Raw genomic sequence first — 57671 nt, 5'->3', positions numbered from 1 at the left:
AACGCCGGTAAATCTGCGGGCTGCCATTGCTGCCCAGCGGCGGGCGCCGCAACGGCATGTTCTCCAGGAAGGCCTGGTACGCCGCCGCGCGGCGTTGCTGGAAGGCCGCGAGGGTCACGCCCGGATCCTTGGAGGACACACCGGAGTAGTCGTCCTGCACCTCATGGTCGTCCCAGGTCGCGATCCACGGTGCAGCGGCGTGCAGCTGTTGCAGGTCCGGGTCGGTCTTGTGCAATGCGTAGCGGTACCGGTAGCCGGCCAGGTCGGTGGCTTCGGGGGCGCCGTATGAGCGGGCCAGGCCTTGTGTGCCGGGGGCGTTGGTGTATTCGTAGATGTAGTCGCCGAGAAACAGCACCAGGTCGGGACGCTCGTCGGCCATGTGCCGATACGCACTGAACAGGCCACGCTCGTAATGGGCGCAGGAAGCGACGCCCAGGCGCAGGTGATCGACTTTGGCGTTCAGTGCCGGCAGGGTCAGGGCGCGGCCGGTCGGCCCGCGCTCGCCCAGGGCGATGAAGCGATACCAGTACTCGCGGCCCGGTTGCAGCCCATGCACTTGCACATGCACGGCGTGGCCGTTGATCGCCAGGGCCTGGGTCCGTCCGCGCTGGGCAATACGCTGGAAGTGTTCATCCAGGCCGACTTCCCAGTCCACCGGGATGCTCGCCGGCAGCGCGTATTCATTGCCGGGAAACAGCGGCAGCGTGCTCAATCGAGTCCAGATCACAAAGCCATCGGGCCAGGGATCGCCACTGGCGACCCCCAGCGTGAATGGCGTGGCGACATTCGCCAGCGCGCTGCCGTAACGCAACACCAGGGGCGCAGCCGCCGCCCCGGCCAGCAGGCGCAGGGCCTGGCGGCGGTTCAGATCAAAAGTCATGACAGGTCCCTAGAATTTGTAGCTGGCCTGGACACCCACGGTGCGTGGGTCGCCCGGCGTGGCGATTTGGGCGTTGGACAGGAACGAGCCGTGGTACAGGTCGTATTTCTTGTCGAACACGTTGCGGGCCCACAACGCCCCCGACCAGTTGCTGCCCTTGGGCGTCACACCCAGGCGCGCATTTGCCAGCCAGTAGGCCTGGGTGGTGGTGCCGTTGCTGCCGGTGATGCGGTCGTGGAACGAGTAGTCGCTCTCGGCGCTGAAGGTAAAACCGCCGACGTCCCACACATATTGCAGCTGGCCGCCGTAGCTGATTTTCGGGAAGTTGGTCAGGCTGGAGCCGGAGAAGTCGGTGTACACCGGGTAGGCAAACCCCACCGCGCGGGTCGCGGTGCTGTTCAGGCCCTGGTAGTCGACGTACTTGCCTTTCTTGGTGCCGAAGTACTGGCCGAGGGTCAGGCCCGACACCGGCTCCCATTGCAGTTCCAGCTCATAGCCGTAGATCTTCGACTTGGGAATATTCACCAGCCGGCCGACATTGCCCACCGCCTGGCTGATCCACACCTGCGACTGGTATTGCTGGTCGCGATAGTCGTAGTAGAACGCCGAGCCGTTGAAGCGCAGCGTATCGCTCAAGTCACTCTTGAAGCCCACTTCATAGGCCAGCAGTTTTTCCGGTTTGACCGGTGCGATCTGCTCGGCATAGCTGGAGTTGTAGGCGGTAAAACCACCAGACTTGATCCCACGGCTGACCGTCGAATACAGCAGGGTCGACGGGGTGAGCTGGTACTCGAGGCCGAGCTTCCAGGAGGTGGAGTTGCTGTCCAGGTCGCTGTCGGCGGCCGGGAAACTCAACTGCCCGAGACGGTACACGCCGTTGTTGACGAGGATGCGCTGGGTGGAGAAATCCTCGAGTTCGCGGTGTTCTTTTTCCTGGCGCACACCTACGATCAATTTCCAGTTATCGGTCAGCTGGTAGTCGCCCTGGGCGAAGGCGCTGTAGGTGTTGGATTTCTGCGTGTAGGAGGTGTAGGTGCCGTAGCCGAGGTTGGCGCTGAAGTCCGAGTAGAAGTTTTCGTCCAGGCGGTCCTGGGCGAAATACAGGCCGGTCTGCCAGTTGAAGCGCTCGTTGTCGTGGGAGGCCAGGCGCAGTTCCTGGGAGAACACTTCGATCTTGGAGTCGAAGTACTCATCCGATTGCGGGATCACCGACGCGTCCCAGTCGATGTATTCGCGGCGCCGGAAGCGGTCGGATGCGGTGATGCTGGTCACGCTCAAATGGTCATTCAGGTCGAACGTGCCCGTGAGCGCGAAGCCGGTGTTGTCGTTGTCGCGATGCGGCTTGTCACCCACCGACAGCCCGGTGAGCTTGGCAAAGCCCGGGGTGAGGCCCCAGCCGGTTTTCTTGCCGTCGTTTTCCGGGCTGATGCTTGAGTAGGCGGCGCCGTTGGCGTTGGGTTTCAGCCCCTGGTACAGGTACGAGCCGCGGCTGTCGGACTTGTCCTCGCCGGCATGCACGGTCAGGTTGAAGTTGATGTCCGGCGTGGCGTCCCAATCGAACTGGCCGCGCACCGAGGTGTTGTCCTTGTCGCCCAGGCTTTGCCCGGTCACCCGGTTCTCCTGCCAGGCGCCGCCTTGTTCGGTGATGAACGCCAGGCGTGCGCGCAGGGTGTCGCTGAGCGGCCCGGAGAGAAACCCCTCGACGTTGCTGGCGTTGTAGGAGCCGTAGCTGGTGGTCAGCCCACCGTGGAATTCACGCGTGGGTTTGTTGGTGATGAAGTTGATCGCGCCGGCTGTGCTGTTGCGCCCGTACAGCGTGCCCTGCGGGCCACGCAGCACCTCGACGCGTTCCAGGTCGAAGAGCTGGCCCTGGGTCTGGATCGGGTAGGGCAAGGCGACCTGATCCAGGTACACACCGACGGTGGAGGTGTTGTTGCTGCCGTAATCCTTGAGCCCGACGCCGCGAATGCGGAACAGCGGGTTGCCGCCGCCGTACTGCGGCGCGATGTCGAGGTTGGGTACGTAGTTCTGCAGCTCGTTGACGTTGGTCACACCCTTGTTCTGCAGGTCCTGGCCGCTAAGCGCGGTCAGGGCGATACCCACGTCCTGGGCGGATTCTTCATGCCGCTGGGCGGTCACCGTGACCTGGGGCAGGGCAGTCGTGGTCTGGTTGTCGGCCCCCAGCGCATCGCCGGCCAGCAACGCCATGAAGGGCGCACTGGCAAGGACAAATGGGCGGGCGGGTTTGGTGTAGCGATGGTTGCGAAGCAGCGAGTGCATGGCAAGGTCCCTTAAGAAATCCGATTCTTGAGCGCGGGGCAGGCGGAATGCCGTCCCATCGCGCAGGGGCCGCTCTTTGAAGAGTAAGCTGCTGACATCGATAGCAAGCTATATGCCATCATTTTGTCATAATTAAGTCGATGAATTTATTGGGGATTTTTCAACGGGCACGGATGGCGCGTTGCTTATGCAACACGCGGGCGGCAGGTTGTTACGCAAGCAACAGCGGCAGTTACACCCTTGCAGGAGCCGACTTGCCAGCGAAGATCTTCAACAATGACGCGGCAACCCAGGCGCAACGCGGTGCCCGAAAGTTTTTCGCCGGCAAGCCGGCTCCCACAGGGTCAGCGCGTACCCGGATACCGCGTCTCCATCACGATCGACAGTGCATCCGGGCGCCAGTATTCCTGGTCGAATTCCACCGCCTGGTTGTCCTCGCCGAAGTTCAGGCGCTCCAGGTACACACTGGTGGAGCCCGGCGACAATTGCAGCAACTCGGCCTGTTCTTCATTCACCGTGCCGATGTGCATCTGCAGTTCACAGCGTGATTGCACCCGCGCAAAACGGTCGCGCAGCAGTTGGGTCAGCGAGGTATTGAGGTCGGCTTCCAGCAGGCCGGGGCACCAGCTGGCGAGCAGTGCGTTGAATTCCAGCAGCACCGGGCGGCGGTCGATCCAGCGGCGTCGCTGCAGGAAAAACACCGGCTCCTGCGTCGAGGCCAGGCCCATGCGCTTGGCCAGCCAGGCGCCGGCCGGGCGCAGTTCGGCGTGCAGGCATTCGGTGCGGGGTGTGCGGCCCTGGGCGCTGACGTAATCCATGAAGCCGCTGATACGCGTCGGGTCGTAGCGGATGCGCTGCGGGCTGACGAACCAGCCCCGGCGGTTTTCGCGGTACACCAGGCCCTCGGCCTCGAGTTGCTGCAAGGCCTGGCGCAAAGTGACGCGGGTGCAGCCGAAGCGTTCGATCATTTCCCGCTCGGAGGGAAATTTCTCGTCGGCCTGGGGTACACCGGCGGCGATGTCGTGGGCGATCTGTTCGCGGATGCGCTGGTAGTGCGGCGAGATGGGGTCGAAAGGCATCCTGGGGTTCCGTGTGCAGGCATGACGTGGGGCAGACTCTACCGTTCCTGTCGGCGCAGGTCACCTGGTCCCACGCAGGCTTTATGCAAAGCGGAACGAGGCGCCATGCGCCGAGGCGGGCAGGCGATCACTGCCGTCGACGCTGAGCCGCGAGCGCAGCGTGCCGGTTTGTGCAGTGGTGCGGTACAGGCCGCGCTTTTGCAGGGCCGGGATCACCAGTTCGACAAAATCATTCAGCGAGCCGGGGCTGATCAGCGGGTTGAGCATGTAGCCGCTGGTGCCCGAGATGCGGGCGTGCTCTTCGATCTTTTGCGCGATCTGCTCCGGGGTGCCGACCAGGATCAGGTCGCTGCCACGGGTGACATTCGCAAAACGCTGGCGCACCTCGCCGGCAGTCAGCGGCTTGCCGCTGCCATCGGGTTTCATCACGTAGGAGGTCATGCCTTCGGTGTGGGTCGACAGCGCTTCATTGTCGGCGTAGCGGCTGATGTCGATGCCGGTGTCGCCGGCATAGCTCACCAACTGCGCTTGCAGGTGATAGTTGCTTTGCAAGGTGTCGTATTTTTTCTGCGCCTCGATAGCGGTGGGCGCCGTGACGATGCGCAGCACGGTCAGTGACTTCACGTCGGCGGCGCGGCGGCCACGGGCTTCGGCCTGGCGCCAGATGTCTTCGAGGCCCTGGCGGATTTCCAGTGGATTGGACTTGGCGATAAACACCAACTCCGCGTGCTTGGCCGCAAACTGCCGACCGCGCGCCGACCAGCCGGCCTGGATCAGCAGCGGCGTGCGTTGCGGCGATGGCGAGGTCAGATGCGGCCCGGCCACGCGGTAATGCTCGCCGGCATGCGCGATCGGCCGCACGCGGGCGCCATCGGCGTAGGTGTGCGCCTGTTTGTCGGCGCGCACCGCGTCATCGGCCCAGCTGCCTTCCCAGAGCTTGTACACCACGTCGAGAAACTCCTCGGCGCGCTCATAGCGGTCGTCGTGCTTGATCATCTGCTCCAGGCCGAAATTGCGCGCTGCGCTGGACAGGTACGAGGTGACGATGTTCCAGCCGATCCGCCCTTCAGACAGGTGATCGAGGGTGCTGAAGCGCCGCGCGTGGGTGAACGGGTGCTCGTAGGTGGTGGTCACGGTGACGCCGAAGGCGAGCTTTTCGGTGAGTGCCACCAGCGCCGGAATAATGCTTAAAGGATCGTTGGCCGGAGCTTCCACTGCCCATTTCAACGCCATGGCTTCGGAGCCACCGAACACATCGTAAAAGCCCAGCACGTCGCCGAAAAACATCAGGTCGAGGTTGGCTTCATCCGCCGTGCGGGCCAGGTTCGACCAGTATTTGAGGGTATTGATGCCCAGCCTTTCATCGCTGGGGTGGGTCCACAGGCTGGGCGCGCCGCCGCAGCCGACACTGGCTTGTTCATAGAGACCGAATAACAGCGGGGTAGGATCGGACATGGTGCTTCCTGCGTGCAAAAAAAGTGCGGCGACAGACTATCGCCCGTGGAGATAAGCCTTGCCGTAGTGCCGTTCCAGCCGGGCCTGGATCAGCTCCAGGCCGATCGACAACAGCCAGTAGATGACGGCGGCCGTGGTGAGCATTTCGATATAGCGGTAAGACGAGCGGCCATAGGATTGCGCGAGGAACATCACCTCCCACACGCCCATCACCGAGACCAGGGACGAGTCCTTGAGCATCGAGATGAACTGGCTGGTGGTCGGCGGAATAATGGTGCGCATGGCCTGGGGCAGCACGATCTGCCAGAACGTCACGGCCCGGCCCATGCCCAGTGCAGCGGCGGCATTGCGTTGGCCCTGGGACACGCCAAGAATGCCGGCGCGGAAGATCTCGCTGAGGTAAGCCCCGTAGTTCAACGACAGCGCAATGATCCCGGCACTGATCGCGCCGGGCACCACGCCCAGTTGAGGCAGGCCGAGGTAGATCAGCAGAATCTGGATCAGCAAGGGCGTGCCGCGAAAGAACGAGGCATAGAAACTGGCGATCCCGAACGCCACGGCGCTGCTCGACAGGCGCGCCAGGGCGGTGGCGAAACCCAGGGCCACCGACAGCCAGATCGAGCAGAAACACAAGAACAGCGTCAGCGCCGCGCCTTGCAGAAAGCCCTGGGGCGAGAGGTGCAGCCCCACCAGGTTCTGCCACTTCGCGGCGACGATGGCGAACTGCAGGTCAAAGCTCATGAACATCGCGGTGAACAGGCCCAGCATCACGCCCCAGGTCAGCCATAGCCGCACACGGAACGACAGCCGTGTGCGCTTGGCCACGGGTGGCTTGATCGTGGTCGGAGGGGTAGGGAAAACACTCATTGGGTGATGTCTGAGCCGATCCATTTCTGCGAGATCTTCGCCAGCGTGCCGTCGCTTTTCAGCTCGGCGAGAATCTGCGTCAATCTGGCATCCCATTGTGGATCACCCTTCTCGGTGGCGACCACATTCGGCTCGGCGTACAGCACCGCGCCGGTGATCTTGAAGCGTGGGTCGTGGTCGATGCGTTCCTTGGCGGTGACCAGGTTGGTGACCATGGCATCCAGGCGCTTGCCGGTGCCCAGCGCGAGGTCCTGGAAAGCGATGGTCTCGTTGTCGTAGGGCACCGCCTGCACGGCCTTGAACGGGTAGTCGATCGGTGTGTTGGCGCCTTCGATCACCAGGTCCTTGGCCAGGTACGCCTCGTAGGTCGATGCACTGCCCACGCCGACTTTTTTACCGCTGAGATCGGCTGCCGACTTGATCGTGTCGTCGTTGCTGTTTACCACGACCACGGCCGGCGAGGCGTAGTACTCGAATGGGAAGTTGAAGACCTGGCCGCGCGCGGCGCTGGGGGTCATGGAGCAGATGCACACGTCGTAGCGGCCATTCCAGCGGCCAGCGGCGATGACTTCCCAGGACGGCGTTTCGAGTTTCAGTTTCACCCCGAGTTTGTCGGCGACGGCCTTGGTCACGTCGACGTCAAAACCATCCAGCTGGTTTTGTTCGTTGAGGAATGAGAAGGGCGGGTAATTCTCCATCAGCACGCCGACCAATTGCTTGGATTGGGTGATGCGGTCCAGGGTCTGCCCGGCGAAGACCGCCGGGCTGGCCAGGAGGAGAGTGACGCTGAGCGCGGCGGCAGTGCGTAAGTTCATAAAAGCATCCAAGCGAGGTTTTTTATATTTAAACGCGATAGATGCACTTGTGTTTAATGATATTAAACGCTGTAAACCGAAGCTTTGGTTATATGTTCCTGTTGGTGCAGGTCACGCTGCCATGCCCGCAGACCATAGGCCGCCAGCCCTACAAAGCCGGCGTAGAGCGCGGCGGTGAGTTGCAGGTCCTTGTACAGGAACAACCCCACATAGGCCGCGTCCAGCAGGATCCACAGCCACCAGCTGACCACGTATTTGCGCGCCGCCCACAGGCTCGCCACCAGGCTGAAGGCGGTGAGCAGCGAATCCAGCCAGGGCAGCGCGGCATCGGTGAAGTGGTGCATCACGGCGCCCAGGGCCACGGCGCCGATCAGCCCCGCGAGCAGGTGGCGCCACGCCTCCCGGAGTGGCAGGCGTTCCACGCGGACCTTGCCCGCCTCGATGCGCCCGGTGCTCCAGCGCCACCAGCCATAACCTTGCAGCACGGCGAAGACCAACTGCAGGAGCATGTCCGAATACAGCTTCACGTCGAAGAAGATCCAGGCATACAGCAACACCGCGACCACGCTGACCGGCCAGCACCAGCGCACTCGCTGTGCGGTGAGCCAGACCCCGGCGATGTTGAAGAACACGGCGACGATTTCCAGTGGCGACATAGGGTTCTCACACGACTAGTTTTCTAGAGGCAGCGCCTGTTGCTTGAGCTGGCGCTTGCGTTCAAAGGGCAGTTTTTCCTGGTCGCCATAGGGCGCGCTGTACCAGTTGCCATACGTAGGGTTGGGCAGCAGGAACCAGCGTTGGCCGAGCCAGGCCAGGTACGGCTCGGCTGCCTTGCGCTGGTCGGCCAGGGTGTTGTGCTCGGCCTGCACGAAGTCGCCCAGCGCGTCGCCGGCGAGCATCAGCACACGGGCATGCGCGGCCACCCACTGGCGGCGGCAGTTCTTGCCATAGCCGGCCTGTTCGCAGTGGCCGGTCGGGGTGCTGGCGGCCAGTACCTGTTCGTTGCGCTGCACCGGGAAACCGCGCAGGCGCAGGTTGTCGACCGTGGCCTGGACCTGGCTGTGTTCACGGTTGGTGATGTAGTAGACGGTGATGCCTTTTTTATCGGCCGCTTGCAGGAACGCTACGGCGCCGGGCAGCGCCTGGGCCTTGGCCTGGTCGACCCAGGTGTTCCAGCGGTCATAGGAATACACCTGGTTGTTGATGATGTCCCGCGCATTGAGCGGCACGTTGTCGAGCACGGTTTCATCGATATCCACTACCACTGCTGGCGGCAGGCCGGCGAGGTTGCGCGGCGGCAAGGGCAGGGCGTCCCAGGTCGGATCGGCCAGCGCGGCGTCCAGCTGGCGCGTGGCGCTGGCGAATACCTGGCGATAAATCAGCTCGTGTTCGATGGAGGTCTGGGTCCACAGCACCGCGTCCAGTTGGTCGTTGGCGGGCGGTTGCTGCTGGCAGCCGACCAGGGCGGTGGAGAGCAGGCAGACACTGGCAAACATCAGATTACGCATAAACACTCAGCCTCAGAAATTGACGGTGGCGGACAGCCGTGCGGTACGCGGCGCCCCCAGGAACAGGTAGCCGTCGCCTGCGGATTCACCCACGTCCCGCCAGTAGCGTTTGTCGAACAGGTTGTCGACGGTCAGGCGCAGCACAGTAGCGTAATCGCCGACTTTGGTGGTGTAGCGACCGCCCACATCGAACACCGCATAGTCGTCGACTTTCACCGTGGCCTCGCGGTTGGCGTATTTGCTCGCGCTGTATTGCACCCCGCCGAGCAGGGCCAGGCCCGGTACCGCCTGGATGTTGTAGTCACCGTGCAGGCTGGCACGCAGCTTGGGCACGTTGATCGCCTGGTGGCCGTCGTAGTCTTCGGTGCCGCTGCCGTCGACTTCGGCGCGGATCGCCGCGATGCTGGCCGACACTTGCAGGTCGGAAGTCACGCGGCCGTTGGCCGACAGTTCGATCCCCACGTTCTTCTGCTTGCCTTGCTGCACGAAGGTGATGCTGCCGTCGTCGTTGGGGCGGTTGTATTGCAGGTCCTGGGTAATCTGGAACAGCGCAGCGGTCAGGCTCAGGCGCTGGAAGTCACGCTTGATCCCGACCTCCAGCTGGCGCGAGGTGGTCGGCGGCAATACCTCGTCGGCGTTGCTGCTGAACCACGCGGCCTCGCCACCCAGCGACAGGCCTTTGCTGTAGCTGGCGTACAGCGAGGTGTCTGGACGCGGTTTGTAGATCAGCGCCACTTGGGGCAGGAACACGCTGCGCTGGGTATGACGCGTGGTGGCGCCGGCCTGGTTGTAGGTCTCTTCGTCGAGGCGGACCTGGCGCCCGCCGAGGAGGGTTTGCCATTGTTCGTTGAAGCTGATGCGATCGCTGGCGAACAGGCCGTACTGGCGGCTGTCGAGGCGTCGGTAGGTGTGCCCCAACGGGCCGTCGTAGGGTTCCAGTACCGGTGACGGCTGGTAGATATTGCCCTCGCCGATGTACTCGTTGACCGACTTGCGCCGGTCCACCAGGCGGCGGAAGGCGGTGGTGCCGAAGGTCAGGTCGTGCTTGAGAAAGCCGGTGTCGAACTGGCCGTTGAGGGCCGCCTGGGCTTCCTCGTTGCTGCGGGTGTCGTCGGGGCTGCGGTAGTCGGAGATGTCGTAGTCGCCCTCGGCGCTGAAGTGGTTCGGCACGGCGGTGTTCGCGCAACTGGCGGCGCCGTAGCAGCCCCAGGCGAAGGTGCTGTAGTCGTCGATCACCACGCGGCTGCGCGACGCGCTGAAGCTGGCTTTCCAGGCTTCGTTGAAGCGGTATTCAAACAGCCCGTCGAGGTTCAGCGACTGGATGCCCACCGGGTTCGACCAGCTCTGGTACGCCAGCAGGTCCTTGGGCGACACATGGTGCGGCACCTCGGTGCCGCCGAGCAATTGATAACCCGGCACCGAGCGCTGCTCGCGGTTCTGGTACTCGGCGTTGAGTTGCAGCAAGGCGTTGGGGCTGATGTTCCAGTCCAGCGCCAGGGAGGCGAAATCGCGCTTGCCGTCGGCGTGCTCGACATAGGAGCGGATGTCTTCGTGGGCCAGGTTGATGCGCACGCCCACCTGTTGCTCGGTGCCGAGCCAGCCGCCGATATCGGTGGCCAGGTAGCGCTCGCCCTGCTCGTTGGTGGACACCGTCACCGAGCGCACATTCTCCGGGCGCTTGCTCACGTAGTTGACCAGCCCGCCGGGTTCGGACACGCCGCTCTGCAGGCCGGCCAGGCCCTTGAGCACTTCCACTTGCTGCTTGTTTTCCAGCGCCACGTTCTGCTCGCCGGTGATGGTGCGGCCGTTGATCTTGTAGCTGCTGGCCGGGTTCAGGGCGAAGCCGCGCACCACGAAATTCTCGTAGTAGCCGACCGGGGCGTAGCTGTCGCCTACCGACGCGTCATTCTTCAACACCTCGCTGAGCAGGCGTGCCTGCTGGTCTTTCAGGCGGGCTTCGGTGATCACCGCGACCGAGGCCGGGGTGTCCAGCAACGGCGCGTTGTCAAAGCCGGCCACGGCGGCTTTTTTGGCCTGGTAATCGCTGGCCTCCTGGCCGACCACGGTGACGGTGTCCAGGGTCGCCTCCTGGGCATGCGCCGCAGTTGCGGCGAGAGTGATGCTCAAGGCGAGCAGGGTGTGGCGATAAGGTGTAGCCATGTAAGGAGCGCTCCAAGGGCCGGACCGCCGCTGCCGTACGCTTTTATCGGGCAAAAGGCTGCCCAGCGCTGCGCAACGAACGGGTTGCCAGTACGAAATGAAAAAGCCGAGTTCGCCGAAAGTGGCGTCAGGCCGGAGCTGCTCCGGTAGTCATTGGTAAACGTGCGTCGGCGGCCCATTCCTGCAGGGAACCGTCGTAGAGGGCGATGTCCTGGCGACCCAGCAGGGTCAGGGCCAGGGCGTTGGCGGCGGCCGAGATGCCGCCGCCGCAATACAGCACCAATGGGCCTTCGCTGTGCAGCAGCGTGGGGCCGATGGCCAGGGCCAGGGCATCCTTGGGCAGGTAGCGGCCGTGGGCGTCGAACAACTCGCGGGCCGGCAGGTTTTGGCTGCCGGGGATGTGCCCGCGTCGGGCGTAGCGGGTGGGCGCGGTGCCTTCGAACAGCGCCGCGCCAAGGGCACAGATCAACACGCCGGGTGCTTGCCCGGCGACGATGGCTTCGACGCCGCGGCGGTCAATCCACAGCCCGGCACGCGGGTTGATTGCCCAGGGTTGCACCGGCATGACCGGCTCGGCTGGGCCGTTGTGTTCAGGCAAACCGGCGGTACGCCAGGCGTTGAACCCGCCATCGAGTACCTGGGCGTCGATGCCTGCGCCGCGCAGCATCCACCACAGGCGAGCGGCCCAGAAACCATCGGCACGGTCGTAGATAACCAGGGTTTTCCCTTGGCCGGCGCCGAGCTTGGCCAAACTGTTTACCAGCGCTTCAGGCGTTGGCAGGGCGAAGCTGAAACTGGCGTGGGTGTCGGCCAAGTCAGTCAATAGATCTGCATGTCGAGCGCCTGGAATATGCGCCTGCAACCAGCCGTCTTCGCCGCTTTGGACGCGGTAATCGCCATCGAACGCCGGCGACGGCAATACCACCGTGGCATCCAGTATCACCAGCGTGGGATCAGCCCGATGCGCGTGCAGCCACTGAGTATCGACCAGCATGCTCATACGCTTTTACGCCGGATATGGCCAAGCAACCGTTGCCCCTCGGCACCGGCGAACCAGCGCAGATGACCGAGCAGGTAGGCGTAATAGGCGATATCGGCGCTGGCGGTGGAGCCCACCACGTCCTGGTAATACGCCACCTCGGACAGGGCGAAATCCACGTGCACCAGCGGCAACAGGGCGCTGAGGGTGAGCAGGTCGCGGGTGCTCAATGGGCGTACTTGGTGATACCCGGCGAGCAGGGCATCCACGCTGTCGAGATCAGCGCGCGCTATTCCACCCGTATCAAGGTCCAGCCAGGGCACGGCGTTGCGTTCGATGGCAGTGGCGAGGTCGAAGAGGGCGAACGTGCGGTCGGCCAGGCCGAAATCCAGCACGCTGGAAACGCTGCCGTCGGCATTCCACAGCAGGTTGGAGGCGTGCCAGTCGTTGTGGGTCCACAGTGGCGGTTGCTCACGCAACAGCGGGTGCAGCTCTGCGTGCCACGGCAACAGCAACTCGCCGAGTTGAGTGCGCCACTCCTTGTCGGCGAGGTAGGGGCTGCTGATGCCTTCCAGCGGGTTTGATTGTTCTATCAACCGTGCGTTGGCCAGCAGCACCTGGGTCTGGCGTTGAGGGGCGTCATAGGCTTCGGCGGCCAGGTGCAGACGGGCCAATGCCTGGCCAGCGGCGAGGGCGTGCCGGGTGTTTTGAAACGGCGACCACGACAGCGCGTCGCGGTACAGGTCCAGGCCCTCGGCGACGTGGTGCACTTCATAGGTCCACACGCCTTGCGTGGTTGCCGTCGCCCCGTGTCGGTTCGGCAGCACCGCGGCCACTGGCGCGCCGTGGCGATGCAGGTGGGCGATCAGGCGGTGTTCTTCCTCCAGCCACGCGGCTTGGCGCACGTGCTGGTGATGACGTTTGACGAACACCGTCGCCTCGCCAGTGGTGATCAGGCCGGCGGCGGAAAACGGTCGCGGGCTGTGCCAGTGCAGGCTCTGCAGCGGGCCCAGTTGCGGGTAGTCGTGCAGCAGCTGTTCGATATCGGTTTCGTGCAGGGCCGGCCAGTCGGCCGCGACGGGCTCCAGCCCCAGGCCGTGGGCGGTGCGTTGCGGATTCATGCGTGCACCTCGGGCAGGTAGGCGTTGCTGGTTGCCCCTTCCCACACCTGCGGATTGTCGAGCACCGCATGCGCGTGCAGCCATTCGGCGTAGGGGGCGAGCAGCGCCTGGCGTTGCTCGCCCCAGCGACCTTGATGCAGCCAGGTCGGGGCGATTTTATGCAGCGATGCGCTGAGCAATTCCGCCGGAAAATACGGCGTGGTGTGCTCGTAGGCGGCGAGGGCAATCGACGGCTCCTGTGCCACCGCCAGATAACCGCGGGCAGTGGCTGCGAGGAAATCGCGCACCACCTCGGGCCGGTCTGCCAGGGTGCGCTCGTGGGCGCCGAGCAGGTAGCTGTGATACGCCGGCGCGCCGATCTCGTCGACCGGCAGCACCACCCGGCGCGCGTCTTCGATAGGGCTGTGCATCAGCGCTTCCCAGGCCCAGTAGCCACCGAAACTGGCATCGGCGACGCCCTCGGCCAACTGCTCGGGGCGCAGCTCGCGCACGCCGCTGTCCACCAGGATCACACCATCGGGATCGCCGCCATCGCGACTGACCAGGTGACGCACCATGGCCAGGCCGCGCGGGGTCGGGTTGAGGGCCAGGCGCTTGCCCACCAGGTCGCGGGGGCGACGGATGCCGGAGTCGGTGAGGGTCTGGATCGACTCCAGCCCCGCATGGTTGATCGCCGCGATGCCTTGCAGCGCCTGGCCGAGGCCACGGCGCACCAGCAGGCGGTTGCTGGGGAACACGCCAAAATCCGCGGCACCAGTGAGCAGGTGCTGCAGGGTGTCGCCACGGTAGGGGTCGTGCACCACCAGCTCTACATCCAGGCCCAGTTCTTCATACCAGCCGCGTTCCCGTGCCAGGTACAACCCCGCCGAATTCGGCCAGGGATGAAAGTACTCCAGCATTACCTTTACCGACACCATCGCGTGTTACTCCAGCCCAACGTCCTGTGATGGGGGCGATTTATAAGGGAGCAATCTGGTATATACCAATATCGTTTATTGCTATGGATATAACTGGGTGGGGCTTTTGGGGGCATATCCGTTTTTTGGGTAACGGCTGCTGATGGTTCCGACCTTACGGCGGGTCGCTTTTGGAAAAGAGCCCAGAATGCCGGCCTGACCAAAAGGGCTCTCGCCCCAACACTCGGCACCTCGCCTAGGGAAGGAAGCCGGACACGGTCAAAAATGTGGGAGCGGGCTTGCTCGCGAATGCGGTGGATCAGCCAATGAATTTGTTGACTGACACACTGCATTCGCGAGCAAGCCCGCTCCCACATTTGGATCTCCATTTGTCAGATAGACAGTGGTCTGCCCTGGCCCTGGCTCTTGATTTGGCTTGTGATCTGATCTTAGGCACCGAGTGGTGGGGCAAGAGCCTTTTGGTCACTTTTGGCTGGGCCGGCCTTCCGGTCCTTCCAAAAGTGACCCGCCGCAAGGGCGGAACCATCAGCAGCCGTTACCCAAACAACGGATATGTCCCCCGACATCACTGATAACTGGCAGACACCCCTTGCAGGTGCTGCATGACCATGTCGCGAAACAGCAGCGCCTGGGGTGACAGTGGCTTGAAGCTGTTGTGGATCACCGAGATGTTCACCGCCGCCGGGCTGTCGAAAGGCCTGATCACCAGCGGCAGCAGGTTGCCGGAAACCGCAAGGGCGTCGACCACGGCGATCTCGCCGCTGGCCAGGCTGAACAGGCTGGCGATCAACCCCGAGCGCACTTGCAGGCCGATGTTCAGTTGCGCGAGCACGTCGCCGTAGACCTTTTCCTCGTTGATGCCATACAGCTCCTGCAACGGCACCGAGATCAGGCGATGCCCGATCAGGTCGGCGGGGCTGATCGACTCGCGTGAGGCCAGCGGGTGTGTCGGCGCCATGATGCACACCAACGGGCAGCTATAGCGGGCGTGCACGGTGATGCTGGGATGGTCGACTTCAAAGGTGGTGATGCCGATGTCGACGATTTTCTCCGCCACCACATCGGTCAGGGCGCCGGGCAGCGGCAGGATCACTTTCACGCTCAGGTCCGGCCGCTCCTTGACCGTCTGCGCCAGGCTCTGCGGCACGACCGACATGCCCAGGCTGGGGGAGGCCGCGATGTACAGGTTGCCCTTGGACGGGTTGGCCAGTTCGCTGGACAACTCACGCACCCGTTCCACGTTGCGCCACAGCCGCTCGACCTCTTCGTACAGCTCGCGCGCTTCGCTGGTCGGGACCAGGCGGCCCTTGACCAGTTCGAACAACTTGGGACCACCACGTTGCTGGGTGTGGCTGAGCATTTTGCTCACGGCGGACTGGGAGATATGCAACAACTCGGCGGCGCCCGCGATGCTGCCGGTGAGCATGATGGAACGGAAGACTTCCATCTGGCGAAGATTCATAAGTTAGAGCACTCGGGTATTGCCTGTTGATAAAACCGATCACTTATAGCCTGATCTTTTATCGCGCTCAATCAATAAACCGGCTTTAAATAGACCGTGTTCTTTTAACCATATAACCGCAGTGCCACATGAGTAAAAGTTAGTGTTGGCCGCTGTTTTTTCCATAGGTATGGCCGCGCAGGGCAGGTAAATTGGGCCCCGTGTGACATACCAGGCAAGCAATCAACACACCACCGAATTGCCCCCTGGCCACTCTTTTATCAACTTTTGAATAGACAAATGTTCGACAGCCACTGCCCCTGCGTTTATGTCAGGGCGCGGTGACGGCTGTTGGCTGGGGAATAAGGAATGATCAAGGGCAGGTTCAAACAGTGCAGGCTGTCGCTCGCGGTGGTGGCAGTCGTGGCAGGCATGCAGGCACAAGCGGCAGAAGACAGCGACACCACCCCGCAGTTGAATGCGGTGGTGGTGACCGGCACGCGCTCGGAAAACCGGACTGTGCTGGAGTCAATGCAACCGATCCAGGTGGTGTCCAGCAAAACCCTGCAAAGCACTGGCAGCAACGAGTTGTCCGAAGCCCTGTCGCGGTTGATCCCGTCCTTGAATTTCCCGCGTCCGGCCAGCTCCGGGTTCACCGGGATCATCCGCCCGGTGCAGATGCGCGGCCTGTCGCCGGACCAGGTGCTGGTGCTGGTCAATGGCAAGCGTCGGCATACCAGTGCCTTCCTCAACACCAACGTGACTCAGGGCCGTGGCTCGGCGCCGGTGGATCTGGGGGCGATCCCGCTGTCGGCGATCGACCATATCGAAGTGCTGGGCGACGGCGCATCGGCGCGTTACGGCTCGGATGCGATTGCCGGGGTGATCAACGTCATCCTCAAGAAAGATGACGAGGGCGGGCAGGTCACCACCAGCTACGGCCAGTACTCCAAGGGCGACGGCATCCAGCGTCATGTCGACGCCGACACCGGTTTCAAACTCGGCGAGCGCGGCAGTGCGCACCTGAGTTTCGACGGCAACAACAACGACTTTACCAACCGCGCCGGCCCGGACAATCGCAATCCTGGCGCACCGGGTTATGGCAGCACCACGTATCGCCTTGGCGACCCGGACATCACCAACGGCAAGGTCATGCTCAACGCCGAATACGCCTTGAGCGACGACCTGACCGCCTACGGGTTTGCCGGCTACAACAAGTCCACTGGCGATACCTGGGACGCCTTTCGCAACGGTCGCGCTTCCACCTTCGACCGCGCTGCGCACCCTGAAGGCTACCTGCCGCGCCTGCACGCCGAGACCCAGGACCAATCGCTGGTAATGGGCCTGCGTGGGCTGTTGGCCGATTGGAAATGGGACGCCAGCGTCGACTACGGTCGCAATGAAATCGACCTCAGCAGCCGCGACACCCTCAACCGTTACCTGTACCGCGACACCGGCAATGCCCAGCAGAACTTCGATGACGGCAGCCTCACCAGCAGCCTGGCGGTGTACCAGCTGGACTTCAGCAACGAGTTGGCGGTGCCGCTGTTGAGCAACCCGTTGTCGGTGGCGTTCGGCCTGGAATACCAGCACCAGACCTACCAGGAAAGCAGCGGCGAAGCCAACTCCTACTACGGCACCGGCGCCGAAGGTTTCTCCGGCCTCAAGCCCGGCGACAGCGGCAGCTACCGCCGCGATGTGGTGGCGCAGTACATCGACCTGGAAACCAACCTGACCGATAAATGGCGCGCCTCGGTTGCCCTGCGCCATGACGACTACAACGACTTCGGCGGTGCCACCACCGGCTCGTTCTCCAGCCGATATGACTTCAACCCGGTGGTCGCCGTGCGCGGCAGTGTGTCCACCGGCTACCGCGCGCCGTCCCTGGCGCAACAGCATTACTCGGCGACCACCAGCGCCCTCAACACGTCGATCAACGCCTACCAGGACCAGCTCACCGCCTCGGTGGATTCGCCGATTGCACGCTTGCTCGGTGCAGAGGATTTGAAGGCCGAGAAGTCGCGCAACATCAGCCTGGGTTTGGTGCTGCAACCGACTGATGATTTCAGCGCCACGCTCGATGTGTACCAGATCAACATCAATGACCGGGTGACCCTGTCGAGCAACCTCAACGTGCAAACCGCCGCCGGCCAGGCTTACCTGGCGGCCAACGGGATTGCCACCGATCTCTACCAGTCGGTGCGCTACTTCACCAACGCGGTGGACACCCAGACCCGTGGCGTCGACCTCACCGGCCAGCATCGCTACCGTTTCGACAATGGCGGTCGCCTCAACAGCACCGTGGGCTACAGCTACAGCAAGACGCGCGTCACCGACATCAAGGACAACCCCACCGCGCTGGCGCAGAGCGGCCTGAACCTGGACCGCATCGACCGCCGCGACCGCTACGGTGTACTCACCGACAGCACACCGCGCAGCAAGCTGTCGTTTTCCACCGACTACAGCAAAGACAACTGGGGCCTGCACGCCAACCTCGTGCGCTACGGCAGCTTCCTGGCGGTGAGTAACACCGGCGCAGCCTACGACCAGCGTTTCGATGCCAAATGGGTGCTGGACCTGTCCACCAGCTACCGCTACACCGACTGGCTATTCACCGTGGGCGGCGACAACGTCACCGACGCCTACCCGGACAAACGCAATAGCCTGAACAACCCCGGCCATCAGAACGTCAACTACATCTCCTACTCGCCATTCGGCATGAACGGCGCGTTCTACTACCTCAAGGCGACGTATTCGTGGTGATGCGGTTGCTCAAGGCCTGGCTGGCGGTCAGCGTGCTGACGGCTGCGCTGGGCGCGATGGCCGAGGACGGGTCGGTGTTGCAGCGCATCCACGCGCGTGGGGTGGTCAACGCCTGCACCAATGTCGAGAACCGTCCGTTCGCCTACCTGACGCCGTCGGGGCAGGCGGTGGGTTTCAATGCCGACCTGCTGGAAAGCCTGCGCCAATCCCTCAGCCAGCGCCTGGGCCGCGAGATCGGCGCACAGACCATCGCGACCAGCGGCGCCAATCGCGTGCCGTTCGTGCAGCAGGGCAAGTGCGACGTGATCATCACCGGCTTCAGCGTGACCGAAGAACGCCAGCGCCTGGTGGACTTCATCTTCCCGGGCTTCTATGCCTCTGGCGCGGTATTGCTGACCCGTGACGACCAGCCGGTGGCAAGTTGGGAAAGCCTGCGCGGTGCGACGTTATGCAGCAGCCAGGGCTCGACCTACAACCAGGCGGTGGCCGAGCGTTACGGGGTCAATATCCTCGCGTTCGCCGGGCTCACCGAAAGCGCCCAGGCCCTGCGTGATCGACGCTGCATCGGCCAGGTGATGGACGAGGCGGTGGCGCGCCTGCGCCTGCAGGATAGCCAGCAATGGCAGGGCTATCGCATCCAGTTGCCGGTGATTCTCGAAGCCCCCTGGAGCATGGCCGTGGCCAAGGGCGACGCGCAGTGGCGCGAGCTTCTGGAGCAACTGGCGTTGCACTGGCGCCAGAGCGGTTTCCTATATGAACTGGAAAGCCGCTTCGGCTTGCCCCACAAGCATCCGCTGGACCCGAGCGAAGTCGAGAGTGCGGCGCAGGACAAACAGAGCCTGCCGTATTTCCTGCAACGCCTCACCGACGGATTTGAACGTCTCAATACCCGCACCGGCTGGAATTTTCCGGTGTTCTACGACGGCTGGACCGCCCGCCAATTTGCCTCCGGCATCGTCACCACCTTGCAACTCTCGGCCATTGGCATTTTCGGTTCGTGCTTGATCGGCCTGTTCGGTGCGCTGGCGATGGGGGCTTCGCGGCCGTTGCGCTGGCTGGTGCGCGGTTATGTCGAGCTGCTGCGCAATACGCCCAGCCTGGCGCAGTTGTACTTCATTTATTTCGGCGTCGGCGCGTTGTTGCGCGGCGGCCTGGAGGGTGGCGCGGCCCCTTGGTACGCCAACCCGTTCGGGCTGGCGGCGTTGTGCATCACCCTGCATTACGGCGCGTTTGCGGTGGAAATCGTGCGCGCCGGGCTGCTCGCGGTGCCGCCCAGCACCCGCGACGCGGCCCTGGCCTTGGGGTATGGGCGCGCGAGTCGGCTGTGGCATATCCAGTTGCCCCTGGCCTTGCGTGCCTGTTTGCCGGCGCTGGGCAACAACATGGTGCAGCTGATCAAGGGCAGCTCCATTGCCTACGCCGTGGCAGTGCCTGAGGTGTTGTACAGCGCCCAGGAAATCTGGAGTGAGCGGTATAACGTGGTGGAAATGATGCTGCTGGTCCTGGTCACGTATTTCTGCGCAATGGCAGTGCTGGCCTGGGCACTGCACCGCCTGGAACGGCGCCTGCAGATTCCCGGGGGTGGCGCATGAACGAAGTGATTGTGGCCCTGTTGCCATGGCTGCCGCTGATGCTCAAGGGCTTTGCGCTGAACCTGTGGATCGGTGCGTTGGCGATGCTGTTGGCGTGCCTCGCCGGTGTCTGCCTGGGGACCCTGCAGCGCGCCCGTTCGCGCGTGCTGCGGCTGGGTGCACGCGGGCTGACGCAGTTGCTGCGTAACGCACCGTGGCTGGTGGTGATGTTTTTTGTGATGCACCTGCTGCCCTATGAATGGCACCTGGCTGGCACGGTGATCAGCTTGCCGGCGTGGCTCAAGGCGGTCTTTGCCCTGGCCTTGCCGGCGGCGGGCAATGCTTCGGAAATCGTGCGCGGCGCCTTGCAGTCGATCCCACGGACCCAGTGGGAAGCCGCCACCGCCCTGGGCTACGGCCCGGTGGCCCAACTGCGTCATGTGATCCTGCCCCAGGCCTTGCGGCTGATGGTGCCGCCGGCGTTGGGCCTGTACTGCGTGGTGACCATGTCCAGCGCGCTTGCCAGCCTGCTCGGGGTGGGAGAGTTGCTCAGTGCCAGCCGCGAGATCCTCGCCGCCACCGCGCGCACCGATTTGCTGCTGCCGGTCTACGGGCTGGTGCTGGCGTTGTTCTTTTTCTACATCTTTCCGCTTTCACTGCTGGCCCGTTCCCTGGAACGGCGCCTGGCCTACAGGTAACCCATGAAACGTATCCTGGAAAACCCCTTTATCGCCTTGCACGCGGTGAGCAAGGCCTACGGTGACACGCCGGTGCTCAAAGGCATCGACCTGGCCGTGGGGCGTGGCGAAGTGGTGTGCATCATTGGCCCGTCGGGGTCGGGCAAGTCCACGGTGTTGCGCTGCATCAACGCCCTGGCCGAGATCGACCAGGGCGAAATCACCCTCGACGGCGCACTGATCGGCAGCCCGCAATTGCCCCTGCAGCAGTTGCGCCAGCGGGTGGGCATCGTGTTCCAGAGCTACAACCTGTTTCCCCATCGCACGGTGTTGCAGAACGTCAGCATGGCCCCGATCCAGGTCCTCGGGCGCGACCGCCACGCCGTGGAGCAAGAAGCCCGCGCGCTGTTGCAACAGGTGCGCCTGGAAGGCAAGGAACAGGCATATCCCGGCGAGTTGTCCGGCGGCCAGCAGCAGCGGGTGGCAATCGCCAGGGGCCTGTGCATGCAGCCCCAGGTGATGCTGTTTGATGAGGTGACCGCCGCCCTCGACCCGCACACCGTGAAAGAAGTGCTGGGGGTTATCCGTTCGATCGCCGCCCAGGGCATGACCTGTGTGCTGGTCACCCATGAGATGCGCTTTGCCCGCGAGGTCGCCGACTACGTGTATTTCATCGATCAGGGCGAGGTGGTGGAGCACGCCACGGCCGAGGCATTTTTTGACACCCCACGGGACCCGCGTACCCGTGACTTTCTCGACACCGTGCTATGAGCGCCTTTTATGACGTGGCCGTCGTCGGCGGTGGCGCGGCCGGGATTGCCGCAGCGCTCGCAGCGGCCGAGTGTGGGCGGCGCGTGGTGTTGATCGAGGACTATGGTTTCTTCGGCGGCACTGCGACCATCTCCGGGGTGCAGTCTTACTGTGGCTTCCTCACCAGCGGCCCGACGCCGGAGCGGGTCGTGGCCGGCATGGGGCAGCGGGTGCTGGACGCCCTGCAGGCGTTCGGGCATTCGGTGGAACCGGTGCTGCAAAGCTCGGGTAACTGGATCATCCTGCTCGACCCCGAACGCCTGAAGACCGTGCTCGATCGCCTGGTGCTGAACGCCGGCATCACGCCGCTGCTGCATTGCCGTGTCATCGCTACCGAAGGCAAGAACGGCCATATCGACGCCTTGCTGTGCAGCCATCCCGAAGGCAGCCTGCGCCTCGAGGTCGGCAGTGTGGTGGATGCCACCGGCAACGCGAATGTGGCGGCGATGATCGCCCCGCACAGCCTGCGCCCACGCCTGCAGGCCGCGACCCTGACCGTGCGCATCGGCAATGTCGAGCCCGGGCATGCGCCGGACCGCGAGGCCCTGCAAGCGGCCGTCATCGACTACCAACGGCGCACACGGCGGCACCTGGCGCGCAACAATGGCGGTTACTTCGTGCCGTTGCCGTGGTCGGGCAGCTACTGGGCGATGATGATCGATGTCGACCTGGTCAACACCGACGCGCACTACCTGACCCGTGCCGAAATCGAAGCCCGCACAATCGCCCATGACTACCTCGAATCGTTGCGCCGCACCGTGCCGGGGTTCGCCCAGGCGATCCTGGAAACCAGCGGGCCGCAACTGGGCATCCGCTCCACCCGCTGCGTGATCTCCCAGCAGGACGTGGTGGCCGACGACGCGCTGAGTGCACGCCAACGCTCGAATGGCATCGCCCGTTCCGGCTGGCCTTGTGAGTTGCACCCGCAGTCCGGCGTTACAGAGTACCGCGCCATCCCGCACCACGGCTGGTTCCATGTGCCGTTTGGTGCACTGATTCCCGAAGGCAGCGACAACCTGTGGCTGGCCGGCAGCTCGATTGGTGCCGACGACATCGCCTTCGGCTCCGTGCGGGTGATGGGCACCAGTTTTGCCACCGGGCATGCAGCGGGCGTGTCGGCCGCGCTGTCCAGTCGGCTGGCGCAGCGCATCGGGTTCGATGCGGTGAAACGTGTGTTAATTGAACAAGGCGCCTTGCTATGAGCCCTTCAAGACGTGTGTTGATCACCGGTGCCGGCAGTGGCATCGGCCTGGCCGTGGCCCAGGTATTCCAGGAGCAGGGCGCCGAAGTGATCGGCTGGGACCTGGCGCCGAATCCGCAGGCCGGGTTTCCCATCACCGCCGTGGATGTGCGTGACCCGGCCGCCCTCCAGCGCGCCGCCGAAGGCTTGCAGCGCCTGGACGTGTTGGTGACCTGCGCCGGTATCGCGCGCCGCGCGTCGGCCATCGATATGCGCGCCGAAGATTGGCAGGCGGTGCTGCAGACCAATCTCAGCGGCGCGTTTTACAGCTGCCAGGCGGTGTTTCCAGCATTGGCGGCGTCGGGCGCCGGGTTGATCGTCAACATCGCTTCATTCATCGCTCACCGTTCCGGCCCCGGCCGGGCCAGCTACGCCGCCGCCAAGGCCGGCGTGGTGGCAATGACCGAGGTGCTGGCACTGGATTTCGCCGCGGCCTCGGTGCGCGCGATCTCCGTGAGCCCCGGCTACACCCGCACGCACATGGTCGCAAGCGCCATCGAGGCCGGGCGCCTGGATGAGCAACATCTTCTGGCCAGCATTCCCCTGGGCCGGCTCGCCGAACCCCGGGAAATGGCGCAGGCCATCGTCGCCCTTACCGGGCCGGCTTTTCAGTACGCCAACGGCACGGACTTCGTGATCGATGGCGGCATCATGGCGCAAGGGGTTCAATAACCGTGGCAACGACGATAGACCGGCAGTGGGTCGCACGACATCTGCTATTGCTTGAGGCTCCCATCCCCGACGCGGTCTCGCGTGCGCTCGGGCGGCTGCTCGCCGACACCGTGGCGATCGCCGCGTACGCGAGGCGCCATCAAGTGGGCGGCACCCGCATCGACAGTGCCCTGGCGCAGCCGGTCGCCGCCGGTTGCTCGGTGTGGGGCGCGACGCTGCGCACCGACCCCGCGCGCGCCGCGCTGCTCAATGGCACCGCCGCCGAGGCGCTGGACTTCCAGGAGGTGTTGATCAACCCGCGTAACAACGGGCACGCCGCCGTGGTGATCATCCCGGCGATTCTGGCGCTGGCCGAACAGCATGGCGTGGTCGGCGAGCGCTTGCTGCGGGCGCTGTGGATCGCCTTCGCGGCCAATATTTCCCTGGCCGAGGCCCTGGGACGTGGCCACCGCACGGCGCAGGCGGGGTTTCGTACCACCTCGCTGATCGCACCGGTGGCCGCGGCGCTGGGTGGTTCGGCGTTGCTCGATGACGACCTTGACCGCGCCTGTCACGGCACCGCCATTGCCGCCAGCGCCCTGAGTGCCGGGTTGCTGTCGGCGCTGTCGCCGACGGTGGGCAGTTACAGCCAGGACAAGGACCTGGCCGTGGGGTTTTCCGCCCAGCACGCAGTGCAGTCGGTGTTGCTCGCCCAGGCGGGCGCCACCGGGCCGGCGGCGTTCCTGACCGGCGAGCACGGCTGGCTGGCCAGCTTTGGATTCGATACCGCACAGGATGGGTTTTTATCCGCCGATCCGCTGGAGAAGCACCTCGACAGCTTCGCGATCAAACCGTATCCCGCCTGTTTTGGTTGCCAGACGGCGATTCGCCTGGCGCTGGAACTGCGTCAGCAGGTGCCGGCGGGGCAGGTGGTGAGCGTGGTGGTGCGGGTCAACGCCGGCAGTGCGCGGTCGCTGTCGACCCGGGCGATCGACAATGACCTGGCCGCGCGTTTCAGCTTGCCGTATGTGGTGGCCAGCGCCTTTGTCCGCGGGCGCGCCGCGCTGGAAGACTTCGAGGGCGAGGCGCTTGCCGATCCGCAGGTGCTGGCGTTCATGGCGCGTGTGCATATTGAAGCGAGTGCCGAGATGGACCAGCGCCAAGCGCGCAGCGGAGGATTTCCTGCGGCCTTGAGTGTGCACGCGTTGACCGGCGAGTCGGTCGAGTTGGCCTATGACGGGCCGGATGCCGCGCTGGATGCGGCCGGCCGCGATGGTTTGTTGCACGCCAAGTTGCACGCGCTGTGTGACGGCCCGTTGCTGGCGACCCTGCAGGCGCTGGTGACGGCGCCGCTGCAGGCCGAGCGCTTGTTCGGGATCGGCCCATGAGGTTGCTCGCACTGCTGCTGAGCCTGGCGATTGTGCCGGCGTACGCCGAGGTCAGCCCCCAGGCGCGTGCGCTGCATGAGCGCTTGCTGGTGCTCGACAGCCACCTGGATACGCCTCGGCAATTGTCGCGCCCGGGCTGGAGTATTTTGCAGCGGCATGGCCGTGAAGACTTGTCCCAGGTCGACCTGCCGCGCATGGTCGAAGGCGGTCTCGACGGCGGTTTCTGGGCGGTGTACACGCCCCAGGGCAGCGACGATGAAGCCGGCGTGGCACGGGCCGCCGACCAAGGCCTGGCGACCCTGACGCGTATTCGCGACATGGTGGCGCGCTACCCGGCGCAATTCGGCCTGGCGTTGCAGCCGCAGGATGCGCCACGCCTGGCTGACGAGGGCAAGCGTGTGGTGTTTATCAGCATGGAAAACGCCGAGCCCCTGGCTGCCGACCCACGGCTGTTGGCGACTTATCAGCGCCTCGGCCTGCGCATGCTTGGCCTGGTGCACAGCGCCAACAATCGAGTCGCGGATTCGGCCACCGCCATTCCCCAATGGCACGGCCTGAGCCCGGTCGGGCGCGACCTGGTGCAGCGCGCCAATTGCCTGGGCGTGCTGCTGGATGCCTCACATGCGTCCGACCAGGCGTTCGACCAGATGCTCGCCTTGTCGCGCGCGCCGATCATCGTCTCGCATTCCAGCAGCCGCGCGATCAACCCGCACCCGCGCAACCTCGACGACGCGCGCATGCGTCGCCTGGCGGCGAGTGGCGGGGTGATTCAGGTCAATACCTATGGCAGCTACCTGATCGCGCAGCCGCCCAATCCCCAGCGTGACAAGGCGCTCAAGCCGCTGTTCGAGCGCTTGCGCCTGATGCCGGCGCTGCAGCCGGCGCAGTTCCAGGCGCTGTCGGCGCAGATCCTCGACGTGCAGCAGCGTTATCCCAACCCCCAGGCGACTTTTGCCGACTTCATGCGCCATCTGCTGCACGCGCTGGAGCAGGTCGGGCCGCTGCACGTAGGGATCGGCGCGGACTGGGACGGCGGTGGCGGGGTGCGGGGTCTGGAGGATGTCAGCCAGTTGCCGAAGATCACCGAAGCGTTGCTGCAGGCCGGGTACAGCGAGGCGGATATCGGCAACATCTGGAGCGGTAACTTGCTGCGCCTGGTGGGCCGGGCGCAAGCGCAGGGGCGTCAATTGCAGGCTGAGGGACAGTGCCGAGGTGAATGAACATTGCGAAATGTTTCGTCGAATGCGAAACTGACGTAATTGTGAATACTTATCATCTGGCCCCGTCTTTATCCCCCAGCCCGCGCATCCTGATCATCGAGGATGACGTCGAGCTGTGCACGCACCTGAGCAACCATCTCAGCCGGCGCGGCTTTGCCTTGAACAGCGCCCATTGCGGTGGCCAGGGCCTGGACCTGGCGCTGCAGGCACCGGTGGAATTGATCCTGCTGGACATCATGCTGCCGAGTGAAAGTGGCTTGAATATCCTGGCGCGGCTGCGCCAGGAGCGCGGTACGCCGGTGATCCTGATGTCGGCCCTGGGCGCCGAGCAGGATCGCATCACCGGCTTCAGCCAAGGCGCCGATGACTACCTGCCCAAGCCCTTCAGCCTGGCCGAACTGGATGTGCGCATCGACGCGTTGCTGCGGCGCGTGGCGATCGATTGCGGCACGCGGGCGCCGTCGATGCCTTCGCGGCATTCCGCCCTGGCGTTCGACGCGCAGGCGCGGGACGTCAGCTTCGACGGCCGCGCCGCCGGCCTGACCTCTTCGGAATTCCGCCTGTTGTGCACGCTGCATGAGCACGCAGGCGAGGCACTGACCAAGGCCTTCCTCTACCAGCATGTGCTGCACCGGCCATACACCCGCCTGGATCGTGGCCTTGATGTGCACGTGTGCAACCTGCGGCGCAAGCTGGCTGCCGTCGAGGTACAGGGCATCCGCATCGACGCGGTGCGCCATCAGGGTTATGTGCTGTTGTGCGACGGCGCCTGATGCAACGTCGTCATCCCTTGCTGTGGAAAATGGCGCTGCTGCAAGTGTGTGCCTGTTTGCTGCTGGTATGGCTGGTGTGGAATTGGGGCTTGCGGGTGGAGCGCAACACCTACTTCCTGGAGGCGTCCGACCGCATCGCCCTGGCTGCCTATGCGGCCGAGGCCGAGCGCGTGGCAGCCACTGGCGACGCCGCGGCGGTAGAGCGCTGGCGCCTGGCATTGCAGCAGCGCGAACACACCTGGGTGGCGGTGCTGGATGACTACCTGCAAAGCCTGGGCACCACGCCGTTGAGCGCCGAACAGGTCAGCCACCTGACGTTCATGCGCAAGCTCAGTTGGCCAATGAGCAAGCGCCTCGAAGACGAATTGCCGTACGTGAGCATGGCTTTCCCGGAGCACCCCGAGCGTGGGCGGTTGGTGATGCAATTGCCTGAACGCCTGTTGCCGCCAGGGCTCACGCCGTGGACCCATGTGTTCACCCACGGCCTGGTGCCGGCGTTGTTGGCGCTGGCACTGGGGCTGGTGTTGTACCGCCATCTGGTGCAGCCGTTGAATGAACTGCGCGAACGCGCCAACGCGTTGAGTGCCGGCGACCTCGCACCGCTGGCCAGCAGCAGCGTGACGCGCCGGCCGGATGAACTCGGCGAACTGGCCCGGGCCTATGAACACATGGCCGAGCGCCTGCGCCAGAGCATTAATCAGCAGCGGCAATTGCTGCGCACCTTGTCGCATGAAATCCGCACGCCGCTGGCACGTTTGAAAATCGCCAGTGACAGCGGCCTGCCGCCCGAGCAGTTGCAGCAACGCCTGTCACGGGAAGTGGAGGAGATGCGCCGGCTGGTGGACGACTCCCTCAACCTGGCCTGGCTCGACACCGAAAAACCTCGCCTGGAAGCCGAAGCGGTGGTGGTGGCCTCCGTCTGGGAAGCGCTGGTGCAGGACGCGCATTTCGAAACCGGCTGGCCGCTCGAAGCGCTGGTGTGCGAGCTGGACAGTACGTGCCAGGTGCACGTACACCTCAACAGCTTTGCCCAGGCCGTGGAAAATATCCTGCGCAACGCCATCCGCCACTCACCGCCCAACGGCGTGATTCGCCTGAGCGGCCAGCGGGATGGCGACCGCTGGTGGCTGGTGATCGAAGACCAGGGGCCAGGCGTTGCCGAGGGCGATCTGCAGCGCATCTTTGAAGCCTACCTGCGGCTGGACGGCACGGTGGGCACGGGTTTTGGCCTGGGATTGAGCATCGCGCGGCGTGCCATCGAACTGCAGGGCGGCGAGCTGTGGGCGACCCAGGGGGCCTCGGGATTGCGCATGAATCTGCGCCTGCCCACGGCAAATGTTTAGAAAGTTAATGTTCTTTACTCGCAATTGCATCTGATTATCATCTGCGATCTTTGATGGCCCACCGCTATCGGTCGGGCTGCGCTTGGAGATCCCCGCATGTTCCGCTTGTCCCTGCTTGCCGTGAGTATTTGCAGCCTGTTGCCCGTCAGCAGTTTCGCCGCCGAGGCCGAAGCCCCTGCGCAGATGGAACTGCCGACCCAGACCGTATTGGGTACCGCGCAGGAAGAGATCAAGCAGATGCCCGGTGTGTCGATCATCACCGCTGAAGACATCAAGAAACGCCCACCGGCCAACGACTTGTCGGACATCATCCGCACCATGCCCGGCGTCAACCTCACCGGCAACTCCAGCAGCGGCCAGCGCGGTAACAACCGCCAGATCGACATTCGCGGCATGGGCCCGGAAAACACCCTGATCCTGGTGGACGGCAAGCCGGTCGGCAGCCGCAATTCGGTGCGCTATGGCTGGCGTGGCGAGCGTGACAGCCGCGGCGACAGCAACTGGGTACCGGCCGATCAGGTCGAGCGCATCGAAGTCATTCGCGGCCCCGCGGCAGCGCGTTATGGCAACGGCGCGGCGGGTGGCGTGGTGAATATCATCACCAAGCAGCCGGGCACGCAAACGCACGGCTCGGCAACGATCTACCACAACTTCGCCCAACACTCGGCCGAAGGTGAGACCGAGCGCATGAACTTCGGCCTCAATGGCCCGCTCACCGACACCCTCAGCTACCGCGTGTACGGCAACGTGGCCAAGACCAACGCCGACGATGCCGACATCAACAGCGGGCATGAATCCCTGCGCACCGGCAACCAGGTCGGCACGCTGCCGGCGGGGCGCGAGGGGGTGCGCAACAAAGACGTCAACGGCCTGCTCAGCTGGAACATCACTCCCGAGCAAACCCTCGACCTGGAGGCCGGTTTCAGCCGCCAGGGCAATATCTATACCGGCGATACCCAGAACACCAACAGCAACGCCACCGTGAAGAACATGCTGGGGCATGAAACCAATATTCTCTACCGTGAAACCTACGCCGTGACCCATCGCGGCGAATGGGATTTCGGCAGCACCCTGGCCTACGTGCAGTATGAAAAGACTCGCAACCGCCGTCTCAATGAAGGCCTGGCCGGTGGCTTGGAAGGGATCTTTTCCGCCAACAGTTTCAGCACCAACGAACTGCGCGACCTGACCGCCCACGGTGAAGTCAACCTGCCGCTGCACGCAGGTGTCGACCAGGTGCTGACGCTCGGCAGCGAGTGGGTCGAACAGAAGCTCGGCGACCCGAATGCCAACCTGCAAACCACCACGGCCGGCGGCAGCGTGCCTGGCTTGTCGAGCACCTCTCGCAGCGACTCGTCGGCGTCGCGCATTTTTTCGCTGTTCGCCGAAGACAACATCGAGCTGCGCCCCGGCACCCGCCTGACCCCGGGCCTGCGCCTGGACCACCACAACATCGTCGGCGACAACTGGAGCCCGTCGCTCAACCTGTCCCAGGTACTCACCGACACGTTGACCTTGAAGGCCGGCATCGCCCGTTCGTACAAGGCGCCGAACCTCTACCAGCTCAACCCCAACTATCTGCTGTACAGCAACGGCCAGGGTTGCTATGGCCAGACCACCAGTTGTTACCTGCAAGGCAATGCCGACCTCGAGGCGGAAACCAGCGTCAACAAGGAACTGGGCCTGGAGTACCGCAATGACGGCGTGGTCGCCGGCCTGACGTATTTTCGTAACGATTACAAAAACAAGATCGAGTCCGGCCTGACCCCGGTCGGCACGGCGTCCGGCGGCACTGGCAGCACCGCCCGCGCGAGCATCTTCAAGTGGGAGAACGTGCCCAAGGCGCTGGTCGAAGGCCTGGAAGGTACCGTTGCGCTGCCGCTGGGCGAGCAGGTCAACTGGACCAACAACTTCACCTACATGCTCCAATCGAAAAACAAACAGACCGGTGATGTGCTGTCGGTCACGCCCAAGTACACCCTCAATTCGATGCTCGATTGGCAGGCCACCCAGGACCTGTCCCTGCAGGCGAGCGTGGCCTGGTACGGCAAGCAGACTCCGAAGAAATACGACTACCACGGCAACCGCGTGACCGGCACCAGCAACAACCAACTCTCGCCGTATGCGATTGCCGGGGTGAGCGGTACCTACGCCCTGACAAAAAACCTCAGCCTCACCGCCGGTGTGGACAACGTGTTCGACAAACGCCTGTGGCGCGAGGGCAATGCCCAGGGTGTGAACAACATCGAAGGCGCCGGCGCCGCGACCTACAACCAGTCCGGGCGCACCTTGTACACCAGCCTGACGGCGTCGTTCTGATGGGGCGCGCATGCTGGTTGGCGTTGTTTTTTGTGCAATGTGCCTGTGCCCAGCCGGCACCTGACCAACTGATGGATGCACCGGTATTGCGCGAGGCCAGCGACTACCAGTTCAGCACGCTGGAGCTGGACTCGGCTGACGGCGCGCGGCACTACCGGGTGTGGCTGGGGCGCCCGCTCAAGGTCAGCGCGGCCAGCCCCGTGGCCTATCTGCTCGATGGCAATGCGGCGATGGCGGCGCTGGATACCGAGCTGCTCAACCACCTGTCCCATCGCCCGGCGCCACCGGTACTGGTGGCGGTGGGGTATGCGACCCCGCTGCGTATCGAGCGCAATGCGCGGACGTTCGACTACACCCCGAGAGTGGGCGAGGGCGCGCAACGTGATCCCTTGACGGATGTGCCCAGCGGAGGCGCCGATCAGTTCCTGGATTTGCTGACGGAGCAGATCCGGCCGCTGGTCAACCAGCGCCTGGAGATACAACCCAGGCGGCAATTGCTGTGGGGGCATTCGTATGGTGGGTTGTTGGTGCTGCATGCCTTGACGACGCGTCCGCAGGCGTTTGACGACTACGCCGCGGCGAGCCCGTCGCTTTGGTGGAACAATGGCGTGATTCAGACCGACGGACTCGCGCAGCGCCTGCGCGCAAAGCGGCCGACCTTGCTGCTGATGCGCGGTGATGCAGAACCGGCCAGCCCGACCAGGGCCGCCAAGCCGCAGGACGATGGCGCGGTCAAGCGCCTGTTGGCCTCGCTGCAAAGTGTCGAGGGGCTGACCGTGCGCTACCAGGCATTCCCGGGCCTGGGGCACGGGCCGATGTTGCCGGCTTCATTGCGCTACACGTTGGAGCAGATGAGCCAATAACTGCTCCCACCTTTGATCTTCATACACCCGGGATCTCAGGCCCGACCCCAATCCTCTGTGGGAGCGGGCTTGCTCGCGAAGGCGGCCTGTCAGTTGATGCATTTGGCGACTGACACACCGCTTTCGCAGGCAAGCCAGCTCCCACATTTGATCTGCGTACACCCGGGATCTCAGGCCCCACCCCAATCCCCTGTGGGAGCGGGCTTGCTCGCGAAGGCGGCCTGTCAGCTGATGCATTTGGTGGCTGATCCACCGACTTCGCAGTCAAGCCACACACATTTGCTCTGCGTACACCCGGGGTCTCAGGCCCGACCCCAATCCCCTGTGGGAGCGGGCTTGCCCGCGAAAGCGGCCTGTCAGCTGATGCATTCGGCGACTGACCCACCGCTTTCGCAGGCAAGCCAGCTCCCACATTTGATCTCCATACACCCAGGTGCCTGGGCCCTACCTCAATCCCACCTGTTGGCCTTCTACCCCAGCGTCAAGGCGCACACACCAACGCCTGGCGCTCATAGTTCAGCGCCTTGTTCTGTGGTGCCAGCGCATAGTGGGCATTGCATTGCTGGTCGCCCCACTTGATCACTAACGTACCTTGATCCTGCTCGACCAACGCCAGCGCATTCCCATTCGGGTCGGCAATTGCCAGTTGCTTGCCGTTGCCGTCTTCCAGCGAAGCGCCGAACGACAGCGGCGTGTGCTGTGCATCAAACAACTCGAACAGCACCCGCCGTCCGGTGGTGCCGCTGTAATGCGCGACGACCACGGCGCCTCGGCGTGGCACCAGCTGTTGGGTGGCGTTGGTGACTTCCACATTGCCGCCCAGGTCGCGGGTGTCCAGGCTGATCCAGTTGACCCGGTAAGGTTGCGCCGTCGGGATCACCGCATAGCCGTTGTAGCCGGTCTCCACGCCGCTGTAGCTGCTGATCTTCGCCCCGGAGATGCCCGGTACTTCAGCCAGCGCGAAGGTTTCGCTGACGGTTTGACCCAGGTTGATGCCGCCTGCATGGGCCACCACTGAGCCGGCGATGTTGAGGTTCTGCGAGTTGTAGCCCTGGCCCTGGCTGTAGCCGAGGCTCACGTCTGCCATGGAGGTGCGGCTGTTGAGGTTCACTGAACCGGAACTGCCGCTGGTGTCGCTGTGGCCCGCTTGCACCGAATAAAAGGTGTCGCTGGTGTCGGCGACGTAGCCATTGATACCCGCCTGGGTGGTGGTGTCGCCGTGCTGGCGGCTGGTGGTGACAAACGCCCGCGGTGCGCGCGCCTGGCTGCCCAGCGGGAACGAGATGGACAGGTTCAATTGAGTGTCGCTGCTCGGCGCGCCCCAGGTTACGATTTGCTTGGTGCGTGTCACGCCGAGGTTGTAGCTCAGGTCACCCCAGTTGCTGGTGTAGCCGGCCGAAAAACTCTGCGACCCACCGCGATTCCAGTAGCGCTGGTCACTGGCGTTCACATACAGGCTGCCGAACGCATTGTTGCGGCCCAGGCTCTGGTTGATGGTCAGGTCGGTGCGGGTTTTCGAATGGCCGGTGCGCACGCGCACGTCTTCGCTCATGTCCTCGACGTGGTCGGTGAGGGTGCGGTAGCCCTCGGTGGAGTAGCGGTAGGCGGCCAGGGTGAAGTTGGTGTCGGTGCCGGCAAACGTCTTGGCATACAGTGCGCGCACGCTGCTGCCCTGGGTGGTTTGCCCACGGGCCTTGCTGGATGAATGCGTGGCATCCAGGGAAAACGCGCCCAGCGCGGTGTTCTTGCCGGCGCCGATCGACAGCGCGCTGTAGTCCTCGCTGGCTTGCACACCGACGATGCCGCTGAGGTTGCTGGTCAAGCCGTACGCCAGGGTGCTGCTGATAAAGCGCGGCGTCGCCAAATCGTCGGCATTGCTCTTGAAGGTACCCGCCGAGAGGCTGTATTTGACTTGCCCCTCACGCACCATGATCGGCAGGCTGGAGAACGCCTGCATCGTCACGCGGCGGCTGCCGTCGGACTCAATCACGGTGATTTCCAGGTCGCCGTTGGAGCCGCTGGGGTAGATGTCGTTGATTTCGAACGGCCCAGGCGCGACGTTGGCGGTGTAGAGGATGTAGTCGTTCTGGCGGATTTCGACGGTCGCGTTGGTCTGCGCCACCCCCCGAATCACCGGCGCATAACCGCGCTCGCTGTCGGCGCGCATGCCGTCATCCGAGGCCAGTTTCAAGCCGCGATAGCGCACGCTGTCAAACAGGTCGGCGTCGGAGAAAATCTCACCGGCGCTGAACTGGCCCTTGATCGGCGTGACGTCATGCTGCAGGTAGGTGCGATTGCTGGTGAACGTGTTCGAGCGCCCGGTGCCGCCATTCATGTTCGACTCGTTGCGCAGGCGCCAGGCACCCAGGTTGATGCCGTTGCGCAGGCCGAGGTTGTTGTTGATGCGGGTGTCGGCGTCGCCAGCGCTGCGGTTGCTGTTGAGCTGGTAGTTGATGAACGCGGCAGGCACGCCGTCGTCCCACAACTGCGGGTCGACATACCCGCGCAAACCACGCTGCATGGCCACCTGCGGAATGCTCGCCAGCAGGCGCAGGCGGCTGCTGTCGTAGCGCACGCTGGCCTCCTCAATCATGTCGGCGAGGGCGTAGCAGTCCTGCGGGTGCTGCGGATCCAGCTTGCCCTGGGCCTGCAAGCGGGCCATGTCGATGCCCAGTTGCTTGAGCAGGTCGAGGGTCAGGCAGGCTTCGACGCGACCGTTCCCGGGGTTGCGCTTGAAGTCGATGTCACGGCGACCCACCAGCACTTCGTTGCTGTACAGGTCGACGCGGTAAGTGCCTGGCAACACGCTGTTGGCCGACAGCAATTGCTGCAGGTCGACGGCGGACTGCGCGCCTTGCAGGAAGGTGGTGTTGAAGGTTTCCGCAGGCTCGTCGGCCAGTGCCCAGGCGGGCAGGCTGGCGGCAATCGCGAGCGACAGCGTCTTCAACTTCAGTGCGCCACGTACGGGCCTGTTGCTGGAAATAAAAGACATGCGAAGACCTGTGACATCCCTGGTTGGCGAACAGCCGGGCACGCAAACACGCACGCGAAGTGAGCCTGTGGGTTAGACGGAGTGCTTAGGGTTTGAGGCGCGATTCAGTCGCGTACGCGGCTGCCGCAGCGCCGATGGACAGGGGCGCGGTGTAATGGTTTTGCGCGCCGTAGTCATTGATGCTGGAAAACGACAACTGCACCGGGCCGCTGGCGGGCGTCGCGTTGAGCGGGAACTGTTTTGCCTCGCCGGGCGCAATCATGGTGGAGTCGCTGGCCAGTTGCGCCTGCACTTTGATGTCGGCCATCGACACGTGGTACAGCGTCGGGTTCTTCACCTGCAGCAGGGTTTGCGTGCCCTGTTTGGCCAGGCGCCACTCCAACTGCGCCGGGGCTTGCAACGCATTGCCGGGCAAGCCGGCAGGGCGGTAGAAGATCTTGATGCGTTGGCGGATGGCCAACTGCAACGTGTTCTCGGCCTCACTGGCCTTGGGGATTTCCTGCACATTGAGCCACACCACCGACTCGCGGTCGGTCGGCATGCCGGCGCCTTGATAGAGGATGCGCAGCAGTTGCTGCTCCTTGGCAAACACCCGTGCCAGGGGCGGGGTGACGGCAAACGGTGCACGGCTGCCACTGGCGTCGTTCATGTCGACCCAGGACTGAATCAACACGTCCTGGTTGCCGTTGCGCACGGTGATATTGGCTTCCTTGTGGCTGCCATCGAACACGATACGCGTGGCGTTGAGTGAAATGCTGGCGGTGGCCTGGGTAGCCATAAGCATGCCCAGCAGCACCAGGCTCGCGGTGATAATACGAGGCTGCATGAGGGTGTCCGGTGTCATCAAAAATAAATGGCGAGGCCGCAGGGCCTCGCGCGTTCGGTGCTCAGGCGCGCCGAGTTACTCGTATTGCAGGATGAACGGCAGGGTCGCGTCACCGCGACCGGCGGTGGAGGCACCGGCGGCACCGGTGGTGACGTAGGCGGCTGCGAAGCTCATGGTGGCGTCGCCGCCTTCAGTGCCCTGACCGTGCATGGTGCTTTCAATGCGTGCGGTGCTCGGCGAGCTGAGGTCGATCAGGCTGCCTTTGCTGTCGAGCAGGGCGATGCCGACGTTTTGCGCGGTGGCCGAACCCGGGTTCAGGGCCAGGACTTTCTTGCCGGTGACCAGGCCCGAACCGCCGTTGTTGGCGTCAAAGATCATCGCGACTTTGGTGCCCTGGTTGCAGTTGACGTTCAGGTTGAAGTCTTTGGCGGTCACGCGACCTGCGGTTGGGTTTTCGGCGGTGCCCATGTCCTTGATCGAGACGTTGCCCATGTCCACGGAGATGGTGCGGTCGGAGTTGGCGCCGTCCACCGAGCACGCGTCATTGTTGATCACGCCAGTGAAGGTAATTTTGCCGCTGCCGCCCAGGGTCGGCGTCGGTGCCGTTTCATCGGCAAATGCGCTGCCGGAGGCCGCAACCAGGGCCGAGGCGATAACAGCCAGGGAAAACTTCTTCATGATGATGTCCGTTAGTGTGAGTTGGAAAGTGCGGTTGTTGAACTGCGGGGCAAGAATAAAAAGTCCAAGGTTTGGACGACATAAGACGATTCTTATAAACCCTGGAGCAGGCGGGAGAGCTGCGTTCTAGAGCGGTCAGGGGCGGGGGCGGGGCGAAGCCATTGCCTTGAATGGCTTGCTGGAGGGGCAGGTCAGTTGAAGATATTACGCGCCAGGCAATAAGCGAGCAGGTCCTGGTCGCTGCTCACTTCAAGTTTGCGCATGGCCGATATCTTTTGCGCACTGATGGTCTTGGAACTTCGATTCTGGCTGCGCGCGATATCACTCACGCTCATGCCCGAGATAAACAAACGCAGGATCTCGAACTCCTTGGGCGACAGGCTGGTGAAGCGCTCGTCGAAGTCCGTGAGGGTCTCGATCACTGATGTCTTCGGCGGTTCCAGGCTGCGATAGGCGCTCTTCTGGGCAATCGCCTTGAGCGCCAGTTGGATCTCGGTGTGCAACTGGCTTTTCTGGATGATGCCGACCACGCCCAACTCCTGCAGGCGGGTGAGAATCAGCTGGTTGGAAATCATCGTCAGGATCAGGATCTGCACCTGCGGGAAATGCCGCTTGAGGTACTCCACCAGTTTCAGGCCATCGCCGTAGGGCGAGTCGCCCGGCATGTTGTAGTCGGTGATCACAATGTCGACGCCCTGGCGCTGCAACAGCGCGATCAGCCCGGCTGAACACACGGCCTCGCCGACCACTTGGAAGCGGGTGTCGCGCTCCACCAGCTCGCGAACGCCCAGCAATACGATCGGGTGATCGTCCGCGATTACCACGTTGAATTTTTTCATAAAGGGCCGTCCGTAGTGCCAGTTCAGGTGAGTGAAGGGTGCCCGGGCCGAAGCGTGTCCAGGACGGCCGACAGGCGCTGCATCACCGCCTTCACCTTGAGCGCAAGGGCAGTGTCGAGGCTGCCGCGGTTAAGTTGGTCTTCCAGTTCGATACAGGCCTGGGCCAGGTCGAGGGCCTGCACGGCGCCCAATGCGCCGGCGGCCGAATGCAGCAGTTGGCCGAGGGCACGCGCATCGCGGCGTTCGAGCGCCGCGCCGATGCGTTGCAGGTCCTGCTCTACGCTGCTGATGAACAACGGGCGCATGGTGTCCGACAACTGCACGCTGTCGTCGCAGGGCACGAGGTCGGGCTCGACCGGCGGCTTGACCTTGCACAGTCTGATCAACTGGCCGCGCAGGGTCTGCAGGCTCAACGGCTTGACGATCCAGGCGTTCATGCCCACCGCCAGGCAGCGCACGCCTTCCTCGCGCATCGCGTTGGCGGTCACGCCGATAATCGGCAACTGCGGATCATGCTCGCGCAGGGCGCGGGCGAGTTCATAGCCATTCATCAACGGCATATTCACGTCGGTGAGCACCAGGTCGAAGGCCTGCGGCAGCCACAGCTGCAACGCCTGCTCGCCGTTGGCCGCCAGGGTCACCAAGCAACCGAGCGCCTCCAGCTGTTCCTTGATGATCGCCTGGTTGACCGGGTTGTCCTCGGCCACCAGGATGCGCAGCCCCAGTTGCCCGGCACTGTGCGGCCGGGCCGCCGGCGGTTGTTCGTGCTTGCCGTGCTGCGCCAGCGACACGGTGGCAGCGATGGCGCGCACGTCGTGCAAGTCGACGACCCAGCCCTGCTCGGTGTGCAGAGGCGGGCTGTGAGCGCCCGGCAGGCAGCGCACGCGTTGGCCGGCCCAGGGTTGGGCGGGGTCGCCGGGCAGCAGGTCGACCAGCACTGCATGGCGGCTGTCCTGCTCCTGGGTGGTCGCCGCCAGCGCCGCCGCGATGCCCAGGCGATTGAGCCAGTCACTCATCGACTGCGCCAGCTCGCGCACCGGCGCCTGCACATACACCGGCGTCGGGCTGGGCTCGATCAACGGCAGCTGGGTCAGCGCACCGCCACACAGTGGCAGGCGCAATTTCAGGGTAAAGCTGCTGCCCAGGCCCGGCTCGCTGACTACGCGGATCTCACCGTCCATCATCTGCGCCAGCCACCGGCAAATCGGCAGCCCCAGCCCGGCCCCGCCTTCGCTGGCGGTGTCCGGTGCCTGGTAGAACAGATCGAACAGCTTGGCCTGCTGGGCCTCGGGGATACCGACGCCGGAGTCGGTGACCTGCCATTCCAGGTCGACGTTGCCGGCGTCGCGCGCCGTGACCCTGGCGCGAATCACCACGCGCCCGATGTCGGTGAACTTGATGGCGTTGCTCACCAGGTTGTTGAGAATCTGGCGAATACGCATCGGGTCGCCCATCACGCAATCGGGCAATTGCGCATCGATGCAACTGTAGAGCTGCAAGCCCTTGCGCTGGGCGGACGCGGCGTAGGTGTGCAGGGTGTCTTCGAGCATGTCCAGCGGGCAGAAATCCACGGCCTCTATCGCCATTTGCCCGGACTCGATTTTCGACACGTCCAGCACATCGCTGATCAGCTGGAACAGCGTGCCGGACGAACGCTGGATGGTGTGCAGGTAGGTTTGCTGGTGCGGGTCGAGGTCGGTCAGCCCGAGCAGTTCGAGGGTGCCGAGCACGCCATACAGCGGCGTGCGGATTTCATGGCTCATGGTCGCCAGGAATAATGTCTTGGCCTCGTTGGCGGCATCCGCGGCGCGGCGTGCATCTTCGAGTGCCTGGGCGTCGTCGATGTGGCGGGTGATGTCGTTGAAGGCGTAGAGGCGCACGTCTTCGGCCTGATAGCGGGTCGACACAAAGCCGATCTGCAGGTGCCGGCCTTCGATTTCCAGGTGCGTCTCGCCGCTCTCGGCGCTGTCATGCGTGCCGGCCATGGCGGCCACCAGGCGCGCGGTGCCGGGCCATTGCTGGGCGCGCTGGTTCTCGATGAGGACCTTGCCGTCGCTGCGCCGCACCACGCACAAGCCGGTGGGCGCGGTGTCGATGATCACCCGGCTGAAGGCCACGCTTTCGGCAATGCGCTCGTGGGCCAGGCGCGCCGGGTTGATCACCTGGCGCCGGTACCAGCGGCTGCCGCCCCAGCCCAGGGTCACCAGGCCGACGAAGAACAGCGCCAGGCTGCTCAGCGGCCACAGCGCGGAGTGGAAGAAGTGCGAGTAGTTCAGGCCATAGACCGCGCTCCACGGCTGGTCGCCTGGCTGGGTCATCTTGAATTCAAAGCCATCGGCATTGAAGTGCACGCCATCGCTGAGCTGCCCGACGTCCGGTCCTGCCAGCCGGGTGCCGTCGGGCGCGATCAGGGTCAAGCGATCAAAGGCCGAGCGGTCCAGCGCGCGCTGTACATCGTCGACCCGCGCGAGGTCGAGCAAGGTGCCGACCACCGCCTGTTCCTGGCCGTCCAGCGGCAGTCCGATATAGGCCAGCAAGTGCCCGGGCGCGGGGCCGGCCTGCCAATACACGCGGTTCTGCTCGAGCGGCTGCGGGGTGTTTTCCAGGGTTTGCTGCACGGCGTTGACCAGCGCCACGAGGTTGCCGGTTTCCTCGGTGTTCTCTCGACGCTGGTAGCCCACCGACGGCACCGTGATGGTGTAGTGGGTGTGGCGATTGAATAGAAAGGTTTGCGGCGCCTCGTACGGTGACGAAGACCAGAACGCGCTGTAGTAGCTGGTCAGGTGCGCGCCGAGGGCGAAAATCTGCGGCCGCGCGGCGGGGCCGACTTGCTGCTCATCGAACTTGACGCTGAAGGGCACCGAAAACGAGTACTTCTGGCCTTCGTACAGCGTGCGGTGGTTGTCGACCATGCGGCTTTTCAGGCTCACCTGCACGTTGGTCGCGCGCAACAGTTCGGCCTGGATGCCTGGGTGCGTCAGGCTCCTGAGGTACGACTCCTGCTCCGTCAGGTTTTCCATCAGCCGCGCGAAATGAAAGCGCGTCGCGCCGTAGCGGGTTTCGACCCCGCGTTGCAGCGACCAGTAGTTGGTCAGTATCAGCAACAACGCAATGCCAATCAGCACCATCAGGCCTTTGTTCAGGCGCAGGGAGCTGCGGGTGAAGGCTTCGAGTATCGCGTTGTTGTGCTTCATCAGGGGGTTCCGCAGGCGCAGGATAAATCGGCACTGGAGGGAGCTTACTCCTTATTAAAGAGCAAATAATCCAGGGCCGGCTGCTAGTGAGATGTCGCAGGGCCATCATTGTTCAGAAGTTGTTGAAATTGATCCGAAGACACCGCGTGGGAGATCAGGAAACCCTGCACCTGGTTGCAGTCGATCTTGCGCAGCAACGCCAGTTGCTGGGGCGTCTCCACGCCTTCGGCGACCACGGTCAGGCCGAGTTTGCGGCCCAGCGCAATGATGCTCGCCAAGGCCTGGGCAATGCCTTCGTTGTCATGGCTGCCCTGGACCAGCGCCTGGTCGATCTTGAGTTCGGTAAACGGCGTGGACACCAGGTTGAGGTATGAGCTGTAGCCCTTGCCGAAGTCATCCTGGGACAGGCCGAAGCCTTTGATCCGCAAGCGGCAGGCGCCAGCGTAGAAGTTGCTGATGTCCTGTGGCACCGAGCATTCCATCAACTCGAAGCAGATCATCCCCGGGATACCGTCGTGGTGCAGCACGAATTCCAGCAAACGGTCGGCCAGGTCGTGGCTGTTGAGCAGGTGGGTGGGCAGGTTGATCGACACCGGGATTTCATAGCCGCGCTGGCGCCACTGCTCCTGGGCGTAGATTGCCTGCTTGAGCACCAGCCACAACAGCCGTTCCTCCAGCTCGAAGGCCTTGATCGCCGGCAGGAACGCGGCGGGCAGCATCACGCCTTGCTCGGGGTGCATCCAGCGCACCAAGGCCTCGGCGGCGACGATACGCCCGTTGGCGAGGGATTTTTTCGGTTGGAACCAGGCCTGGAACTGGCCCGCACTCATGGCCTGCACCAGCGTGTGACGGTCGATGTCCAGGTGCTCGGGCAGTTCGGGGGAGGGCGTGCGTACCCGGTTGCGCAACTGGTCCACCAGGCTGCGCAAGGCGTCGGCGGCGACCGGTTTGGAGATCAGCCCGATCACCTCCACATCGAGGTTTTTCGCCACCAGGCTGGCCGCCATCAACATGCGCCGCGACGCCGCGCTCATGATCGCCAGCGCCGGCTTGCAGCGCAGGCTGGCCAGGCACTGGATAAACTGCACGCCGTCCATGCCGGGCATCAGCAGGTCGGTGAGTACCAGGTCGAAATCGCGCTGGCGCAGCCGCTCCAGCGCTTCTTTGCCGTCCTCGGCGGTTTCGAGCCTGAAATCCCCCAACTCACTGAGCAGGTGCTGCAGGTAGATGTGCTGCAGGGGGTGGTCCTCGACTATCAGAATACTAAGGGGCTTCATGGGTGTTCCGTGCATAAGGCGCCAGGGAGTTGAATAGAGCCCGCAACGCAAAGGGTTTGACCAGGCAATGGTTCATGCCGGCGGCCAGGCACAGGTCGGCCTCGCCGCGCATGGCGTTGGCGGTGGCCCCGATGATCGGCAACGGGCAGCCCTGGCGACGTAATTCGCGCGCCAGTTCATAACCGTTGATGTGGGGCATGTTCACGTCCGTCAACACCACATCGAAGTTGCCGGCGGTGTACAGCTGCAACGCTTCCTGGCCATCGGCCGCCAGCTCCACGGTGCAGCCGAGTTCTTCGAGTTGGTCGCGCAATATCAGCTGGTTGATGATGTTGTCCTCGGCCACCAGCAGATGCAGGTTGAGTTTGCTCAAGTCACGCTGGCGTATTTGCTCGTCGCTACGGGCCACCCACAGCCCTTGCGCCTGACTGACGGCCTGGTGAATCGCTGCCAGGTGATTGAGGTTGACGTGCCACGCGCCGGCGTCGGCTTCCAGGGCGGTGCAGGCGTTGCTGCTCACGTGGATCACCGGGCCCGGCCACTCGGGCGCCAGCGACGGGTCGATGCTGCCCGGATGCACTTGCAGCAGCAGATGACTGTCCGCCAGCGTCGGCAGGCCGGTCTGCGCCCTGGCGCCCCAGCGCCGCAGCCAGCCGCTGATGGAGTGCGCCAGCTCGGGGATCGGCGCGACCACGTAGATGGTCTCGGCCAGCAGCGGGGTCATCGGCGGGGTGGGCGCTTCTTCCAGCGGCAGGATCAGGCTGAAACTGCTGCCCAGGCCCATTTCGCTGACCATGCGGATATTGCCGTTCATCAACTCCGTGAGGCGCTGGCAGATGGGCAGCCCCAGGCCCGTGCCGGCGACGACGTTGGTGTTGCCTTCGCTCTGGTAGAACGGTTCGAAAATCATCGCCTGGTCTTCCTGGGCGATGCCTTTGCCGGTGTCCGACACCTGCCACAGCAGGCTCGAGCGCTCGCCGTCGCGCCCCAGCACTTTAACCCGCAACACCACGCGCCCGTAGTCGGTGAACTTCACCGCGTTGTTGAGCAGGTTGTTGAGAATCTGGCGGATGCGCGTCACGTCACCGATCAGCCGTTCCGGCAACTTCGGGTCGAAGCAGGCATACAGTTGCAGGCCCTTGCCCTGCGCGGCTGCGGCGTAGCCCTGGATGATTTCGTGCACCAGCTCCAGCGGCGAAAACTCACTCAACTCCAGGGCCAGTTGCCCGGCCTCGATCTTCGACACATCGAGCACGTCGCAGATCAACTGCAGCAAGGTCGAGGACGACCCTTCGATGGCGTGCAGGTAGTCCTTCTGCTGGGCGTCCAGTTGCGTGCGCGCCAGCAGTTCGAGGGTGCCGAGCACGCCATACAGTGGCGTGCGGATTTCATGGCTCATGGTCGCCAGGAACAGGGTCTTGGCAGCGTTGGCGGCATCGGCTGACTGGCGGGCTTCCTCCAGCGCCGCCTCGACCTGCTTGCGCGCACTGATATCGCTGAATGCACAAAACAACACGTCTTCGCCGCGATAACGGGTGGGGGCGCTGCTCAGGTACAGGTGGCGGCCGTCGATGGTTTCAAAGTAATCGCAGTGTTCGTGGGCGTCATCGGCAAACGCCTGCTCGATCCAGCCAGCGCGCAATGCCTCACGCTCCGGGCCATGGCCCAGCCATTGCTGGGCCAGGGTGTTTTCCAGCACCACCTGGCCGTCGGTGCGGCGCAGCACGCAGAGGGCGACGGGCGCGGTCTGGATCACATCGCGGCCGAACGCCTCGCTTTCGATCAGCGCCTGGATACGGTGGATCGAGGGGATGATGAAACGCTGGTCGACACGGCGCATCACCAACCAGATCAGCGTCACGCTGAGCAGGCAGAACAGCAGCGAACCGAGCAGCTGCTTCCACAGCCCGGAGACCACGGCGTGCAGGTCGATGGAGTACATCAGTTGCCAGTCCGAAGACTTCAGGTGCTTGCGAATCACCAGGTGATCGGGCAGCCAGCCGTTGCCGACAAAGCCGAAAAAGCTCTCTTCCTGGGGCTTGAGGCGTTGCTGGCTCCACTGCGCATCGTCGCTGTTGGTGAACACCAGCATGCCCTGGGAATTGAGCATCATGAACTCGCCGGCACTCTGGTCGCTGAGGGTCTGGGACACCTCGCGGCTTTCCATCTCCAGGCCCAGCCAGCCGGAGCGCGGGTCGCGTTCATCCAGGCGGATGAACAGATAGAGGTGCGAGTGGTGCTCGGTCTTGTCGCTGAGCCACAGCTCTTTGAGCGTCGACGGGTCGCTGCGTTGCAAGGCCTTGAGGCGATTGAGCAGGCACTTGGAAATCGGCAGCACTTGCGCGGTCGAGTCGTACAGGCGCGTCACCTGCGGCTCGGGGCCGGTGTTCACATAGAGCAGGTTGACCTGCTTGGCCTTGAGGTAGTCGCGCATCCGCGCGGTCAGCCAGATGCTCCACTGGTTGCCCGGCGTGTCACCCAGTTGCAGGTGTTGTTCTTCTTCGGAGGAGGGGTAGAGCCGCGCCTGCTTGCGCACTGCCGAGAGGCTGAGGCTTTCGAGCAAGGCCTCGCGGTTGGTGAAAAAAGTGTGGGCTTCGGCGATGGCGCTGCTCATGTAGCCGCGGCGCTGGGAGATGTCGTTGTTGAAAGTCGACAGCAGAAAGGTATACACCCCGCTGAAGATGCCGATAAGCAGCACGGTCGCAAAAATACGCAGCAGCCTTCTGGCTGCTTCGGGTCGGGAGAGGACGGGGTTGATCTGCAGCAGGTAACTTTTCAATCGCATCGGCGCACTGTAGAGACCCGCGTGCGCCAAGGGCATAAGACGATCCTTAAAATTCGCCTACTTGTAATACATATCTACCACCACGGCGGCGTCGAAGGCGCCGGGGAGCGGCAGGGTGCGCCATTTCAGGTCGGCGCGAAATTCATCGTGGCTCTGGCCCAGGCCCATCAGTTCCTGCAGGGTGAACCACGCGTTGAACGGCAGTTGCTGCTGGCTCTCGGCGCGCGACAACGAAATGCCCACCGAATTGTTGTTGTCCGGCACCAGCAAGCCGTTGCTCACGCTGCCGCCGCCCGCCGTGGTCGCGAAGCGCGCACTGACGGTGTAGGGCGTGTCGCAGCCCTTGCGCAGGTTCAGGCTGAAGTTGGCGCTGCTGGCGACTTCGCCGATCGAGGCTTTGCGCGACGGTGTCGGGAAGTTGACCACGCTGGGGGTGATGGTCAGCTCGGGCGTGCAGGGCACGAAGCGGATGCCGTTCATGCCGGTGACCACATAGTTGAAGTTGCTGTTGGGCCGCGAGTTGAGACCGCGTACGCCGTCCAGCTGGAACACCCGGTAAGAGGTCAGGGTACTGGCCTGGCCACTCGGTGGGGTAGGGTCGTATTTTTCGATGAACACGCTGAAGTTGAGGGTGAAGCGCGCCTTGTCCCAGCCCACGCAGTTGCCCAGGTTGCAGCCACGGTCGGAATAGAACCCGGTGCCGACTTTGCCGCTGCTTTGGGTAATCGGCTGGTTGTTGTAACGAATGCCCACGCGGATACCGGTGCCGATGCTCACGTTGGCCGGGTTGACGTAGAAATACACTTCCTCGCGGCCATGGTTGTAGTCGTCCTTGCAGATCACATTGGTCGAGCGCGGGCCGGATTCCCAGATGATGCTGCCGTTGGGGGCATCGGCAGCCACCGCCAGCGCGGTGCCCAGCGCCTCCTCGGTGATGATCGAGTTGGTGCCGTCCTCGCGGCAGGCCAGCGCATGGCTGGTGGCGGGCAACACGGCACAGGCCCACAGCAGCAGGGGCAGGAAACGTTTGGTCGGTGACATAGGTGCAAGTACCCCGCGATCGGTCATTTGAGCAGTGCGCTACGGCGCGCCTGCAGGCCGATATCGTTGATTTCGGTGAAGTGGAGGGTGGTGCCGGCGGCCAGCGGGCTCGGCGTGTCCAGGGTTTTGCGCTCGTGGGGCTTGAGCAACAGGTAGTCGCTGAGCGCCTGGCTGTCGGTCTGCACGTCCACCAGCGACAGGTGAAATGCGCTGGGATTGCTGACCGTCACGCTGCCCCCGTCGTTGCGGCTCCAGACCAACTGCTGCACCGCCTCGCTTGATCCCCCCTTGAGCGCGGGCGGGCGATACAACAGCTTGAGCCGTTGGCGGATTGCGAACTGCACGCTGTTGGAGTCCTGCGGCTTGAGCGGAATTTCCATGACGTTGAGCCAGAGCAGCGACTCGCGATCGGTCGGCAAGCCCTCGCCGGCATACAGGATGCGCAGCCGGTGGTGCTCGCCGGCGCCCAGTTGTACCAGCGGCTCGGTGGCGGCGAACGGCACGGTGCGCCCGCTTGCATCGTCCTCGCCGGTGATCCAGGTCTGCACCACTACTTCACGCGGCGCCTGGTTGACCACGCCGAGGGTGGCTTCCCTGTCCTGGCCGAAATAGATCAGGCGCGTGCCCTCGATCTTCAACGCCGCATTGACGGGACGTGATGCGAGGGCCAGCAAGGCGCAGGCTAAAAACACCATTCTGAGTAGAAACATGAGCACGGGCGAATCCAGGGGAGCGTGAGGGACGCGGCCCATGGTAGGGGCAGGGCAGTGCGAGGGCTTTGAGGCGATTCTTAAAAGTGCGTGGGTGGAGCGGCTACCGTTTCAGAATCGCCTTAAAGTCAGGTTTGCTGGCTGACGGTTAACGTATTCAGCGTTGAATGATCGACGCGGATGCCCAACTGTCAGGTTTACCTATGTCCAATAAAGCGTTACGCCTTCTGATTGCCGATGCAGACCTGCTGCAACGGATCAAGATCGAGAAAATGCTCAACCAGCTGGGCTATTACCGCATCGCCCCGCTGAGCACGTTCGACGAGCTGCAGGCCTTGACGCGCTCGGGCACGGTGGCGTTCGACCTGTTGATCATCAACACGGCGCTGGTGTGCGCGCGGCCATTCAACCTGCTGAAGTACTGCCATGACAACCCGCTGATCCGCCACGCGCTGATCTATGACGGGCAATGCGTGCAGGGGTCGGTGGTGTCGGTGTCGGTGAGCCAGACGTTGCATTTGTCGCTGTCGCAGTCGCCGGACTTCAACTCGTTGCGCCGCTGCATGGAAATTATCGACCCGCAGCATTGCGCGCCAGCCGTCGAGCGGCCGATGTTGCGCGCCGTCGACGGTCGGCTGCTGTCGCCCACGATGACCCCGCGCGCTCACTATCCGCAGGATTCGGCGGTGGTGGCGTGCGCGGTCGGGCTGTCGCCCAAGCGCTGATCAACCCGCCAGGCTCAGGCGGATCGGCACCGATTTGGCCGCCGGCACCTTGCTGCGTTCGGCATGGTGCCAGAGCGGCACCAGCGGGTTGCATTCAGGGTAATACGCCGCGGCGCAGCCTTCGGGAATGTCATAGGCGACGATCTCCAGCGGCCCCACCTGGCGCTTGACCTCCGGCTCTATGGCGGTAGTCAGCATCACGCCCTGGCCATTCTCGAAGCCCAGCCGCGCGATATCGTTGCGGTGCATGAAAATCACCTCGCGCGTGCCGCTGATACCGCGAAAGCGATCCTCGTAGCCATAAATGGTGGTGTTGAATTGATCGTTGCTGCGCAGCGTCATCAACTGCAGCACATCGCGTGGCAGCACCTCGGGATTGACGTCGTCATCTTCGTTGAGGGTGCTGGGCAGCACGAATTGTGCCTTGCCGCTGTGGGTCAGCCACTCACGCCGGGCGACCGCGATGGGGCGGTGGAAACCACCCGGTTCGGCCATGCGGGTTTCCATGTCGTGGAAGATCTGCGGGTAGATTGCGCCAATGGCGGTGCGCACCTGCGAGTAGTCGGCGCTCCAGCCTTGCCAGTCAATCTTGCTACCGGCCGGCAAGGTCGCCAGGGCCAGGCCGGCGACGATGCTGGCCTCGGCTCGCACCTGCGGGCCGACCGGTTCCGCGCTGCCGCGCCAGCCGTGGATGCAACCGGTGCTGTCCTCGGTGGCCCAGGTCTGGGCGACGCCGTTCTGCCGGTCGATCTCGATGCGCCCCAGGCACGGCAGCAGCCATTGGTGGGCTGCAGGCAACAAGTGCGTGCGGTTGAGCTTGGTCGCGATCTGCACGTTGAGTTGCAGCGTCTGCCAGGCCGGTTCCATGCGCGAGGTATCCGGGATCGCGCGCAGGAAGTTGCCGCCCAGCCCGATAAAACCGCGCACGCGCCCGGCGAGGATGCCTTCGCAGGCGTCAACGGTGCACAGGCCCATCTGCTCGGGCACCTTGAAGCCGAAGTGCTGTTCGATCAATTCGACCGGGACTTTCTTCGGGTCTTCGGTAATGCCGACGGTGCGTTGGCCTTGCACGTTGGAGTGGCCACGCACCGGGCAAATCCCGGCGCCCGGCTTGCCGAAGTTGCCGCGCATCAGCAACAGGTTCACCAGCATCTGCACGTTCTGCACCCCGTGGCGATGCTGGGTGAGGCCCATGCCATAGATCATCATCACCCGCTCGCTGCGCGCATACACCTGCGCGGCCGCCTCCAGGGCGCTGCGGCTCAGGCCGGACTGGCACTCGACAGTCTGCCATTGGCAAGCCCGTACCAGCGCCGCGAAGGCCTCAAAACCCTGGGTGTGCTGGGCAATAAAGGTGTGATCGAGCACCGCCGCGCGCCCCTCGCGCTGCGCCTGGTCGTCCATCTCCAGCAGCACCTTGGCCAAGCCGAGCAGGGCGGCGCTATCGCCGCCAATCGCTACCTGGTGGTATTGCGTGCTGATCACGGTGGATTCCGGCGTGAGCATTTCTATCGGCGACTGCGGATTGACGAAGCGCTCCAGCCCGCGCTCACGCAGCGGGTTGAAGGTGATGATCGGCACGTCGCGTTTGCGCGCATCCTGCAGTTGATGAAGCATGCGTGGGGCGTTGCTGCCGACGTTCTGGCCAAAGAAAAACAGGCAGTCGGTGTGTTCGAAATCTTCCAGGGTCACGCTGCCGACCGGTACGCCGATGCTTTCCTGCAGCCCCACCGAGGTGCTCTCGTGGCACATGTTCGAACTGTCGGGCAGGTTGTTGGTGCCGTAGGCCCGGGCGAACAGTTGGTACATGAACGAGGTTTCCAGCGACGCGCGCCCGGAGGCGTAGAACACCACGCTGTCGGGTTGCATCGTCTGCAACTGCGCGCCGATCTCGCGGTATGCCTGCTCCCAGGTAGTCTCCTGGTAGCGGTCGGTGGCCGGATCGTAGCGCAGCGGGTGGGTCAGCCGCCCGTGTTGCTCCAGGTCGTAATCCGACCATTGGCGCAGTTCGCTGAGGGTGTGCTCGGCGAAGAACGCCGGCGAGGTCTTCAGCGAGGTCAACTCCCAGGCCGTGGCCTTCGCGCCGTTCTCGCAAAACTCCAGTGCGTGCGGCTTGCCCGGCTTGGCCCAGGCACAGCTGACACAGGCAAAGCCGTCCGGCTTGTTCTGTTTCATCAGCGCGCGCGGGCCCTTGGCGAAAGCCTGCTCGCGCCACAGGATTTTCATTACCGACTGCGCCGAGCCCCAGCCGCCGCTCGCATGGGTGTAGGGGTGAAAGTGGGCTTTTGGATAGATCAGCATGGCGGCACCCGGGTGCTATCAGGAGGAATAAGGCTGTGACGAATGCGCGCTGCAAAAGGTTCGAGCTGATCTCCGGACGGTAGGCGGCCACCGCTCGTCCGACGTCATGCCGATTTGTTGAACATCCATTTGATTGCCCCGGACCTATGAATCACCACGCCTGGATTTTTTTCGGCGTGCCTGACTATTAGAAAAAAGCCTGCCGTGAACCCTATGCCGAGCGGAGAGATACCTGATGAACGACCTACCTGTAGTCAATTCAGTGCGTGCGCCGTTGCCCTTTGAAGCGTCCTTCGAACAGATCCCGGAAGATGAAGCGCAGACCGGCGCGGAGCTGGCCGAAGCCCTTCACGGCATTATGCAGACCACGTTTCGCGACAGTGGACACGCCACCCGTAGTGTCCACGCCAAGGGCCACGGTTTGTTGCGCGGGCACATCACGGTGCTGGATAACCTGCCGGCCGAACTGGCCCAGGGCGCCTTCGCCAAGCCGGTGACACTGCCGGTGTTCATGCGCTTTTCGACCAACCCTGGCGACATCCTCGATGACAAGGTGTCCACCCCGCGCGGGCTGGCGGTCAAGATCGTCGGCGTCGAGGGTGCGCGCCTGCCGGGCAGCGATGGCGAGGTGACGCAGGATTTCGTCATGCAAAACGCCAAGGCCTTCACCGCCGCGACGCCGAAGGATTTCCTCAAGACCCTGAAGTTATTGGCCAAGACTACCGACAAGGCCCCCGGCATGAAGAAAGCCTTGTCGGCAGTGCTGCGCGGTGTGGAGGCGACGCTGGAGTCGCTCGGTGGCGAAAGCGGTACCCTGAAGAGCCTGGGCGGCCACCCGCAGACGCATATCCTCGGCGAGAGTTTTTCCAGCGTCGTGCCGATGCTCTACGGGCCTTACTACGCCAAGGTCGCGGTGGTGCCGGTGTCGTCGAACCTGACGGCGCTGACCGACTTGCACGTGGATTTCGGTGGCAACCCCGACGGCCTGCGTGCAGCGGTCGAAGCCTACTTTGCCCAAAGCGGCGGCAGTTGGGAGGTGCGCGTCCAGCTGGCCACCGACCTGGAAAAAATGCCCATCGAGGACGCCTCGGTGCAGTGGCCTGAAGACCTCAGCCCGTATGTGACCGTGGCGCGCATCGACCTTGCACCGCAAGCGGCCTGGAGCCCGGAAAATGTGCAGCAGATCGACGATGGCATGGCCTTCAGTCCGTGGCACGGGCTGGCGGCGCATCGGCCCCTGGGCGGGGTGATGCGGGTGCGCAAGCCCGCTTATGAGATGTCGTCCGGGTTCCGGGCCGAGCACAACGGCTGCCCGATCCATGAGCCACGGCCGTCAGCCACGCCATAACGGCCGTCGTTGATCATCCAGCGTCCAATGCGGCTGGCGGGGTGAGAGACACACGCCGCCAACCCAGCGCACGTCGCTGGCATGGTCCAGCCAATAGGCATCGCCCTGCAGTACCGCGTGGCCCAACGCGGTGAGTGTCAACGGGCGGCGAGGCCATGGCTGGTCGGTGCCGGTCTCGATCAGCAACGGCTGCTCGGCGTCGATCAATGGGCGCAGCAGCGCGTGGAACATCATGTCGCCCAGGAACGGCAGCGGCTCACGCTTGGCCATCAACTCGGCGAACACCCGGCCGAAAGGCACCGGTCCAGCCTCGGCGATGTAGCTCAGCGATAACTGTTCGGTGAGTGACAGACCGTTGTGCTGGCTGGGCAACTCCTGCAACTGACGCAGTAGCGCCGGCGCGAGAAAGGGCAGGGAAGGGTGATTGCCGTGCGCCAGTTCGGCGAGGGTGACGGGCGAGTTGTCGCAGTACGCCGACCACACCTGTCTGGCCAATTGCACCGCGTCATCGTCGATCAGCCGGCGCTGCGGCCATAGCCACGCCAGGACGTCAGGCGCCAGTTGGCCGATGCCGATGAAGCGCTCGACGCCCGCAATGCGGCCCACCTCGATCAGCTCCAGCTTGCGCGGCGCGTGTTCCAGACTTGCCAGTGTGCGGACCAGGAACAGCTGGTCATAGGCGTCCGCCTCGCACCACAGCACGCTGTGATCGGCGCCGGCCAAGGCATTCAGCTGTTGGTATTCATCGTCCACGCGGCGCGCTGTCTCGGCGTGGTCCAAGGCAAAGGCCTGGCTGATGAAGGCGCTGCGCAGCGCGCGGAATGTTTCATCCGGCACATCACGCACCGGGCCCATGCATAACGGGTCGGTGAGCATCCGGAACTGGCCCTTGAACCCGGCCAGTTGCAGGCTATGGGCGATGTCATTGCCACAGCGCCAATGGGTGGTGCGCGCTTCATCGCTGGCGGTGAAGTCGGGGTGCTGCGCGGCGAAGTCGATGGCATCGATATGCGCCTTGAGCCTGGGCCAACTGCTGAAGCCCAGCTGTTTGGCGATCGTCCATTGGGCCTGGGACAAAGTCGCGTGCGGGTCTTGGGTTTTCAGGCGCGGCAACAGTTCCTTGGCGCGCTTGCGCTGCTGCTCAAGGTTGAGGCGGCCATCGGTGTTGAAGTGTTGGGACATACGATCTCCTTGCACAGACCTTTTCCGCTTTAAGGCTGGGGAGTCGTAGAAAAAAGGAGGTTGCAGTGTCTTGGGCGCAGCCCTTTCCGCGGAAGGTGGCGTAGAGAGCGCCAGGCGGGAAATATAGGCAGCATTGCCGTTCACTGCAACCCTCAAGAGGGGGGCGCGAGCATGCCCGCGCCCACATTCAGGCCAGCTTACTTGTCCTTGCGCGCGTCCATGGTCTTTTGATGCTCGGCCAGGAACGGCTGTTCTGCCGGGTCAAAACGGTCGATGCCCGCAGTAAACCGGTGCCAGTACGGGTACAACGGCTGGCGACGGGTCACGGCCTCGATGCGCGAGGATTGCTCCTCAGTGAGCTTCAATTCGGTCGCCGCAAGGTTGTCGCGCAGGTGTTCTTCGGTACCTGCGCCGACGATCAACGAGGTGATCCCTGGGCGATCCTTGAGCCAGGCCAGGCATGTGCGGGCCACCGAGACCCCATGCTCGTCGCCGACGGCAGCAAGGGTTTCGATGATATCCAGCGCGCGCTCCTGGTCATGCACGTAGGGTTCCGGCCAGCCGCTGCCCTGGCGGGTATTGGCCGGTGGCTGGTGTCCGCGCCGGGTCGAGCCGGTCAGCAAACCTTCGCCCATCGGGCCCCACACCAGGGTGCCGATGGACTGGTCCAGCGCCATTGGCAGCAACTCATACTCGGCCTCGCGCGATTCCGGGGTGTAATAGATCTGCTGGGTGATGGGCTTGAGCATGCCGTGTAATTCGGCTTTGCCCAAGGTTTTCATCATTTGCCAGGCGGTGAAGTTGCTGGTGCCGAAGTAGCGGATCTTGCCCGATCCCACCAACAGCCGCAGGGCTTCGAGGGTTTCCTCGATGGGCGTCATGCCGTCCCAGTTGTGCAATTGATAGAGGTCGATATGGTCGGTGCCCAGGCGCTTCAGGCTGGCTTCGCATGCGCGGATCAGGTGATAGCGCGACGAGCCGGAGTTGTTCGGGTTCTTGTCCACCGGGCTGCGGCCTTTGGTCGCCAGCAGGATGTCGTTGCGCTTGTCGCCCAAGGCCTTGCCGACCACTTCTTCGGCCAGGCCGTGGGAGTAGAGGTCGGCGGTATCGACCATATTCACCCCGGCGTCGAACGCGATGTCGAACATGCGCTTGGCCTGGGGCACGTCCACCGAGCCGCATTTTTCGAACTCGGCACGACCGCCAAACGGCACGGTGCCCAGGATGATTTCGGATACCAGCAGGCCGGAATGGCCCAGTTGTCGGTACTGCATGTCGCCTCCTGTTTACGTTGCACGTGAAGGTGTGAACGACGTGGCTGGCGATAGTTTGAATTTTTTCATGAAATCTTCCCGCGTGTGCCGCACCATTGCGTCTGGCAGGATTTACGAGGAACCCCGCGTCCATGAGCGCATTGATACAAACCCGCGCCCTCACGCGCGTGGATGAACGCCGCCAGGTGGCCTTGCTGCAACCCACGGATTTCACCTTGCACGCCGGCGACCGCGTGTCGATCACCGGTTCGTCCGGCTCCGGCAAAAGTGTGTTCCTGCGCGCCCTGGCGTTGCTGGATACGCCGACCTCGGGGCAGATCCTGTGGAACGGCCAGCCGATCGCCAATGCGCAGATTCCCCATTACCGCAGCCACATCAGCTACCTGTCGCAACGCCCGGCGCTGCTCGAAGGCACGGTGGAAGACAACCTGCGTTTCCCGTTCAGCCTCAAGACCCTGCGCAAGCGCCACTTTGACCGCGCCTCAGTCATCACGCTGCTGGAGCATGCGGGCAAGGCGCCGGACTTCCTGGCCAAGCACGCGCTGGACTTGTCCGGCGGTGAATCCCAGGTGGTGTCGCTGATCCGCACCCTGCAACTCGACCCCGAAGTGCTGTTGCTGGACGAGCCCACCGCCGCCCTCGACCCGGCATCTTCGCGTGACGTCGAAGCGCTCATCGACGCCTGGTTCGCCGCGGACAACGCGCGCGCTTACGTCTGGGTGTCCCACGATCTCGACCAGGCCCGGCGCATGAGTGACATCCACTTGCAGATGAGCGCAGGCGTGCTGGATGGAGCGGCCCAGCCATGAATTATCAGAACCTCACGGCCCTGGACATGGGCATCGCCGCCTCGCTGATCCTGATCAATGGCGCGCTGTCAGTGCTGTTGCGCCTGGGCCTGGGCCGACAGTTGCTGTGGGCGGCGGTACGCACCGTGGTGCAACTGTTGGCGATCGGTTACCTGCTGGGGTGGGTGTTCGAGTTTGCCTACTGGTACGTGGTGCTGCCGTTGATGTGCGCGATGACCTTGATCGCCGGCCTCTCGGCCGCCGGCCGTGGACGCCGCACGTATTGCGGGCAGCGCGTCGACAGCATCCTGTCGGTGTGGGGCAGTTCCTGGCTGGTGACGGCGGTGGGGCTGTTCGCGGTGATTCGCATCCATCCCTGGTACGAGCCGCAGTACGCGATTCCGATCCTGGGAATGATCCTCGGCAACACCCTGACCGGCGTGTCCCTGGGCATCGAGCGCATGACCCAGGAACTGACCTCGGGCCGCAACACCATCGAGATGATCCTCGCCCTCGGCGGCTCGCGTTGGGAAGCCGCGCAGGAAGCGATCCGCCAGGCAGTGCGCGCCGGCATGATCCCGACGCTGAACCAGATGACCGTGGTCGGCATCGTCAGCCTGCCTGGCATGATGACCGGCCAGGTGCTGGCGGGGGAAAGCCCGGTGGATGCGGTGCGGTATCAGATCGTGATCATGTTCCTGATCGCCGCATCGTCGGCGCTGGGCACGGTGGGGGCGGTGCTGCTCACCTACCGACGGCTGTTCTCCACCAGCCACCGGTTTTTGCGTGATCGGTTGCAAGAGCGCTGAGTGCGGGCTGGTTGTCGTGGGCACGCTTGTTGTGGCGAGCGGGCCTGTTGTGGTGAGCGGGCTTGCCCCGCGTTGGGTGGCGAAGCCGCCCTAAAACCATCCAGCGCGTTGTGTCTGACGGAATGCGGCGGTCTTATTGGGACCGCTTCGCGCTCCAACGCGGGGCAAGCCCGCTCGCCACAATAAGCAAGCCCGCTCACCACAGTTTCACTTTCAGCCACAATCTCATTCCCTGCCACAATCTCACTTTCAGCCACAATCCCATTCCCAGCTCCAACCCTCACAACGACGCAGTAATTCCCCCGTCCACATAAAGAATATGCCCGTTGACGAAGCTCGCGGCGTCGCTGGCGAGGAACACGGCGGCGCCGGCCAGTTCGGCCACGTCGCCCCAGCGGCGGCTCGGGGTGCGCTGCACCAGCCAGTCGCTGAATTCGGGGTGGGTCACCAGGTTGGCGTTCAGTTCGGTCTTGAAGTAACCGGGGCCGATGCCATTCACGGTCAACCCATGCGGGCCCCAGTCGATGGCCATGCCCTTGGTGAGCATCTTCAACGCGCCCTTGCTCGCCGCATACGGCGCGATGCCCGGGCGGCCCAGTTCACTTTGCACCGAGCAGATATTGATGATGCGCCCACGCTGGCGCGCGATCATCGCCCGCGCCACGGCCTGGCCAACCAGAAACGCGCTGTCGAGGTTGGTGCTTATCAATTCGCGCCAGTGCTGCTCGCTGTAGTCTTCGAGCGGCCCTCGACGCTGCATGCCGGCGTTGTTGACGAGGATTTCCAGCGGGCCGAGGCGCTCCTCGATATCCGCCACCGCGGCCTGGATCGCCGCGCTGTCGGTGACATCGAATGCCTGGGTGTGCACCTCCAGGCCTTCCAGCGTGAGCATCGCGGCTGCATCGCACAAGTTGCCGCGATTGCGTCCGTTGAGCACCACCCGTGCGCCGGCCTGGGCCAGCCCGCGCGCAATGGCCAGGCCGATACCGGCGCTGGAACCGGTGACCAGCGCGAGCCGGCCATCCAGGCGGAAGTTGTCTAAAACACTGTGCATGGAACCGTTCTCCGAACGCGCGGGTGATAACCAAACAGGGCTTGATGGGCTTAACTTCGCTGCAATCCAGGGGGTAGGTCCAATGTTCATTTATGATCTTCTGATCAATATCGGTGATCACCAGGGTAGGGTATGGAGCTCAAACACTTGCGGGCCTTTGTGGTGCTCGCCCAGGAGTTGCATTTCGGTCGGGCGGCAGCGCAGCTGTCGATTGTGCAACCGGCGCTGAGCATGCAGATCAAGTTGCTCGAAAGCGGCCTCGGCGTGCGCCTGCTCGACCGCAATCGCCACTCGGTGGCGTTGACCGAAGCCGGTCGCGTGTTCCTGCCGGAAGCCCAGGCCACCTTGCACCAGGCGACGCGGGCGGCGGATGCGGCGCGCGCCTCCAGCCGTGGCGAGATCGGCCGGGTGCGCCTGGGGTTTGTGTCCTCGGTACTCCCGCAGTGGTTGCCCGAGCTGATCCGCGCGGTGCACCAGCGTTACCCGCGCCTCGAGCTGGAACTCAAGGACATGCCCGGCCCCGACCAGGCCATCGCACTGAAGAACGGCCTGCTGGATTTCGGCCTGATGCGCCTGCCGGCCGCGCACCCGGGGATACAGACCCGCGCGGTGTTGCACGAGAGTTTCTGCGTGGCGTTGCCCGTGGATCACCCGCTGGCGGCGCAGGCGTCCATCCAGCCCGCCGACCTGCTCGATGTGCCGGTGTATATCCTCGCGCGGCGCTATGCCCCGGGCTTCTACGATGAGTTTATCCAGGCGCTGGGGATTCCCCTGCAGATCGCCTCGGAGCTGGGCGAGTTCACCACCATGCTCGCGCTGGTCTGCGCCGGGTTGGGTGTTGGCGTGCTGCCGGTGCAAGCGACGCGGGCCCTACCGGCCAATTGCGTATCTCGGCCTCTGCAACTGGGTGGGTTCGAGACCAGCACGGGGCTGGCCTGGACCGCGTTGGACAGCGCGGTCAAGCGCACGCTGTTCGATCTGATCGTCGATTTGTTTGGTGAGTGATTGTTTCACCGGGTGAAATGCTGGATTGTAAAACCTGGTGATTCCATCGACCCGGACAGCGATGGAACATGCGGTGTGTCGAACCCCTCTTTCGGAGCCTTCCATGTCCCAGCCTGCGATCAAACTCTACGGTTTTCCATTGTCCGGCCACACTCATCGGGTCGAGCTGATGCTGTCCCTGCTGGGCTTGCCCAGTGAATTCATTCTGGTCGACCTCAAGCAGGGCGCGCACAAAGCGCCTGAATTCGTCGCGACCCTCAATAGCTTCGGCCAGGTGCCGGCGATTGACGACAACGGCACGGTGCTGGCGGACTCCAACGCGATCCTGGTGTACCTCGCGAGCACCTACGGCAAAGGCCAATGGCTGCCGAGCGATCCCGTAGGCCAGGCGCGCGTCCAGCGCTGGCTGTCTGCCGCCGCCGGACAACTGCATGCCGGCCCCGCTGCGGCACGCCTGGCCCTGGTGTTTGGTGCCCAGGTCGATACCGACACCGCGATCAGCCGTTCCCACGCCTTGCTGCAGTTGGTGGAGCAGCAATTGCGCCACAGCCGCTTCCTGGCCAGCGAACAGCCGAGCATTGCCGACGTAGCCTTCTACACCTACGTGGCCCACGCGCCGGAAGGCAATGTGTCGCTGGACGACTACCCTCATGTACGCGCCTGGCTCGCCAGCATTGAAGCGTTACCGGGGTTTGTCGGCATGCCGCGCACGGCGGTGGGGCTGCAATCACACTGATTTTCACGAGGCCTGTCGATGGACCGATTCCATGAAATGCAGGTGTTCCTGGCGGTGGCCGAGGAGGAGGGCTTTGCCGCCGCCGCGCGCCGCCTCAACACCTCGCCACCCAGCGTGACCCGCGCCATTGCCGCCATGGAAGCGCGGATCGGCACGCAGTTGCTTGCGCGCACCACCCGCAGCCTGCACCTGACGGAAGCGGGCCAGCGTTACCTGGAAGACTGTCGGCGCATCCTGGCTGAACTCGACGAGGCTGAGGAAGCGGCGGCGGGCAGTTATACGATTCCCTGCGGCCACCTGACGGTGACCGCGCCGGTGTTGTTCGGCGAGCTGTATGTCGCACCGGCGCTGGGGGAATATCTCGACCGTTTTGCGCAGGTGAGTATCAATGCGCTGCTGGTCGATCGCGTGGTCAATATGCTCGACGAAGGTGTCGACGTGGCCGTGCGCATCGGCCATCTGCAGGAGCCGGGGCAGCAGGCGATCAAGGTCGGTGAGGTGCGCCGCGTGGTGTGTGCGGCGCCGGCTTACCTGGAGCAGTACGGCCGGCCCCGGCACCCCTCGCAGTTGCGCGATGCGAAGATTGCGACCTCGTCTTCCAGTCAACTGGTCAGCGAATGGCGATTTGTCGAGGATGGCCAGCCACTGACCGTGCCGATTGAGCCGCGCCTGGTGGTGACGGCGAACAATGCGGCGATCAACCTGGCGAGGCAGGGCTGGGGCATGACGCGGGTGCTGTCCTATCAAGTCGCCGCAGCGGTGGCGGCCGGTGAGCTGGAGATTGTCCTCGAGGCTTTCGAGCCCGCGGCGCTGCCGATCCAGGTGGTGTTCCAGAAAAGCCCGCGAGTGCCGGCCAAGATCAACACTTTCGTGGATTTCCTCACCCACCGCCTGGGCCAGGACGCAGCCCTGAATCCGGCGATTAAACGGCGCGGATGATGGAGCGATACCGCGATATGCAGCTGTTCGCCGCGCTGGCCGGGCACC

Annotated in this window: 46 protein-coding genes (2 of these 46 cut by a window edge); 20 read left to right on the top strand and 26 right to left on the bottom strand. The window is 63.9% G+C overall.

All coding sequences use genetic code 11. The features are described 5' to 3' along the window. From BBG20_RS13435 to BBG20_RS13375, 13 genes are all read right to left on the bottom strand, one after another. Nucleotides 1-880, bottom strand: the 5' portion of a protein-coding gene (locus BBG20_RS13435) for an alkaline phosphatase D family protein (protein WP_065904262.1). It extends 695 nt beyond the left edge of the window; the window shows 880 of its 1575 coding nt (coding positions 1-880); its start codon is at nucleotides 878-880; the stop codon falls past the left edge of the window. Between the two features lie 9 nt (nucleotides 881-889). Next, nucleotides 890-3160 (bottom strand): TonB-dependent receptor, encoded by a 2271-nt coding sequence (locus tag BBG20_RS13430; protein WP_065904261.1) that lies wholly within the window; start codon nucleotides 3158-3160, stop codon nucleotides 890-892. A 344-nt stretch (nucleotides 3161-3504) separates the two neighbouring features. Then, nucleotides 3505-4239, bottom strand: coding sequence for a UTRA domain-containing protein (locus BBG20_RS13425; RefSeq protein WP_065904260.1), 735 nt, complete (start codon nucleotides 4237-4239; stop codon nucleotides 3505-3507). Nucleotides 4240-4320: 81 nt separating this feature from the next. Continuing rightward, nucleotides 4321-5694: an LLM class flavin-dependent oxidoreductase gene (locus BBG20_RS13420; protein WP_065904257.1), complete on the bottom strand. Its 1374-nt coding sequence runs from the start codon at nucleotides 5692-5694 to the stop codon at nucleotides 4321-4323. A 36-nt stretch (nucleotides 5695-5730) separates the two neighbouring features. After that, on the bottom strand, nucleotides 5731-6561 hold the full coding sequence (locus BBG20_RS13415) for an amino acid ABC transporter permease (RefSeq protein WP_065904255.1): 831 nt from the start codon (nucleotides 6559-6561) through the stop codon (nucleotides 5731-5733). Then, a complete protein-coding gene (locus BBG20_RS13410; RefSeq protein WP_065904253.1) occupies nucleotides 6558-7376 on the bottom strand; it encodes a transporter substrate-binding domain-containing protein in 819 nt (272 codons plus the stop codon). The genes BBG20_RS13415 and BBG20_RS13410 overlap by 4 nt, the downstream gene beginning before the upstream one ends. Before the next feature lie 62 nt (nucleotides 7377-7438). Beyond that, complete coding sequence (gene pnuC, locus BBG20_RS13405; protein ID WP_065904251.1) at nucleotides 7439-8032, bottom strand: nicotinamide riboside transporter PnuC; 594 nt, start codon at nucleotides 8030-8032, stop codon at nucleotides 7439-7441. 15 nt (nucleotides 8033-8047) lie between these two features. Further along, nucleotides 8048-8884 (bottom strand): 5'-nucleotidase, lipoprotein e(P4) family, encoded by an 837-nt coding sequence (locus BBG20_RS13400; RefSeq protein ID WP_065904249.1) that lies wholly within the window; start codon nucleotides 8882-8884, stop codon nucleotides 8048-8050. Between the two features lie 12 nt (nucleotides 8885-8896). Further along, nucleotides 8897-11044 carry a TonB-dependent siderophore receptor gene (locus tag BBG20_RS13395; protein WP_065904247.1) on the bottom strand — a complete coding sequence of 716 codons (2148 nt, stop codon included), beginning with the start codon at nucleotides 11042-11044 and terminating at the stop codon, nucleotides 8897-8899. Nucleotides 11045-11171: 127 nt separating this feature from the next. After that, a complete protein-coding gene (locus BBG20_RS13390; RefSeq protein WP_226939947.1) occupies nucleotides 11172-12038 on the bottom strand; it encodes a sulfurtransferase in 867 nt (288 codons plus the stop codon). Between the two features lie 2 nt (nucleotides 12039-12040). Beyond that, complete coding sequence (locus BBG20_RS13385) at nucleotides 12041-13144, bottom strand: phosphotransferase enzyme family protein (protein WP_065904242.1); 1104 nt, start codon at nucleotides 13142-13144, stop codon at nucleotides 12041-12043. Continuing rightward, a complete protein-coding gene (locus BBG20_RS13380; RefSeq protein WP_065904240.1) occupies nucleotides 13141-14061 on the bottom strand; it encodes an ABC transporter substrate-binding protein in 921 nt (306 codons plus the stop codon). The genes BBG20_RS13385 and BBG20_RS13380 overlap by 4 nt, the downstream gene beginning before the upstream one ends. Nucleotides 14062-14626: 565 nt before the next feature. Then, nucleotides 14627-15523, bottom strand: a complete 897-nt coding sequence (locus BBG20_RS13375; RefSeq protein ID WP_083221388.1) for a LysR family transcriptional regulator — start codon at nucleotides 15521-15523, stop codon at nucleotides 14627-14629. A gap of 348 nt (nucleotides 15524-15871) precedes the next feature. Here BBG20_RS13375 and BBG20_RS13370 point away from each other — a divergent pair, with 348 nt between their 5' ends. The 12 genes from BBG20_RS13370 (at nucleotide 15872) to BBG20_RS13315 (ending at nucleotide 31120) form a co-directional block, all read left to right on the top strand. Further along, on the top strand, nucleotides 15872-18265 hold the full coding sequence (locus tag BBG20_RS13370; RefSeq protein ID WP_065904236.1) for a TonB-dependent receptor plug domain-containing protein: 2394 nt from the start codon (nucleotides 15872-15874) through the stop codon (nucleotides 18263-18265). Beyond that, nucleotides 18265-19857: an ABC transporter substrate-binding protein/permease gene (locus BBG20_RS31800; protein WP_226939949.1), complete on the top strand. Its 1593-nt coding sequence runs from the start codon at nucleotides 18265-18267 to the stop codon at nucleotides 19855-19857. Before BBG20_RS13370 ends, BBG20_RS31800 begins: the two co-directional genes overlap by 1 nt. Next, on the top strand, nucleotides 19854-20534 hold the full coding sequence (locus tag BBG20_RS13360) for an amino acid ABC transporter permease (protein ID WP_065904234.1): 681 nt from the start codon (nucleotides 19854-19856) through the stop codon (nucleotides 20532-20534). Before BBG20_RS31800 ends, BBG20_RS13360 begins: the two co-directional genes overlap by 4 nt. 3 nt (nucleotides 20535-20537) lie before the next feature. Beyond that, a complete protein-coding gene (locus tag BBG20_RS13355) occupies nucleotides 20538-21284 on the top strand; it encodes an amino acid ABC transporter ATP-binding protein (RefSeq protein WP_065904232.1) in 747 nt (248 codons plus the stop codon). Further along, entirely contained in the window at nucleotides 21281-22525 is a 1245-nt protein-coding gene (locus tag BBG20_RS13350) for an FAD-dependent oxidoreductase (RefSeq protein WP_065904230.1), read from the top strand. Before BBG20_RS13355 ends, BBG20_RS13350 begins: the two co-directional genes overlap by 4 nt. Continuing rightward, entirely contained in the window at nucleotides 22522-23235 is a 714-nt protein-coding gene (locus BBG20_RS13345; protein ID WP_083221386.1) for an SDR family NAD(P)-dependent oxidoreductase, read from the top strand. The genes BBG20_RS13350 and BBG20_RS13345 overlap by 4 nt, the downstream gene beginning before the upstream one ends. 2 nt (nucleotides 23236-23237) lie before the next feature. Beyond that, nucleotides 23238-24602: an MmgE/PrpD family protein gene (locus BBG20_RS13340; RefSeq protein WP_158267383.1), complete on the top strand. Its 1365-nt coding sequence runs from the start codon at nucleotides 23238-23240 to the stop codon at nucleotides 24600-24602. Then, nucleotides 24599-25822, top strand: a complete 1224-nt coding sequence (locus BBG20_RS13335; RefSeq protein ID WP_065904224.1) for a dipeptidase — start codon at nucleotides 24599-24601, stop codon at nucleotides 25820-25822. The genes BBG20_RS13340 and BBG20_RS13335 overlap by 4 nt, the downstream gene beginning before the upstream one ends. 41 nt (nucleotides 25823-25863) lie before the next feature. Beyond that, complete coding sequence (locus BBG20_RS13330) at nucleotides 25864-26595, top strand: response regulator transcription factor (protein ID WP_065904281.1); 732 nt, start codon at nucleotides 25864-25866, stop codon at nucleotides 26593-26595. After that, a complete protein-coding gene (locus BBG20_RS13325) occupies nucleotides 26595-27938 on the top strand; it encodes a HAMP domain-containing sensor histidine kinase (protein WP_065904222.1) in 1344 nt (447 codons plus the stop codon). The genes BBG20_RS13330 and BBG20_RS13325 overlap by 1 nt, the downstream gene beginning before the upstream one ends. Nucleotides 27939-28034: 96 nt before the next feature. After that, nucleotides 28035-30257: a TonB-dependent siderophore receptor gene (locus BBG20_RS13320; protein WP_065904220.1), complete on the top strand. Its 2223-nt coding sequence runs from the start codon at nucleotides 28035-28037 to the stop codon at nucleotides 30255-30257. After that, nucleotides 30257-31120, top strand: a complete 864-nt coding sequence (locus tag BBG20_RS13315; protein ID WP_065904218.1) for an alpha/beta hydrolase — start codon at nucleotides 30257-30259, stop codon at nucleotides 31118-31120. The genes BBG20_RS13320 and BBG20_RS13315 overlap by 1 nt, the downstream gene beginning before the upstream one ends. Nucleotides 31121-31601: 481 nt before the next feature. Here BBG20_RS13315 and BBG20_RS13310 read toward each other — a convergent pair whose 3' ends face one another. The 9 genes from BBG20_RS13310 to BBG20_RS13270 all read right to left on the bottom strand — a co-directional run bounded on the left by BBG20_RS13310 (nucleotide 31602) and on the right by BBG20_RS13270 (nucleotide 45462). Next, a complete protein-coding gene (locus BBG20_RS13310) occupies nucleotides 31602-34112 on the bottom strand; it encodes a fimbria/pilus outer membrane usher protein (protein WP_065904216.1) in 2511 nt (836 codons plus the stop codon). 85 nt (nucleotides 34113-34197) lie between these two features. Continuing rightward, a complete protein-coding gene (locus tag BBG20_RS13305; RefSeq protein ID WP_065904214.1) occupies nucleotides 34198-34938 on the bottom strand; it encodes a fimbrial biogenesis chaperone in 741 nt (246 codons plus the stop codon). Nucleotides 34939-35013: 75 nt separating this feature from the next. Next, nucleotides 35014-35616: a fimbrial protein gene (locus BBG20_RS13300; protein WP_065904210.1), complete on the bottom strand. Its 603-nt coding sequence runs from the start codon at nucleotides 35614-35616 to the stop codon at nucleotides 35014-35016. Between the two features lie 191 nt (nucleotides 35617-35807). Next, on the bottom strand, nucleotides 35808-36455 hold the full coding sequence (locus tag BBG20_RS13295; protein ID WP_065904208.1) for a response regulator: 648 nt from the start codon (nucleotides 36453-36455) through the stop codon (nucleotides 35808-35810). A 23-nt stretch (nucleotides 36456-36478) separates the two neighbouring features. Continuing rightward, nucleotides 36479-39649, bottom strand: a complete 3171-nt coding sequence (locus BBG20_RS13290) for a hybrid sensor histidine kinase/response regulator (protein ID WP_065904205.1) — start codon at nucleotides 39647-39649, stop codon at nucleotides 36479-36481. Nucleotides 39650-39732: 83 nt separating this feature from the next. Next, nucleotides 39733-40926, bottom strand: a complete 1194-nt coding sequence (locus BBG20_RS13285) for an EAL domain-containing response regulator (RefSeq protein ID WP_065904201.1) — start codon at nucleotides 40924-40926, stop codon at nucleotides 39733-39735. Then, complete coding sequence (locus BBG20_RS13280) at nucleotides 40913-43711, bottom strand: ATP-binding protein (RefSeq protein ID WP_065904280.1); 2799 nt, start codon at nucleotides 43709-43711, stop codon at nucleotides 40913-40915. Before BBG20_RS13280 ends, BBG20_RS13285 begins: the two co-directional genes overlap by 14 nt. A 57-nt stretch (nucleotides 43712-43768) precedes the next feature. Then, entirely contained in the window at nucleotides 43769-44752 is a 984-nt protein-coding gene (locus BBG20_RS13275) for a fimbrial protein (protein ID WP_065904199.1), read from the bottom strand. 23 nt (nucleotides 44753-44775) lie between these two features. After that, nucleotides 44776-45462, bottom strand: coding sequence for a fimbrial biogenesis chaperone (locus BBG20_RS13270; protein ID WP_226939946.1), 687 nt, complete (start codon nucleotides 45460-45462; stop codon nucleotides 44776-44778). 203 nt (nucleotides 45463-45665) lie between these two features. Between BBG20_RS13270 and BBG20_RS13265 the strand changes: the two genes are divergently transcribed. Further along, complete coding sequence (locus BBG20_RS13265) at nucleotides 45666-46187, top strand: ANTAR domain-containing protein (protein WP_065904195.1); 522 nt, start codon at nucleotides 45666-45668, stop codon at nucleotides 46185-46187. Here BBG20_RS13265 and BBG20_RS13260 read toward each other — a convergent pair whose 3' ends face one another. Then, nucleotides 46188-48488, bottom strand: a complete 2301-nt coding sequence (locus BBG20_RS13260; protein WP_065904193.1) for an FdhF/YdeP family oxidoreductase — start codon at nucleotides 48486-48488, stop codon at nucleotides 46188-46190. 232 nt (nucleotides 48489-48720) lie between these two features. On the opposite strand from BBG20_RS13260, the gene BBG20_RS13255 reads away from it, so the two are divergent. Further along, nucleotides 48721-49836, top strand: coding sequence for a catalase family protein (locus BBG20_RS13255; RefSeq protein WP_404940339.1), 1116 nt, complete (start codon nucleotides 48721-48723; stop codon nucleotides 49834-49836). Here BBG20_RS13255 and BBG20_RS13250 read toward each other — a convergent pair. Continuing rightward, a complete protein-coding gene (locus BBG20_RS13250) occupies nucleotides 49822-51018 on the bottom strand; it encodes a DUF1835 domain-containing protein (protein WP_065904179.1) in 1197 nt (398 codons plus the stop codon). The two genes, BBG20_RS13255 and BBG20_RS13250, sit on opposite strands and share 15 nt — an antisense overlap. Before the next feature lie 197 nt (nucleotides 51019-51215). Beyond that, on the bottom strand, nucleotides 51216-52292 hold the full coding sequence (locus BBG20_RS13245) for an aldo/keto reductase (RefSeq protein WP_065904177.1): 1077 nt from the start codon (nucleotides 52290-52292) through the stop codon (nucleotides 51216-51218). A 131-nt stretch (nucleotides 52293-52423) separates the two neighbouring features. Here BBG20_RS13245 and BBG20_RS13240 point away from each other — a divergent pair, with 131 nt between their 5' ends. Together BBG20_RS13240 and BBG20_RS13235 are read left to right on the top strand one after the other, a co-directional pair. Next, complete coding sequence (locus BBG20_RS13240; protein WP_065904175.1) at nucleotides 52424-53101, top strand: ABC transporter ATP-binding protein; 678 nt, start codon at nucleotides 52424-52426, stop codon at nucleotides 53099-53101. After that, nucleotides 53098-53889: an ABC transporter permease gene (locus tag BBG20_RS13235; protein ID WP_065904172.1), complete on the top strand. Its 792-nt coding sequence runs from the start codon at nucleotides 53098-53100 to the stop codon at nucleotides 53887-53889. The genes BBG20_RS13240 and BBG20_RS13235 overlap by 4 nt, the downstream gene beginning before the upstream one ends. 280 nt (nucleotides 53890-54169) lie before the next feature. Here BBG20_RS13235 and BBG20_RS13230 read toward each other — a convergent pair whose 3' ends face one another. Further along, nucleotides 54170-54943: a glucose 1-dehydrogenase gene (locus BBG20_RS13230; RefSeq protein WP_065904168.1), complete on the bottom strand. Its 774-nt coding sequence runs from the start codon at nucleotides 54941-54943 to the stop codon at nucleotides 54170-54172. 132 nt (nucleotides 54944-55075) lie between these two features. On the opposite strand from BBG20_RS13230, the gene BBG20_RS13225 reads away from it, so the two are divergent. From BBG20_RS13225 to BBG20_RS13210, 4 genes are all read left to right on the top strand, one after another. Beyond that, nucleotides 55076-55948, top strand: coding sequence for a LysR family transcriptional regulator (locus tag BBG20_RS13225; RefSeq protein WP_065904165.1), 873 nt, complete (start codon nucleotides 55076-55078; stop codon nucleotides 55946-55948). A gap of 103 nt (nucleotides 55949-56051) precedes the next feature. Beyond that, a complete protein-coding gene (locus tag BBG20_RS13220) occupies nucleotides 56052-56684 on the top strand; it encodes a glutathione S-transferase family protein (protein ID WP_065904162.1) in 633 nt (210 codons plus the stop codon). Between the two features lie 18 nt (nucleotides 56685-56702). Next, entirely contained in the window at nucleotides 56703-57623 is a 921-nt protein-coding gene (locus tag BBG20_RS13215) for a LysR family transcriptional regulator (protein WP_065904158.1), read from the top strand. Then, nucleotides 57623-57671: the beginning of a LysR family transcriptional regulator gene (locus tag BBG20_RS13210; protein WP_065904278.1), read on the top strand. The gene runs 836 nt beyond the window's last position; the window shows 49 of its 885 coding nt (coding positions 1-49); the start codon lies at nucleotides 57623-57625; its stop codon lies off the right edge, out of view. Before BBG20_RS13215 ends, BBG20_RS13210 begins: the two co-directional genes overlap by 1 nt.

The sequence above is a fragment of the Pseudomonas aylmerensis genome (assembly GCF_001702265.1).
Lineage (GTDB): Bacteria > Pseudomonadota > Gammaproteobacteria > Pseudomonadales > Pseudomonadaceae > Aquipseudomonas > Aquipseudomonas aylmerensis.
Note: the sequence above shows the minus strand (reverse complement) of the source record. Positions and strands in the feature narration are given on the sequence as shown.

What these genes read in the sequence shown, in the direction of transcription:
- BBG20_RS13430 (WP_065904261.1), bottom strand. Translation starts at nt 3,160, where the DNA reads ATGCACTCGCTGCTTCGCAACCATCGCTACACCAAACCCGCCCGCCCA.
- BBG20_RS13425 (WP_065904260.1), bottom strand. Translation starts at nt 4,239, where the DNA reads ATGCCTTTCGACCCCATCTCGCCGCACTACCAGCGCATCCGCGAACAG.
- BBG20_RS13420 (WP_065904257.1), bottom strand. Translation starts at nt 5,694, where the DNA reads ATGTCCGATCCTACCCCGCTGTTATTCGGTCTCTATGAACAAGCCAGT.
- BBG20_RS13415 (WP_065904255.1), bottom strand. Translation starts at nt 6,561, where the DNA reads ATGAGTGTTTTCCCTACCCCTCCGACCACGATCAAGCCACCCGTGGCC.
- BBG20_RS13410 (WP_065904253.1), bottom strand. Translation starts at nt 7,376, where the DNA reads ATGAACTTACGCACTGCCGCCGCGCTCAGCGTCACTCTCCTCCTGGCC.
- pnuC (WP_065904251.1), bottom strand. Translation starts at nt 8,032, where the DNA reads ATGTCGCCACTGGAAATCGTCGCCGTGTTCTTCAACATCGCCGGGGTC.
- BBG20_RS13400 (WP_065904249.1), bottom strand. Translation starts at nt 8,884, where the DNA reads ATGCGTAATCTGATGTTTGCCAGTGTCTGCCTGCTCTCCACCGCCCTG.
- BBG20_RS13395 (WP_065904247.1), bottom strand. Translation starts at nt 11,044, where the DNA reads ATGGCTACACCTTATCGCCACACCCTGCTCGCCTTGAGCATCACTCTC.
- BBG20_RS13390 (WP_226939947.1), bottom strand. Translation starts at nt 12,038, where the DNA reads ATGCTGGTCGATACTCAGTGGCTGCACGCGCATCGGGCTGATCCCACG.
- BBG20_RS13385 (WP_065904242.1), bottom strand. Translation starts at nt 13,144, where the DNA reads ATGAATCCGCAACGCACCGCCCACGGCCTGGGGCTGGAGCCCGTCGCG.
- BBG20_RS13380 (WP_065904240.1), bottom strand. Translation starts at nt 14,061, where the DNA reads ATGGTGTCGGTAAAGGTAATGCTGGAGTACTTTCATCCCTGGCCGAAT.
- BBG20_RS13375 (WP_083221388.1), bottom strand. Translation starts at nt 15,523, where the DNA reads ATGAATCTTCGCCAGATGGAAGTCTTCCGTTCCATCATGCTCACCGGC.
- BBG20_RS13370 (WP_065904236.1), top strand. Translation starts at nt 15,872, where the DNA reads ATGATCAAGGGCAGGTTCAAACAGTGCAGGCTGTCGCTCGCGGTGGTG.
- BBG20_RS31800 (WP_226939949.1), top strand. Translation starts at nt 18,265, where the DNA reads ATGCGGTTGCTCAAGGCCTGGCTGGCGGTCAGCGTGCTGACGGCTGCG.
- BBG20_RS13360 (WP_065904234.1), top strand. Translation starts at nt 19,854, where the DNA reads ATGAACGAAGTGATTGTGGCCCTGTTGCCATGGCTGCCGCTGATGCTC.
- BBG20_RS13355 (WP_065904232.1), top strand. Translation starts at nt 20,538, where the DNA reads ATGAAACGTATCCTGGAAAACCCCTTTATCGCCTTGCACGCGGTGAGC.
- BBG20_RS13350 (WP_065904230.1), top strand. Translation starts at nt 21,281, where the DNA reads ATGAGCGCCTTTTATGACGTGGCCGTCGTCGGCGGTGGCGCGGCCGGG.
- BBG20_RS13345 (WP_083221386.1), top strand. Translation starts at nt 22,522, where the DNA reads ATGAGCCCTTCAAGACGTGTGTTGATCACCGGTGCCGGCAGTGGCATC.
- BBG20_RS13335 (WP_065904224.1), top strand. Translation starts at nt 24,599, where the DNA reads ATGAGGTTGCTCGCACTGCTGCTGAGCCTGGCGATTGTGCCGGCGTAC.
- BBG20_RS13325 (WP_065904222.1), top strand. Translation starts at nt 26,595, where the DNA reads ATGCAACGTCGTCATCCCTTGCTGTGGAAAATGGCGCTGCTGCAAGTG.
- BBG20_RS13320 (WP_065904220.1), top strand. Translation starts at nt 28,035, where the DNA reads ATGTTCCGCTTGTCCCTGCTTGCCGTGAGTATTTGCAGCCTGTTGCCC.
- BBG20_RS13315 (WP_065904218.1), top strand. Translation starts at nt 30,257, where the DNA reads ATGGGGCGCGCATGCTGGTTGGCGTTGTTTTTTGTGCAATGTGCCTGT.
- BBG20_RS13310 (WP_065904216.1), bottom strand. Translation starts at nt 34,112, where the DNA reads ATGTCTTTTATTTCCAGCAACAGGCCCGTACGTGGCGCACTGAAGTTG.
- BBG20_RS13305 (WP_065904214.1), bottom strand. Translation starts at nt 34,938, where the DNA reads ATGCAGCCTCGTATTATCACCGCGAGCCTGGTGCTGCTGGGCATGCTT.
- BBG20_RS13300 (WP_065904210.1), bottom strand. Translation starts at nt 35,616, where the DNA reads ATGAAGAAGTTTTCCCTGGCTGTTATCGCCTCGGCCCTGGTTGCGGCC.
- BBG20_RS13295 (WP_065904208.1), bottom strand. Translation starts at nt 36,455, where the DNA reads ATGAAAAAATTCAACGTGGTAATCGCGGACGATCACCCGATCGTATTG.
- BBG20_RS13290 (WP_065904205.1), bottom strand. Translation starts at nt 39,649, where the DNA reads ATGAAGCACAACAACGCGATACTCGAAGCCTTCACCCGCAGCTCCCTG.
- BBG20_RS13285 (WP_065904201.1), bottom strand. Translation starts at nt 40,926, where the DNA reads ATGAAGCCCCTTAGTATTCTGATAGTCGAGGACCACCCCCTGCAGCAC.
- BBG20_RS13280 (WP_065904280.1), bottom strand. Translation starts at nt 43,711, where the DNA reads ATGCGATTGAAAAGTTACCTGCTGCAGATCAACCCCGTCCTCTCCCGA.
- BBG20_RS13275 (WP_065904199.1), bottom strand. Translation starts at nt 44,752, where the DNA reads ATGTCACCGACCAAACGTTTCCTGCCCCTGCTGCTGTGGGCCTGTGCC.
- BBG20_RS13270 (WP_226939946.1), bottom strand. Translation starts at nt 45,462, where the DNA reads ATGTTTCTACTCAGAATGGTGTTTTTAGCCTGCGCCTTGCTGGCCCTC.
- BBG20_RS13265 (WP_065904195.1), top strand. Translation starts at nt 45,666, where the DNA reads ATGTCCAATAAAGCGTTACGCCTTCTGATTGCCGATGCAGACCTGCTG.
- BBG20_RS13260 (WP_065904193.1), bottom strand. Translation starts at nt 48,488, where the DNA reads ATGCTGATCTATCCAAAAGCCCACTTTCACCCCTACACCCATGCGAGC.
- BBG20_RS13250 (WP_065904179.1), bottom strand. Translation starts at nt 51,018, where the DNA reads ATGTCCCAACACTTCAACACCGATGGCCGCCTCAACCTTGAGCAGCAG.
- BBG20_RS13245 (WP_065904177.1), bottom strand. Translation starts at nt 52,292, where the DNA reads ATGCAGTACCGACAACTGGGCCATTCCGGCCTGCTGGTATCCGAAATC.
- BBG20_RS13240 (WP_065904175.1), top strand. Translation starts at nt 52,424, where the DNA reads ATGAGCGCATTGATACAAACCCGCGCCCTCACGCGCGTGGATGAACGC.
- BBG20_RS13235 (WP_065904172.1), top strand. Translation starts at nt 53,098, where the DNA reads ATGAATTATCAGAACCTCACGGCCCTGGACATGGGCATCGCCGCCTCG.
- BBG20_RS13230 (WP_065904168.1), bottom strand. Translation starts at nt 54,943, where the DNA reads ATGCACAGTGTTTTAGACAACTTCCGCCTGGATGGCCGGCTCGCGCTG.
- BBG20_RS13225 (WP_065904165.1), top strand. Translation starts at nt 55,076, where the DNA reads ATGGAGCTCAAACACTTGCGGGCCTTTGTGGTGCTCGCCCAGGAGTTG.
- BBG20_RS13220 (WP_065904162.1), top strand. Translation starts at nt 56,052, where the DNA reads ATGTCCCAGCCTGCGATCAAACTCTACGGTTTTCCATTGTCCGGCCAC.
- BBG20_RS13215 (WP_065904158.1), top strand. Translation starts at nt 56,703, where the DNA reads ATGGACCGATTCCATGAAATGCAGGTGTTCCTGGCGGTGGCCGAGGAG.